Source organism: Candidatus Poribacteria bacterium (assembly GCA_026702755.1).
Lineage (GTDB): Bacteria > Poribacteria > WGA-4E > WGA-4E > WGA-3G > WGA-3G.
Genome location: JAPPBX010000090.1, coordinates 1 through 57,671, shown reverse-complemented (window position 1 = coordinate 57,671; position 57,671 = coordinate 1). Strand labels below are relative to the sequence as shown.

The following is a 57,671-nucleotide window of genomic DNA, read 5'->3' as shown; positions in this document are numbered from 1 at the left end:
GGTGATGCGGCGAGCGTTTCAATTTCACTTCACCTAACTCCAACCGAGAGAGTTCCAACAGGTCCGAAACCAACCTTGAAAGTCGCGTTGAATGATTGAGGATTTTCACAATAAATTGTTCACCCGTCTTCGTCCGAACGGAATCCTCACCGAGTAGCGTTTCGGCGTACCCTCGAATTGTTGTGAGTGGTGTCCGGAGTTCATGTGAGACATTCGCCACAAAATCGGCGCGAATTCGCTCTAATTGCCGTTCCCTGGTGACATCATGGATAACGATAATGTACTCTTGACCGGCAGAGACAGGCACGACCGTGACCTCTACCTCCGGTTCCGTTAGGTTGCCGAGACGGATTTCTGCGAACGCGACGGTTTCTGCCTGTTCTGCCTTCTGCAGCAGTGCTTGGAGTTCAGGAATTCGGTTGATTTCGATCAATGCTTTACCCACATAATCATCCGGCAGCTCCAACATGGAGATAGCCGTCGGGTTGGCATAGGTAATCTCAGATGCCCCGTTCACGAGTAGTACACCTTCGCCCATGTTCGTTAAGATGGTTTCCGAGCGTCGGTGTTCTTCTGAAATTTTGTCGATCTGTTCCTGTAACCTGTCAGCCATTAGGTTGAAATTCTGGGAGAGTTGTCCCAATTCATTCCTTGAATCGACAGGGACGCGTGAGTTTATGTTGCCAGCGGCAAACGATTGGGTCATCTGTGTTAATTTCTCAATCGGTTTTATGATGGCACCGGTGCTAAGAACACTAAACACGATTGCCAGGATAAGTCCTACCACACTCGCAATTAGAACCATCTGTCGGAGATTACCGATGGCTGTATTGACGGCTTCCATCGGGAGCGCGACACGGCAGATGCCAATCAAGGTTCCTTTTTCATTTGACGAATCTTCTGTGTCAGCGTTGCGATATATGGGCATCGCGAAGTAACGAAATTCCGTCTGCGTCGTATCGCTGTACCGATCCCGAATCCCAACCTCGTTTTTAAGAGCCGCTTGGACCTCTGGACGTGCAAGGTGGTTGTCCATCGCTCGTAATGCTTGTCCATCCCGTTCTGTATCACCCCAGACAGTTCCATCCGTCCCGATGAAGGTCACCCGAACTTTTTCGGTCTTTCCGAGTCTATCAACGAGAGGATCTATTGCATCGTAACTAAAGTTAGCCTCGGCGGGGAGTTTGTCGATGAAGAATTCTGTGGTCAGTGCTGCCTGAATTTCCAATTCACTGGTGATTCGCTTGCTCATGGAGTCTTTGAGCATTGTGCCGAGATAGAAATACATGGCGAGCATCACCAAAAGCACAATGCCTATGTACCTGAGGGTCTGTTGTGTACGAATGTTCATTTGTGATACGTCCTTCAGTGCTCGATGCTATTCCCTCGCAACCTAAATACATAGCCGACAATCTATATATAATGGAAGTCAAATTCTGATATAATGATAGCATGTTTTGGCGTAACTGACAAGTGAGGATTTGTAATATTCTGTGAACCTGAAAATCCTTGAATCTTGTAAATCCTGGTTCAGACAATTACGATTTCCGCTTTATGAACCTGCAACTACTAACAACTGAAAACCAAAGACTGAATACCTGTTTAATTACGTATATTTCTTTGACATCTAAATCAAATTCTGCTAAACTGAAATCTTAAGACTGACAGATGTGTAAGGCGTTCCTTACAGGTCCCATAGTAGCGAGAAAGATTACAATTGCTCCTCACAGGAGGTATTCATGAGTATTCAATTCAAAGGCATTTTTACACCGACAGTAACACCGCTTGACGAAAAAGAGCGCGTCAATGAACGCGGGTTCGTCAATCAACTTAACCGACTAATTAACAGCGGTGTTCACGGTATCTATCTACTCGGGAGTTCAGGTGAATTTACGACGTTAACAAACACAGAACGCGAACGTGCAATGGACATCGCTCTCAAAGCAATTGGCGGTCGTGTCCCGGTTATCTGTTGTGTAATGGATACAAGCACCCAACGCGTTATCCAAAACATTGAAATCGCCGAACAGTTTGGTGTTGATGCAGTCGCTGCGACACCGGGCTACTACTATCCCTCCACCGATGATGCGGATCTGATCGAATTTTATCAGACAGTCGCCGCGAGTACGAGACTCCCGGTTTTCATCTATAATATTCCCTCCACCGTTAAAACCTTTATTAAGCCGCAGATCGTCGTCGAACTCGCGGAAACCTGTGAGAATATCGTCGGGGTTAAGGACAGTACCGGTGATTGGACGAACTCCCTCAATCTCATAGCATTGCTGGGTGATAGAACAGATTTCTCTATCTTCCTCGGTTCGCATGTTGCGCTCGGCGCAGCTGTCCTGTTTGGTGCGGACGGTGGTGTTGTCTCAATCGCAAACGTCGCGCCGAAAGAATCGGTCGCGCTCTACAATGCTGCGAAGGCACGTGATATTGATGAAGTCGATCGGTTGCAGAAGTTGTTACTCCGACTCAGCAAAATGTATACGTATGGACAGGGTGTCAGCGGAATGAAGGCGTGTCTCGAAATTTTAGGAGTCTGTAGCGCACAGACGACAAGTCCGTTGCTCCCTGTGAGTGAATCTGCGAAAGCCGAACTTCGACAATTGCTGGCGGACGAGGGTATTACTGAATGATTGAAATACAACCGCTTCTGAAACCGCTCGATGCTACTATAGAGGTACCCGGTTCCAAAAGTTATACGAATCGGGCGTTGTTGGTAGCTGCGATGGCACGCGGTGCTTCAACAGTGACCGGTGCCCTCTTCAGCGATGATACGCGTTATATGTCTGCATCACTACGAAAGCTCGGTGTTGGGATTGAGGCTGATGGGAAGCGGGCAACGTTCAATGTCCACGGAAATGGTGGCAGTATTCCGGTTTCGGGTGCTGAACTCTATATCGGGAACTCAGGCACGACATCACGTTCTCTTACCGCTTATGTTTCACTCGGACATGGAAAATTTGTCATTGATGGCGATGAACCGATGCGACGCGGTCGTCCTATCTCTGATTTACTGGATGCCCTGAGACAAATTGGGATTTCAGCGCGCTCGCAATTTGAGAACGGACATCTCCCTGTCATCGTTGAAGCGAATGGGTTTAAGGGTGGAAAAACTCGACTTGATGTCAGTAAGAGCAGTCAATTCTTAACTGCGTTGCTGCTCATCGCGCCGTGTGCCAGAAACGGTATGGAGATTGAGGTCGTGGGTGCTCGCGAAATGCCCTATATTGACATTACGCTGGCGGTCATGGAGGCGTTTGGTGTTCAGGTTATCAACGAAGACTATAAGTATTTTCGGATTGAAGGCGGACAACAATACCAACCGCGCGTCTATAACATTGAACCCGATGCGTCTAACGCCTCATACTTTTTCGCCGCTGCTGCACTTACCGGTGGACGTGTTACTGTCCAACACCTACACTTGGATTCTGCACAAGGTGACCTTGGATTTGTACATCTCTTAGAACAGATGGGATGTCAGGTCACTACTTCTGATATAGGTATTACTGTTACCGGACCGCGCCAATTGAAAGGGATTAATGTAGATATGAGGACGATTTCAGACACTTCCCTGACCCTCGCAGCGATCGCGCCGTTCGCTGATAGCAAAGTAACCATCCGAAACATTGAACACACACGCTGGCAAGAGACCGATCGGATTCATGCGATGGTGACGGAACTGCGGAAGTTAGGCGTGCCTGTCGTTGAACACCAAGACGGACTCGAAATTTCACCCGCCTCTATTACCCCCGCTGCGATTGATACCTACGAAGACCATCGGATGGCGATGGCGTTCTCGCTTGTCGGCTTAAAAACACCCGGGATTCAGATTAATGATCCTGAGTGCGTCAGCAAGACGTTTCCGAATTATTTTGAAGTGCTTGAAGAGTTGTACGTCTGAGTTTTTTACCGGGGTTGTTTAGAGTAGGATTTTCTGTTTATTTTTTTACAGTTCAGGGTGGGAGATTTTGATGCAACACGGCAAGTCGTGATGGTGAAATGCGGTCCCGTGCCAAGGACTAATCAAACCGAAGTCTCTCTCGGAATTCCCCTAAAATAGTGATTCCTCCGCCGTAGAACAGCACCGCCAACGGAATCAACACCCAAATAGAAAGAAATCCTTTCAATAGTGTCAAACCAATGCCCATTACACCGGAGAGGATTCCTGCTTTCAAAAGAGTGCGGAATATAAGAGGCGTTTCTCGGAACTTGACAATGTTTCTTGAGATGTAGCCGATCCCAAAGATGAGTAGAAATGCCTCACTTATAACCATTGCTATTGCTGCCCCGACGTGGCTGGAACGCGGAATCAGATATAGGTTCAGACAGATGTTCAGGAGTGCGGTTGCACCCATGAGAACCGAGAAAGCACGGCGTTTGTCTGTTGCCCGAAGCACCGACAACACTGCTGTCGTTAGGAAGATGAGTCCTCCTGCCCAACTGAGCCATTGAAGGGCTTTCGCCACTTTATTGAGTTCGTCCAGTGTATAGGTCCGCGGAAGTAACACTGTCGTGATTTCGGGAGACAGTATTGAAAGTCCAACCGCGAGCGGAAGTCCACTCAGTACCATCCATCGCATGCCGAACGTATATGCTCCCGGAAATCTCCCTTTTTCCCTTTCCCACGCACGGGACAGCACGGGGAACATCGCACCCATCATGAACGCTCCTGGCAGAATTGTGAAGGCGGTGGCAATCGTATACGCTAAGCCGTACCACGCATTGGCATCTACCCCGTCTGGACTCAGTTTTGACAGCAGAATCGCATCAACGCGAAAATAGAGCAGATGAAAGAGGTTGCCAATCGCAAACGGCAATGCCTGCTGCATCAGCACCTTTACTGTCTCTTGACTCAGTTTGAACCGGAGTGGTGTAAATCGAAAGCGGGTGAACCCAACGCTCAAGATGAGGTTAATGCAACTCGCTATCAACGTTGCTTGACAGACAGCCACCAGTCCATAGTCAAACAGAATCGCGCCGCCACCGATTAAGAGAAATCCGGCGCGCTCGGCTATTACGGTCAAAGCTTCATATTTCATCTCCTCGTGTGCGCGAAAGACGCATCTGTATAATTGCGCTAAGGAATTCGCAATCTCTGCGAGACCTAAGAAAACTATCATCTCTACGATGATCGGGGTGTAGAGGGATATACCGCTGACAATCATGATGCCATAAGCGATAATAGAAAGGATACAACGCACGATAAGCGCGTTGCCGAGGTAATGTCGAGTCTGTTGTAGATGCAACGTCATCTCTCGGATGAGCGGATTTTGTATGCCGAGTTCTGTCAGGCTTGCCACCAGATTAGTGAGCGCGATTGCAACAAAATAACCGCCGAACTCACTTTCTGAGAAATAACGCGGCATGAGCCAGACTGTTATCACGAGTGAGCCGAGGCGGCCGATAAGGTGCGCACTAAAAAGAGAGGTCGTATTCTTAAAGATACGGTTCATCTAATTGCTATACTTTACCACTCCAATTGTAGAGAAAATCCTTATATGTAGGGTTGTTTCAGTTTACTTTCTTTGTTGATTAATGGATTTTCCGAAACGTTTCAGGTTAGTATAATCCCACTCTAACGTAGTTCGGGACCAAGGTCCAATAGTCATCAATATCGCCATTCTTCAGGTGTTGTGCCCCAAGGTGGGCAATAGTCGCGCCGCGCGGGACGTTGAAAATAGCGTCTACAAAGTGGACTCTCTCGCCAAGCCTTTCTCGGACTGCATCCCCGTAAGTTGCAAGTCCATCGCCAACGAAATTAATAGGACAATTTGAGGGTGCGTATGTATCGAGTTGATCCAGGAAGGCATCAATCGATAAGCAGAGGTCTTCGCTGAGACGTTGCCATTTTGTGTTCGCTTCAAAAATTGCACCATAGATTTCACTCCGTCGTGCATCCAAAAGTGGACAGATAACAGCGTTTGTCCATCGGAGATTATAGGCGATTGCTTCCAGAGTTGATATCCCGACAATCGGTTTATCGAGAGCGTAGCAGAGGGATTTGATCGTCGCCACACCGATACGGATACCGGTGAACGACCCGGGACCAATACCGACAGCACATCCGTCTAAAGCATCTGCAGTGATGTTCCCCCACTTCAAGACACTATCAATAGCGGGCATGAGTCTGGAGGAGTGTGCTTGGACAATATTGAGCGTATGCTCAGCAACTAAGTTTTCACCATCTATTAAGGCGACACTCCCTATGGGAGTTGAGGTGTCAATACCTAAAATTTTCATTAGAATTCAACTAACAATTCCGAGCCAGAGTCATTACTCTGCTCACTTTCAATTAAGACGACCTCTGGAGTTACGGAATCTTGGACATCATCAGATAGGATAACGGGCAAAATTTTATCTAATGTGCTTTGTAAATCTCCTGTAAAAGGTTGGTAAGGAATAGACAAGGTCTTTAAGACCTCTTCAAATCGTTTATATCCATTTTCGGTTTGGAGTTCAACCCAGAGAATACCTTCTGAATCCATTTGTTGTTTATTGGTGTCAGAAAGTTTATTAGCAACGAGAAAACGACTATCTCGCGCATAAACCGCGTCGGCACTTTCAGGATTGCCTTTTCCCATCAACTTCACTTCACCAGGATAATCCTTTCCAGTGTCATCAAACAGGTAAAAATCGGATTCACGTTGTGATTCTGGAAGATTTCTCTGGTCAAAGTATTTTTTCGGTACTTGGAAAAGGGCACAAAGGGCGATCATTAAAGGTTTTTCAACCTGTTTTCCAGTTGTGCTCCACAATCCGCCCCGAAGTGCTGAACGTTTCACCGCGAGTGTATTGATTACGATCAAACTTTCGTTGATGTTCAAGTCAACACTTACATCCCGAAATTTTATTGTGAGTGCTACATCAATACCGCCTTGTTCAGTCAAACTGTTAATGGCATCGTAAAGTGTATCGTAATGTTCTAAGGATGCTTCCAACACAATTTGTTTGCGGGTTGAATTATAGGTATTTGAGATTGTTTTCATGTTCAACCCTGAATGAACAGCAACTTCCTCTTTAGTAAGCGAATCTGAACAAAGTAGTTCCTTTTTGTACCAGTCGGCTGTCACGTTCTGGTTATCCAACTTCGCCCAAGCTATCCGCTTGAAAAAGTCAACAACATATTGCAAAAACTCAGCATCGATCAGAGTCAGAACTTCGGATCGGTAGTCCTGTCCTGCGAGAAGTTTGCGAATGATATTCTTGATGACAATACCGGTAACAGTCATAGATTTTGGTTCCTTTCGGGAAGTCCAGATTTTAATTCGTAGAGCGATAGAGACCGGGGCTTTACATCGGTGAACAAGTTGACATCAAGCAGCTGTTTTGCGCGTTCAACATACTCTACTTCCTTTTCACAAAGAAGAAAATACCTGTCATGCGTCAAGGCAACGTATCCAACAGTCCCACTGCCCCCAAACGGATCAAAGACAAGATCGCCTTTAAACGAATAAAACTGAACGACACGTGTTGCTAATTCAGGAGGAAAGACTGCGGGGTGAACTTTGTCTGTTGCGGGATTAATATGCCATAGGTTCGTTTTTTCATACTCTCCCATAACCTTACTTGCCTCAACCGTTTCATCGTCATATTGCCGAATATTCCAGTCAATCAACTTATCTGTTTTCTTTCGGTATACCATAACGCTTTCGGTGACAGAATTCGCTTTGTAACCGAGGGGCTTACGATGTTGAAAAAAGCCTCCGTTTCTGTTCTTTGCCGCATAGTCCGGTTTCGTCCAAACGATGTCATCAATAAACTCCCACCCTATATCAGTGAGACGCGGGTGCATGTCATAAGGAATGGCGTACCGCTTGCTCGAATGCGCCCGACTAATACGCGGCACAATAACAGGGGACGTGTTAAGCACAAAGAACCGTCCTTCTTTAGTAATGCGGTGCGTCTCTTTGAAAATAGCAGTTAGGAAATCAAGGTATGCTTCATAACTCTGGTAGATCGTGTAATCACGTGCATTGTAATAGGGCGGAGACGTAAAAGTGAGGTGGATTGACTCATCTGGAATTACCTTTAGTGCTTCTTTCACGTCGGCATGGGCGATCACATTCTTGAGAGCATCTGGGCTAGTCGGATGATGAGGATCTTTTCTTGTGTTTTGCTGTCGCGATTTTTTGTCCTCTATCTCATTAACAAGATGTTCTCGGATAAGTTCATTTGGGTGTTCACGTAGCGAATCTAACGCAGTTTGAATTTCAGATTTCTCCTTAAAGTATAGTAGGGCGCGCACAGATTGTAGAATAACTTTCGGATCCTTATCGGTAAGGTAGCGCATCAAAATAGGTATTGCCTTTTCACTTCTCATGCGCCCGATAGCGGAAATCGCCTCGCGGCGGGCAAACGTATTATTTTCATTAGCTGCGAATTGTGAAAGTTCTGTTAAGAATTTTTCATCTTTGAGTTTGCCTACATTTTTTGCTGCGAGCATACGGATTTTTGGGTTTGTATGCGTGAACAAGGGGATGAATAGTTCACCATTAAATCCTGATGGTAACTTACCGAGATTATCAAGTAAAGACAGAAGGGTCGCTTCATCGCGAGTCGGTGCAAGGGCATCCTTAAAAAATGGAGAGTCTATTTTTAATTTTTCATGTTCAATACTGGCTTTGGTTAACATATTTTTGGTAATCACTCCTTAACCACTGTAATAGGTGTTTAATCTTCGTTATGGAAGTCCCGAAGGGTTTTCAAGCCCTTCGGGAAATTTAACACGAAAACGTGCTTTCCAAATATCTACTCCATTTTTACCCTTGCCCAAGTCGTGGCAAGTTTACCAGATGCCTCCACATCAAGCGTGTCTGGCAGCAACTTTTTAATCTCTGCCTGACTGAGAACGGAGGCGTAGATTCGTGAATCTTCGATGTGAGCGTCAAGATCACCGGGACCGCCGCCCAAACCGCCGTGACGCTTGCCCCAAATTGCTTCAGCATCATTATTATCAAAAGTGACAAATTGACCGAATGTGTAATCGCCAATTTCGTCCCCGTTACGATATATTCTCACGCGTGCCGTTCCACCATCATCTTCATACGAGATAGCCATCATAATCAACTCACCCGCCTTCTTTTCCTCAAACCCGGGTTCCGGGTCCTTGGTGCGGTGAAACCATCCGCTACCTGCCATCCAACGATGATGCTGGCGTTCTCCAAAGACAATTGCATCAAATGTGGGATCGGAGAGGCGGTCGATCGTCAATATCGAGCCTTTCTGAACGTCAAGGTCATCCATAATAGCCCACGACACCAACGTCTTTTCTCCGATATCGGGACCGTCATACCCACTGGCGATTGCCCACTTACCGAGATCGACATTCAATTGCCCATCCTTGATCTCAGCACCCATGAGTGTGATGTCGGCAAAGTTACCCGTAAGATCTTCCAGTTCAACGCCTTTCTCAAATGTCCAGTGTCCAACAAGTGTGTCTGCCTTTTCCGCCTGTCCGAACACCGGTATTGATACGTTGAGCAGGAGCAGCACCGAGCACATCCAGGTGCAATAGTGTTTCAGGTCCTTCATGATTATCTCCTCCATTGTTAATTTGGGTTGAGATTTTTCCAAAGACCGCTGAAATTCAAATACAGTGTTTGCCTCTATCGATCTTGCGGACTGCCACGGATTTGGAAACAGTAATTTGCCTCACAGCGTGCATCCGCTAACAATTATAATATCCGGACTCAGTGCATAACGTCCGGGAAAAAGCGTCGTATTTTTGGGAATATCTATTTTTCTATGGGCGGTAATGCGTGTGTCGTCCCAATCTTAATTCAAACACGACAGCAATTTTTCGAGATGTTGTATGTTTCGTTCCACTGCTGTGGCATCCGGTGGTGTTTCTGCAAGTTGAAGGTACTTCTCAAAGGCAGTGATACCCTCACTATATGCGTGATTTTTGTAGTATAGATAACCGAGCAGGCGGTAATCGGCTGCGACGTTCGGCAGCAACCAAGTGATGCGTTCAGTCGCGGTAAGTGCTTTGTCATAGTTCTCAAGGAGTGTATAGGCACGCGTTAGGTTCCGCAGAATGCGTGCTAAAATTTCCTTGTCCGTTGCTTCGGCTAACATATTCGGTGCTAATACCACCACTTCGTCGAAATTTGATTGGAGTTTTGCCCGAAGCGTATCCTCAGTCATGAATGCCCCATTTTCAAACACGTCAAGCAGAATATCCAAATGTTCAGACTGGTATTTCACAAGGAAATGCCCTGGGAAATTGACACCGACGAGAGGCAAACCCGCGCGCCTACCCACTTCGATATAGACAACGCCCAGCGTAATCGGAATACCCATCTTTTTGTCGATGACAAAGTTCAGAAAATTGTTACCTAAGGCGTAATAGTTATCGGTATTTCCTGTGAACCCTTTCTCTTCAAAGAGGTAACGGTTCAGTTCGGCGATGTGTTGCTCGGGCAGCGTTACCCCTTGAATCCGTTCTCGGACGACCTCTGCCATCTCATCCAGTTGGTCGAGGTAGCTGCCAATATTAAGTTCACAATACTCGCTTTGCGCAATAAGCAAGGCACCTGTTGCGAGTTGTGTTTCGCCGGTATCAAGGTTCGCGAAGGAGAAAAATAGGTCTGTTTGCGATTTTTTTGTCATTTTTCCAAAAAAAATATATTTTTCTTGCATTCCCGAAAAATATATTGTATAATTAAGACAATCTTTATGTGGGGGATTAGCTCAGCTGGGAGAGCGCTTGCATGGCATGCAAGAGGTCACCAGTTCAAGTCTGGTATCCTCCACTTTTTTATTTTGTCCGCTGCTCCGAAGACGGCGTAGGTGTTTCGTCTTTCTTCTTTCCAGTTTGCGCCTTCATTGTTCTGCGAGGGACGCCGTTATCCAGCACACCTAAAAGTGTTAGATGGAGTTGTGCCTGTGTCGGCAAAGTCTGAATTAACCCTTCCTCAATCCCATCAATTTGTTCCTGTATTTCCTTCCGTTTCGCTCGAAATTTGTCCAAAGTTTCTTGGATCTCCGCGTCTTCAGCAAGTGAATCCTTTGCAAATCGATTTAGGGTTTTCAAGTCGTCAACCGCTTGAATATACTTTTGTCGTTTCAGGTCCCACAGTGCTTTCAGTTGTGTTTGCTGTGCTTCTGTTACGCCGAGGTCTTCAAGGGTTTGCTCCTGTTTGTTTTCACTGCCATTCTTTTGTGCCCATGCGATGATGCCACAAAGCAAAACGCATATCAGGATACCTACGATGTATTTTATCCGGATATGTCGGTACTGGTTTTGTGTCCCTTTAACTGCTTGCATAAGTACTCACCCCTAACTTTGGTATGGAACGTGGTTGGATACTCTTATATCATGGTAACATGTAAATCGGACAGATGTCAAGTTTAAACGGCGCGCAGAGGTCATAATAAACATTGAGTACGAGGGTGCCTTGAAAAAATCACTTGACAAAAAATAACGCGTCTATTACAATTATCTCTAACAGTACGCCTCAAGTGACGACACGTTACGCGAAGGAGGTTGGAGTGCAAGGGAGGGTTGAATGCTTTACAAGGGCTTAAAATTGGATCCGTTTCAGGAGGAAGCGATAGACGCGATTAACCGGGATACCTCGGTGATCGTCACCGCGCCGACAGGGGCAGGTAAAACTGTCATTGCTGAGTACGCTGTCGAAAAGTGTATTCGGGAGGACCACCGCGTTATCTATACCGCCCCGATCAAAGCCTTGAGTAACCAAAAGTATAGGGACTTTTACGCCGAATACGGCGAGAAGATTGGTATTGTCACAGGTGATGTTGTACTCAATCCGTATGCCCAAGTCCTGTTGATGACGACGGAGATTTTTAGGAATACCATCTTTGACAACATTGAAAAACTACAAGATGTCTCTTACGTTATCTTTGACGAAATCCATTATATTAATGATATTGAGCGCGGCACTGTTTGGGAAGAGAGTCTCATCTTCGCACCTCAGCACATCAAATTTGTTTGTCTGAGTGCCACGATTCCCAACATTAATCCATTCGCAGAGTGGATGCAGAGCGTGCGAGATATTGACATTGAGGTCGTTGAGGAATTGAAACGTCCGGTCCCGTTGGAGCATCATCTCTATTTTAAAGATTACGGTGTCGGTAGTGTGGCGCATATCGCTGCGCTTCGCAATATATCGAAACGCGATGCGCGTAAACGGAAACCCAAATCGCCTGATGATAACACAAATAAGGCACTCCCCGCTGACTTTACAGAAACAAGGCTTATTCCGCATCTGCGCCGAAAAAAGCAGCTCCCCTGCCTCTATTTCTGCTTTAGCCGCAAAGGTTGTGAAGAGAACGCTACGTCATTAGTATACGGAACGCAGCTACAGCTGCTTGATGAAAAACAAAAAACACAAATTTTGAGGCAGTTTGATGAACTGTGTCACCAATTTGATATTGTTGAAGAAAAGAAGATTACCGAATTTCGTAGGTTAGTTAGCTGCGGGATTGCTTATCACCACGCTGGCATGCTACCGACGCTTAAAGAGGTTGTTGAAAGGTTGTTTACTTCTGGATTGATTCAGCTCCTCTTTACCACGGAAACTTTCGCTGTCGGTATTAATATGCCAGCCTGCTCAGTGGTTTTTGACAGCCTCGAAAAATTTGATGGCATCGGATTTCGATACCTCAAGACCCGCGAATATCACCAGATGGCAGGACGTGCTGGCAGGCGTGGTATTGACACCATCGGCTATGTCTATGCCCAAATTGAACCCGCGTATGTCGATTCAAGCGAGGTTCGAGATGTTGTTTCTGAGAAGATAGAACCTATAGAGAGTCAGTTTAATCTTTCCTATTCGAGTATTCTCAATCTTTATGAAAAATATGGTGATGACATTTACGATGTCTATACGATGAGTTTGAATAATCATCAAAACCGGACGCGCGTCACTAACCTCAATAATCAAATTGAGGCGAAAGCGGAGAAACTTGAGACACTACCTAAACCTGAATGTATTCACGAAGGTATTGATGGAACCGAACAAATCCAAAAGCATTATCGTGATAAGCGGAATCGTGAAAAAAGTATTCAGCGTTTCCATGTAGAGAAAGAACAGGTCAAATCAGAAACGCGGAAGAAAAAGAAGCAAAAAGAACGCGTTAAAAGATTGAATGCTATTCACAAAAAGATTATACTTCTTCAAAGGGAGGCCGAGCAGAGTCTTTGTCACGGATGTGAACACTTACACACATGCACTGGAAGATACCAAACCATTCGCAACACGGAAGAGCAAATTCAGAAACTCAAAAAAAGGACGACACGAATTGAGAATGTCCCAAGGCGGCAGATAGCAGCACGTCTTAAGGTGCTTGAAGAGCTCGGCTACATTGAAGCACAAACGCTTCTACCACGCGGGAGTACTGCAGCTCATATCTACGGGTATGAGATCCCGTTGACCCAACTCCTATTCAGCGGTTTTTTTGAACGGCTCACGGAGGACGAAATTAACTGTCTCATGGTGGCGATTGTCTCCGAACCGCGTAAAGATGGATATTTTAAACCTCTTAAGGGTGATCGCTTCTTGGATATCCTCTCTGAGGTGAGTTCCGAAATTTCAGTAATCCAGTATTTAGAGGGTCAGCACAATGTAACGGAAGGCACGCCTATGTTAGAACTTCGACTTTGTACGGCGATGCTCGCCTGGAGTCGTGGTTGTGACTTTGATACGCTCGAAAACTATGCCCGTTTAGATGCCGGTGATTTCGTCCGCACCTTTCGACTCGTCATTGATCAACTCCGTCAGATTCGCCGTGCTATGGCTGGCCACGCGACTCTTGTTGATAAACTTAACCGATGTATTGCCAAGATTAACAGGGACGTTGTGGATGCGGAACGGCAATTGCGTATTGCGCAAGAGGAACTTGATGGAACGACAGAAGAAGATGTTGTCAATATTGAACACCCCCCGCTTGTTGCGCTTGAGAATTCCGATGATGTTGAAGCGGAGGATCGAACTTCACTTTCTTAGGAAGTTACTTTTAGATCGTAACGCTCTGAAAATTGCTTGTAATGTGGAATAAATTATATTACAATCGTGTAATAAATGGGTGTAAATACTGGCTATCCAGACGCAGTACTATTCAGTGTGCGAAGATACCAACACCCCTCGGTAAGTTAAAAAAATAAAGGAGAACCATATATGGCAAATCAAGACTTTGACTTAGCCGGTGCCCTCAAGGTACGTCCGGCTGAAGAAGATGATGCGGCACATTTACACGCGTATTGTTTCCCTGAAAAAACCAAAGCGGAAGTTACAGAAGAACTGCAAGCCGACTTGGAAGCGGATAGTGGAACACATCGACTCGTTGCGGAAGCCAGTGGATACCCGATTGGACAGATTACCGTGAAGCGGAATGCAGCCGATCCCGACAGCGCAGAAGTCGGAAACCTCGCAGTGTCCGGTCCCTTCCGACAGTTAGGGGTAGCAGATCATCTTATGAAAGCCGCTGAAGATACCGCTGCTGGAGATGGCGCGAAAACCCTTGAAATTGAACTTCCGTCCTCAGAAACAAATGTCATCCAGCGATATAAAGACTGGGGATTTTCTGAAAAACCGCTTGTTATCCTTCAGAAAGCACTTGGTGATTCTGAAGAAGAAGAGGAAGAGGAAGAAGTAGAAGTAGAAGAGGCAAGCGCAGAGGAGAATGAAGCTGCTGAGACGGGCGCAGAACAGCAGGAACTCCTTGGCACCTAACGGCACGTAGGTCCTGTTCAATCTAATTTGGTATCGGAGTGAACCGTCCCAACAATGCTTCTGTGGAGCGGTTCGTTCCTACCATGCATGACCGCGTAGGAGAATGAACTATGAAAAAAATCTGGCTTGCTCTCACACTTGTCCTCTTTGTTGTGGGGTGCGGCACCCAGAACGAGAACCTCGCGAAGGGAAAAGAATTAATTAAATCGGATAAGCGCCGCAAAGAGGAACGCGCTGTCCGAGAATTTAAACTCGCACTCCAGCAACCGACTGACAATGCCGAGGCACACTATCTGCTCGGGTTTTACAACTCTCAGGAATTCTACGAACCTGACACCACGGATTGGCAGGAAGCATCAATTGCTGCGCGCGGCGAGCAAATGTTCCTCGCGTATCAAGCGGAACAGGGTAAATATCTTGAAAGACTCGTTTTTGAGACACTCCGCGATGACGATCTTGATGTCCAAAATGCGGCACTTGACGCGCTAAAACAGATCTATAAGAAAGGCGACCGGAAACGGCTCCTCAACCAGCTCCAAAAGGCACTTAAGTCCAAAGACAATCGCGATAGGCATAATGCGCATTGGGTTTTGGGGCACCTCGGTAAGGATGACCCGGGAACAGTTGTTCCTATTTTGGTAAAACTTTTGGATCATGGGAGAATGGAAACTCGTTTGAATGTTGTCAAAGCACTCGGAGAAGCCGGAAGCGAAGAGGCTATTCCAGCACTCGCTGCACTGATTGAGTCCGGTTCTGCGAAATGGGAACGTGACCGGGAAGAACCTGAGGTTCGGCAACTCGCTGTGGAAGCACTCGGAAAAATTGGAGGTGCTGCTGTTCCTGAGTTAGTCAAGATTGTACAGAACAAGGGTTCATCGCTGCGTGTTGATGCCATCCGCGCTTTGGCTATACTCGGTGACGAAAAAGTTGTGGAACCCCTCTTAGATGCTTTGAAGGAACAGAGCAGTCGAGAGGTCGTCATTCCTCTTAATTGAACTGCGATCCGTTCGCGCTGCTTACAAGCCGAAAACTTATTCAGGATTTACGCACACTCCTTTGCTGGCGAGGTTTGTAACCTCGCCAACGGCGCATAATGTGTAGGTCTCATGAGAAAATTGCGTAAGTCCTATGATTAAATGAAAAGGATTCTGTATGCTAAAAAAAATAACGCGGTTTAGCAGACCCCACTGTTACGTGTCTATTGTGTTGCTTTTCGTACTGATACTCGGACTCGGATGTGACAATCAGTATCACGATGACCGCCTGAAGATGCAGGTGCAGCAATTGGACAGCGACCTCAAAAACCGCTGGTCGACAAGCGGTGTCGTTGTTTTAAATACCACACCCAATGGACCGGCACATAAAGCGCAACTTGGGACAGGCGAACTTATCTCTTATGTCATTGCTGAGTATCCAGTCCGAAGTGCCGGGGACTTTAAAAGTGCCATGAAGAAGGCACTTGATGAGGATAATAACCTTATTCTCTATTTGAAAGACAAGCCGCCGCTCCGTATCGCTCTCCGAAGACAGGGAGATAAGGTCGGACTGAATGTTGAAGGAAACGGCACCGTGCGCGTCAAAGAGATTCAGCACGGCACCCCCGCAGCAAATACTGATATTCAGGTAGGAGACATTGTTGAGAAGATTGTTGATGAGCGCAAAATTTACAGCATTGATGACTACAAGAAGGTACTCGGAAAACTCTCTGAAAAGCAGGTTACCTTCCGAACCTCTGAATTGATAGGTGTGAAGATTGCCGCTGTGACCGCACTTGGCGATTTAGGCGATATCCGGGCAATTGAGCCTCTCGTGGACCTCTTCAAGAGTAGCCCGGAATTCTCACTCCGAAAGGCGTCAATTAGTAGTCTTCAGCGTCTTGTGGAATTGAGCGTTCTAAACGAGCTTTTCCAGCAGTTCCAGAGTGCCAATGTGGATCAGCTCCCAACCGATGGTCTTCAACCGCAGCAGTTGGAATCCGCTGCGATTCTCGGTTTGCTTACTGTAGACAGAATCGAGAATACTGCTACCCTCAAAGCCCCCTTCGGGACGCAATTCAGACACAGATCCGAAAGGCTCTATGAGAAGATTAACGAGGGGCAACTCGCTGAACTTGCTCAGGAATATATCCAGATTTCGGTGGAACCGGAACAGGAAATTCGACGTGCCTGCCTTTCAATACTCGGAATTCTTAAACCTGTTTCTGCTATTGATGCCCTTATCGCTGTTCTTGAAAACCCAGCAGAAATACCCGGTATTCGCTTCCAAGCAGGGTTGGCACTCAGCCAGATCGGTCAGCCCGCTGTTGACGCGCTCATCGCCGCATTTGAAAAAGGGAATGCAAGCACGAAGGATATCGCTGCTTCAGCACTTGGCGGCATCGGTGGAGCGAAGGCGCGAGATCGGTTGATTAATGCACTGGAACATAACAGTGAACCCGCTATTCAACTCACGCTTGTTGATGCTATTGCCAAAATTGGCGATGTGCCTTCAATCCAAGCATTGGAGCGTCAACGCCAACAGTATCAGCAAGATGATGACAGTGGGATACGCATCTTTTTAGACGAGGTTTTCAAAAGCTTGGACAACGGATCGATGTAAGTGGTTGAATGAAAGTTGGACTCGTTTCAGACCTGCACACAGATGTTACGTCCTTGAACAAGCAGCTCGTGCCACATCTCATTGATGCTGTGAGGGCAGCAGAACTTGACGTTTTCGTACTGGCAGGCGATCTCGCACGGCACTTAGTCCAACTTTCTGAAACGCTCAATGCCTTTCAACTCGCAGATCTGGCGTGTGAGAAATTGTTCGTTCCGGGTAACCACGACATCTGGGCAATTGAGACACCTAATGTCACAAGCGAACAGAAATGCAGTATCATTTCAGAACTCTGCCGTGAGTGCGGTTTTCATCCACTCATGGATGTACCCTTCATCAAGGAGAGGGTAGGTTTCTGTGGGACTATCGGTTGGTACGATTATAGTTTCGCACCAGAAGATTATGACTTTTCCGATGCACAGTATGCGGAAAAAGAGTTGATGGGCGCAGTTTGGAACGATAAGCGATACGCCAAGTGGGCAGACACCGACCTTGCTATTGCTCGGCGTTTTGAAGCGGAGCTTGAGACGCAAATCGCTGCTATTCGGGACGATGTATCACGTATAATTGTGGTCACACATCACGTCCCGTTTCGAGAGTGTATCCGATACCGCGGCGAATTACCGTGGGATTTCTTTCGTGCGTTTATGGGTAGCAAACATCTCGGTACACAGTGCTTGCAGGAGCCGCTTGTCACACATGCTCTCTTCGGACATACGCATCGGGCACTGGATATACAAGTTCGCAGTGTCCGGGCTATTTCCGCTCCTATCGGTTATCTACACGAAGAACCTACCATGGGATTGCAGGCGTATGCAGCACAATGTTTGACTTGTTTTCAAGTATAATTGAATTCGGAAAATAGAAAGGAAACAACTATGGAAGTAACCTTAACCAATAGTAACGATGCCGGTGCTCTTGAATTTCCGTGGGGCGCGATTAAATGGCTCTGTAACGATCAGATTGACCCAGAGGCTGAAATGACATTCGGAGTCGTCTACATTAACGCCGGTGAAGGCAATCCTACCCACTACCACCCTAACTGTGAAGAGCTTATCTATGTCCTCTCTGGTGAATGCGACCACAAATTAGGAGATGAGGTTATCCCGCTCAGACCAGGAATGATGTTGCGTATTCCGCGTAATGTCAAACATAACGCCGTCAACACCGGCTGGCAACCTGTAACCATGATTATCTGTTATTCGGATGCCGACCGACAAACTGTCTTTGAAGAGTAAAATGATGATGGAAGACTAAACCTCCGTACCTCGGACTGCTAATAGGATTATTGCACAGATGGCCAAAAAATCACAATATAGTGTAAAAATCTGTGGTATTACAACATTACCATACTTTCTTTTTAACACTGATGTGTCGAAATAGATACGATTTCGACACATAATTGCAAAATTCAGTTGATACTGGTTTTTTTATATCTAAACGGAGGAATTCTATGCGAGACTGGCCTGAACCAGATCAGGATGCTTGGCTTGCTTATCTTGACCATTTTGGTGAACCTGATGATAATTACTATCAACGGCTTGAAGAAGCTTTCTATGAAGAAGAAGCCAAAATTAGTGCAAACCCTGATGTTAGAGTTGATGAAGTTGATGAAGATGAAGCTTATTATGCTCCGTGCGCTGATGAACCTTATTGCCCGAGTTGTGGGGTTAATAATTGTTCTTGCCATTATGAGTTAACCGAGGCGCAGGAAGCTGCAGCCCAAGCCGATTACGAAAACGAATTAGCCATGGGAGCAGCTTTAGCCGCAGCCGAAGAATTCCACAAAGAAGCCCAAACCAGCGCAAATGCTGCAACCGCTATAGCATCAAGCAAAGCTATCTTGGCAGCAGCTAAAGCCAAGGCTGCTTTAAGTGAAGTACGAGCTGCCTTAGTCTTGGACAAATCTACAGTTGATGCGCCGGCTAAAGTCAAAGTCAAAGAAGAAACTAAATCCTCCTTAGCCGATGTAGAAGAAGCTATATCTAAAGCCCATGCTACCTTGGTAGCAGCTGAAGAAGCCAAATCCACTTTAGTTGATGCTGTAGATGCTTTGGTCCAATTTCACCTCCTGCGCTATGACGAAGAGGATCATGACCTAATTGAAGTAAAAACCGCGTTAATCCAAGTTAAAGTTGTCTTAGCAGATGCGAAAATTGACTTAACCAAAGCCAAAGCCACCTTAGCTGATGTGGAGGCGAAAGACGCCATAGTCAATGCAGAAGTAAAAACCGAAATCAAGAATGCCTTAACCTTAACAGAAGCCGATGTGACGAAAGCTAGAATTGATATAGGAGCTAGAACCAAAACAGAAACCAAAGTTGAAGTTTCGGCAGAACAGATGAAAAATCAAGGGATTGAGGCACACGACATCTCAAACGAAATAGGAGCAATAGCGGCTATGTACGAAGCTATCATGAATATTGAAGGACGCGCACCTGAAATTGTGGAGGAAAGGGACCATATTATGAATACTGAAGTATCTACATTAGCCAATACCAAATTAGAACAAGACTCAATTTTGGGGATATTCGAGAAATTCCAATTCCGATCTGAATCGGAAACCAAAACTTATAAAACCTTAGCTGAAGCTAAAACAGTCTTAGCCGAAGTTGGAGACAAGGACAATGCCTCAAGCGTAGGTTTAACTTTTGCAGTCTTAACCGAAACTGAGGCAGAAACATTAGCCAAGGTTTCTTTAACCAAAGCTAATGCCGAAACTATGGTTTTAGCGGAAGCTCTAGCGTTAATCTTAGCCGAAGTTACCTCAACCAAAGCCGAGAAGCACTTAGCCAAACTCACCAATGAATTAAGTTGCCCTATATCAGTCCTTAAGGAATGCCGCGAAAAATCATTCCGAATTTTTGCTAAAGAAGCCAGAGCATTGTCAGCAGCCGAAGAGGCTGAATCTGCCTTAGCTGCAGCCGAAGAAGCTAGAGATGCTTTAACGGCAGCTATAAATGCCTTAGACGATGCCAAAATCAAAGTTAGCACCTTAACTGTAGATTTAACGTTCACAGTCTTAACTGAAACTGAAGCACTGATAGCAGCCGAAGCAGCTAAAGTTAAGGCATTAACCGAGGCTGAGACTGCTTTAGTTGAAGCTGCCCAAGCGAAAGCAAAAATGGACTTAACTGAAGCCATTGAAACGGAAACTAATGCCAAAACTGTTGCCGTCAAAGCCTTAGTTGAAGCTGCCGAAACTCAGACCAAAGCGGACTTAGCCGAAGTCCAAGCTTACTTAGTTAAGGCATTAGCCTCGGCTAGTAAAATTGAACCCAAAATTGGTGAGCACTTCACAAATGCTTGCTGCGATCAAATCGCTGAAGTGAAATCTTTATCTAACGTCCTAACTGAGGTGTTGGCGAAAGCATATACTACGGAATCTATCTTAGACGGTGCAAGTCTAGCCAATGCGATCTTGACTGGATCCAAGGTTAAAATTGATGAAGTTCTGGCCAATGCCAAAGATGCCTATGCAGAATCTTAGTTTAACTTTTCGAGATTTTCTAGTAAAAAAGACAACGGCCAACATCTTAATTAAAGTAAATTAACTGGGATTTTTCATAATTGTTCCGAACCTAATAATCATCAACGCAAACCACCTATACTTACATGAAAATGCGGAGGCCCTCTGAAGATTTTCGACGTAGTTTCAGTAGGAATTTCTCTCCTCATTGGCAGTCTAATACCGTTTTGAGGCGAAAATCAGGAGTATCTCTGAAATAAAAGAGACTTTTCAATTCGCATTTTCATAAGGATATATTCAGAGTTCGTTGATGGATACTGACTTCTCAGACGTTTTGAGAAATGTCAGATTAACTAAAACCTAAAATAAAGTCTGCTCTCAAAAAGGAATTCCAAAATGAATAAACAAAAGAAAGCACAATCTTTACCTAAAACTCTGCGTAAGCAAATCATTAAATCTAATACTCAAGAATCCCCCTGCAGTGTTAAAATCTGTGGCATTACCTCTATCCATGATGCTCAACTTGCTGCTAATGCAGGTGCGGACTACATTGGTGTGTTAGTTGATGTTGCCGTATCTGAACGGACACGTTCTACCGCCGAAGCGTCCGAAATTGCGAGTGCAAGCCCCATTCCAGCCGTACTTCTGCTATACAATCGCTCGACATCTGACATCCAAGAAGTGGTGTCGCAAACGCACCCGTTTGCTGTTCAACTCCTTGGACAGGAATCACCACAACAGGTTGAAGCACTGAAGCGCACCGTAGCGTGTCAGCTCTGGAAATCGGTCTACCTACCTGCCGGAAGCCCTGAAAATGTGGATGTGCCTGCAGTCCAGGACGAGATGAAGGCGTATCGTGATGCCGGTGCGGATTTTCTCTTGTTTGATAGTGTGGATATGAGTCTTGAGAAACCGAGATACGGTGGCACAGGAAAAACCTGCGATTGGAATGTTGCCGCCGAGCTTATCACAGACAGTCCGCTGCCTGTATTCTTTGCAGGCGGAATCCGTCCGGAAAATGTCAGGGCTGCTATTGAAACAATCCGTCCGCAAGGTATCGATCTCTGTTCCGGTGTTGAGGCATCGAAAGGTATCAAAGATCCGAGTAAACTGAAACGCCTTATGGAACAAATTGAGCAAGCTGGTTGAAAAATAGCTGTCAGTAATCAGGCTTCGGTTAAGAGGTTTTTCGGTAACACGCCACAGCACTTTGGAATATTCCACACTGGCTGGGATTGATTGTTACAAACTCGCCTCTTAACTCTCACTGTGAGGCAAACCGATAACCAACAACCATTAACAAGGAGATTAGCGTCAATAACCCCAAGCTAAAGCATGGGGGAACCTGTGAATATCCGTAGCCACACGGGGACCCACAGGTTAAACGATTGACTACAGTAAAATATCGCGGTATCTTGGTGTGGCAGCCAGCACGACGTTTCGGATGCTCCCCAAGTCTGATTCCTCTCGGATACTGTGATCTGGATGGGGAAATACATATCCGCAAGGAAGTTACAAACTATGTTTGTCCCAGTTGTCGATAAGAATCAAAAGCCATTGATGCCTACACGTCCTTCCAGGGCAGCGAAGTGGATAAAATCAGGGAAGGCAACTCCGTTTTGGAGCAACGGTGTATTCTGTGTCCGACTCAACAGAGAGCCTTCAAAACGATATAATCAAGAGATTGCTGTCGGAGTAGACCCCGGCAGCCAAAAAGAGGGCTTTACCGTCAAATCGGAATCACATACGTATTTCAATGTGCAGGCAGATGCCCATAACAAGGTATGCCAGAAAGTTGAAAAGCGTCGCGAACTTCGTAGAGGCAGGCGTTCTCGGAAGTGTCCAAACCGAAAAAACAGAGCGAATCGTCTTGCTAACAAGGAACGTATTCCTGCTGGCACACGTGCGAGATGGGATTGGAAACTACGAATACTTGATTGGTTTTCAAAGTTATATCCTATTACACATATATGTGTTGAGGATATTAAGGCACGAACAGTAGAGCATGCCAAGAAGTGGAACACTTCTTTTTCCCCACTTGAAGTTGGCAAACAATGGTTCTATGCTGAAATAGAGAAACGTTGGGAGTTGCGAACTTTACAAGGTTGGCAAATAAAAGAGATTCGGGATAGACTTGGACTGAAGAAATCCTCCAAGAAACTTTCAGAAACGTTTGACGCGCATTGTGTAGATAGTTGGTGTCTGGCACATTACACTATCGGTGGCACTGCTAAAGTGGATAACACGGATATATTCTGTCTATCGCCTATACCTATCCAGCGAAGAACTCTCCACAGAGAACAACCGAAAAAGGGCGGTATTCGGTCAAGGTATGGTGGAACAGTATTAGCAAATGGGCTCATAAAGCATACACTGGTCAAGCATGCGAAACATGGATTAACACGTTTGGCAGGCATAAACGCAAAAAGGTTGTTTTCTCTCTATAACCTTGACGGAAAACGATTAACAACAAATGCGAAGGAAAACAGTTTCAAAGTTTTAACACGGCTTAACTTTAACTATAGGAGCGGGCATTCCACCCCAACCTAAAGGATGGGGTCTCCTGCCCGAAGATTAGCATGAATAACCTTCTCGTATGTCCTCTACAGATTTTCAACAACCTCTTTAAATTAGTTGTTATCTTAATGATTTGTATGATGTCTTTTGTTAGTTTTTCTACTGCCTTCGCCGATGCTCATGAAATGGAAGGTGAAGAGGCAGAAGAGAAACCGATGGAAGAAAAACCAAAGATTACCGGATGGTTTCAGATTGATGTCGATAGTTTAGGCACCTATTTTTTGGTTGGTGCAAGTCATCCACTCAGCGGTGGCATTTCATTTGATTCTAATATCTATGTGAACGATCATTTGGGCGAGTTTGATATGGGTATTTCATTCCCTGTTATCGCGAATGACAGCATGGCACTGCTACTAACCCCGATGCTCGGCGTTGGGTTCGAGTATACCACTCCAGACGGTCCCTATGCCTTATACCCCCAAATCTTTGCTATCCTCCCCGCCGGTAAAATCTTCGGTTTCCACTGGACAATCAGCACAATCAAAACCATATTTGATAGCGAAAGTCTGAATGAAGTCTACAACCGAACTTACCTTACGTATGCCTTAAACGAAACTGTCGCGGTGGGTCCACAGTTTGAAACAGTCCTGGGTCTTGGCGATGGCGGTGGACTGTGGGCAATGAATTTCGGTGGACGTTTGAACCTCGGTTATGGCGAGAATAACACACTCGGCATATATGTCGGGTATGAAACCAAAAAAGATGAAGGTGAAACCGGACTTACGGGTAGAATGAATTTTACGCGTAGATGGTAACATATTATTATTTTCCCATCCTCAAGATTCACGATCAAAGAATTATTTCTGAGAACGTGAATTCAGTGTGGAAAGAGTGGATTTGATGTAAAAAAGAGAACTCCTTGTGGCAAAGGTTCGCTTGCCTTATTATGCTACAAGGAGTTTTTTGCTGCTGTAAAATCCGTATTGGAGACCCTTCTACAGTCGTAAATCATTGCCTAACAAAATATTTTTTTCACGTGATGTAAGGTTTTGGGAAAAAAATGTGTCTTTAAATATTAATATTGTCATGATATAATTGTTCGGTCGAACATGAAGGCTTTGACGCTTTCTTTATTGCAGGAGACCATGAACAGAAAGAAATTAACCTCTCAAAAGCAAAACGACTGCTCGGTTGGGAACCGTTGACGCATACTTTGGTGTTGTAAAAGGTTACTATTACAAATACGATTTATAAAACCCCTCCAGGAGATAATTTATGAAGAAAGTGTTTAAGAAAAACCTCCTTTTCAGTAGTTTCGTTGTTCTTATAGGATTAGGATTCACAGCAATGAGTTACGGCGCAGCGGTCGTCTCTGTAACGCCCGATCAAATTTCATCGCCAGCAGTCGGTGAACAGTTGGAGTTCAGCATTGAAATAACAGGGGCAAAAGGTGTTGCCGGTTATAAACTAACCATTGGTTTTGATCCGACTGCACTCCGCTACATTGATAGTACAAATGGGGACTACCTCCCCACGGGGACGTTTGTCTCCTCAATAGTTCCCTCTGCGAACGGGGTCTCCGTCGCAGCGACTGCCCCGACAGGTGTTGCCTCATTGGAAAACGGCACGCTTACGACTGTAAAATTTGAGGTTGTGGCAGTAAAGTCTTCTACCATTCAGTTAGTGGATGTGACGCTCTTTGATAGTGCAGCGATGCCACTGCCAGTCATGACTGTAGATGGAACGGTCGTGGCAACGCTTTTACTTGCAGTGGATGTCAATCAAGATGGAACGGTAAATATCGTTGATTTGACGCTGGTGGCTCAGAATTTAGGGACACCCGCGACAGCTAACCCGCGCGTTGATGTCAATGGAGACGGAAACGTTAATATTTTAGACATGGTGCTTGTTTCACAAAACTTTGGTGAGGTAATACCACCTACTGAACCTGTTGTTCCTACACCTATTGTGCCACCAAATATTGCGTTAGATGCTGTTGCTACAGCTGAGGCAGCAAGCCCTGCTGTCCCTCAAGCCGGCATAGTGCCGCCTGTCCCCAGTCCAGTTGTAGTCAATCCATGGGACGTTGAATTTAATCCTCCCAACAGTGCTGCGTTTGACGATGTTTTCTTTCAGGCACATGGGACGAACCCATTTATTGATACGGAGGATGACGCTTTTTCGACGTTTGGCATGGATGTAGATACCGCGTCCTATGCCATCACGCGCCGTTATCTCCGAGACGGGTATCTGCCGCCTCCAGAGGCAGTACGCGTTGAGGAATTTGTCAACGCGTTTGATTACAATTATACACCCCCGTCTGATGAAACATTTGCTATCCATCTTGAAGGCGCACCTTCCAAATTTGGCGAGGGCAAACGGCTGCAATTGTTGCGAATCGGCATTCAAGGGTACATTGTACCGGACAGAGACCGGAAAGACGCGAAGCTGACGTTTGTAATCGATGTCTCTGGTTCAATGAATAGAGAAAACCGATTAGAGTTGGTGAAACGTGCCTTGACCCTCCTTGTTGACCAACTTCGACCTACAGACGAGATCGGCATCGTCATTTACGGTTCTACTGCCCAAGTCGTGCTGCCACATACGCGAAATGTTAACCGCGAGCACATCTTAGCGGCAATCCATTCGCTTTCGCCCGGTGGCGCAACGAATGCAGAGCATGGGCTACGACTCGGATATGAACTCGCTCTCCAGAATTTTGGACCCGATTATATCAACCGCGTGATTCTCTGTTCGGATGGTGTCGCGAATGTTGGACAGACGGGACCAGACGCGATTCTTACAGAAATTGGGAACTATGTCAAGGATGGCATTCTGCTAACGACAGTCGGGTTTGGGATGGGCAATTACAACGACATTCTCATGGAGCAGCTCGCAAACAAGGGCAACGGAAGTTACGCCTATGTGGATACCGTCAAAGAGGCAGAGCGTATCTTTGTGGAGAATTTGACCGGCACGTTGCAAGTCATCGCAAAAGATTCCAAGGTCCAGGTTGAATTCAATCCGCAGACAGTCAGTCGATTTCGTCTTCTCGGCTATGAGAACCGCCGCCTTGCACAAGAGGACTTCCGCGATGACGATGTTGATGCAGGCGAAATTGGTTCAGGACACAGTGTCACCGCGCTCTATGAGATTAAACTCCATGAAGAAGAAGTTGTCGGCAAACTCGCGACCGTTTTCATCCGTCACGAAGACCCGGACACTGGTAATGTTACGGAAGTCAGTCAGGATATCTTTGCTGACGAACTTAAAGGGACATTTGAAGAAGCCTCCACTTCATTTCAACTTGCTGCCACTGTCGCGGAATTCGCAGAAATCCTTCGCGGCAGCTACTGGGCACTACAAGGCAGCTTGAACGCTGTAGAGCAGACGCTTGAAGGTATTTTTCCTTTCACACATCAACGGACAGAACAGCAAGATGAGCTCATAACGCTCGTGCGTCAGTCAATCCGCTTTCAATAGATCGAACTCACGTTAAACAATAACTAAACTTTGGACAATTTTTAAGAATTCTCATGCTTAGGTCGAGACGGATAGAAATACCTGAGTCCTCAAACTTCAAAAAGAGGAAAACCATTTATGAAAACAAAGTTATATGCCGTAATAACACTACTCGCGTTTGTTACACTCTTCGCTCTACCGAATAGTTTTGCTCAAGAGGTATCACCTGAGTACGTGGTGCGAGTGATTTATTTTCTTCCGAATGACCGTCAGGCACAGTCCGACATAGATGCGAAGTTAGATACACTAATGAAAGACTCGCAGCAATTTTACGCCGATCAGATGGAAAGTCATGGATTTAACAGAAAAACTTTCAGACTGGAAACCGATGCAAGCGGTGAGGTTGTAATACATCATGTCAAAGGAAAATTTAACAATATGTATTATAATCAATCCCCGGGGAGTGCCTGGGAGGAAATTGGTAACGGGTTTGATAGATCAAAGAATATCTATATCATGTTCCTGGATACGAGCATTGCCGGTCATAAAAATTGGAATCCGCACGGCGGAAGAATAGATTCCAGGGGTGGATTTGCAGTCGTCCCAGCGTCTGGTCTTTTTTCAATGTTGGCGTTGCTATTCATGAACTGGGACACGCCTTTGGATTGAGTCATGATTATAACGAAGATGCAAAAATAACCTTGTCTGTGTACACCGAAGATCCAATAGCCAGGTCTTTCTGTGCAGCCGAATGGTTGGATGTCCATCCGTACTTCAACGATAACCAAGCCCCTTTCAACCAAAATACAACAGTTCAAATGCTTCCACCTCTTGCCTCTCCACCTAATGCCATTCGCCTTCGCTTTGAGGTAACCGACCCTGATGGACTCCATCAAGCACAGTTGCATGATGATTTTGGCGTGATTGCTTGTCAGTCCATAAACGGTCAAAGCAATACTGTTGAATTTGTTACGACTAAACTAATTGCAGGTTCTGTAACTGACACATCGCTTCGGATTGTTGATAAGTCTGGTAACTACATACAGCGTAGCTTCCCGATTGATGTCACCTCTGCCCTGCCGCCTCCGGAATTCGTAGATACAAAAATGGCGTTCCTTTAGATGGCACCAAATCAACAAGTTGGATCCTTGCCGATACTAAATTACTCAGCACCAGTACTTACTACGGACATCCGACCGACCTTAGCAACCCCGGGCAGCGTGTTGGAGGTCCACTGCCTGTTACTTTATCCCATTTTCGGTCTGAGCGTGTTGAGGCAGGTGTTGTGCTTAAATGGACTACCGAATCAGAATTGGACAATGCGGGGTTCAATATCCTTCGCAGTGAAACAAAGGATGGTGAGTTCAAGGTCGTCAATCCGCAACTCATTCAAGGCGCAGGTACTACAAGTGAACAGCATGACTACACGTGGAAAGATACTACTGCTAAACCCAATGTCGCTTATTATTATCAGATAGAGGACATCTCTCATGTTGGGGTTCGCAAAAAGTTAGCCACCGTCCGTATGAGAGGGCTTGTGTCGGCGAGCGGCAAACTTACCACAAGGTGGGGCACTTTGAAACTGCAAGAGTAATTATACCGATAAGAGTTAGGTAAAAGTAATAGACCCCGTCGTTTGTCCGCGCGGAACAATACACGCCGTGTGTCTACTATTTTGATGACCAATTATGTAAGTCCTAACCTCTCTTCAGATCAGTTTCACCCCTTTGGAATGCCAAACGAGCATTCGGCGTTGATTCCCAACAAGTTATATTGCTGTCAGTTCTGGGACGTGTTCGTCTTCATATTTTTCTATCAACACACCGATGACTTCCATCAGGGAAGCTAACGGATGATCTTCATCTTCACCTACGACATCGATTAAATTGTCTAATACCTCCGTAAGTCGTTGGTATTCACTTTGTGCATGCGGAACAAATACAACCTTTGTTAGTAGGGGCCATACATTTTGCGCAGTTTGTACTTCCGTTACCATGGTTCATTCTCTCCATTTGCTTTTGTTATATTCGTCGTGTGTTAGCACTACGCGAATATAGACTTTTTAGCGATTGTAGTGTATTGCAGCAATAAGCCGTGCTTTGTTGCCACCAATGTTGAAAACCGTTAGTTTTCCAACTTGATCGGCATGAGGAAACGCCGTACGTAGCTCAGCAAACGATAGGAAGTGGCCTCGTTTCATTAAGCGATACCAATGTTCAAGTGATACTCGGGAATTCGGATGTCTCTCGACAAACTTGTTTAGGCGTTTTCGTGTAATAACATGCATGAGGTACAACAGGTAACATTTAAGCCGCGGTAGATTGTCCTTTTTTATTATACACTTCGATATTGAGAGTAGTCTACCACAATTTGCCCCAGATAGCAAGCTTAATAATTTTCAGTTATCAGTTACAAACGGACTCTAATCCTGAAAAATTCTTGAATCCTGTAAATCCTGCTTCAGACAATGGACGCTAGGCATTACGGAATCAAATTCTTAATTCATTAAACCACGCCTGCAAAGCCAATTCCGTTCTATTCTAACAGATAAACATGAATCGTTCTGTCTTTTGCCCGCGAGAAGGCAGGGAACGTTTTTATGAGATGTCCGCGTTGGCGAATCCAATTGCGGACATTTTCATTTGCATCAAAAACATTAAAACTCGCCACATCGACCAGAAACCATAACCGTTTTCTGCCCGAAGTTTCCCATTCTTTTTCAAACGCTTCCGAGTTGTCTAACAGTCCGCCGATATAAATAGGTGTCAATTCAGGAAGATAATACCTACCCATCTCAGGTTCTGAAAGCACCACTTTATCGGTAGGTTGCGTCTCTGTTCGGATGGCTTCAAACGCCTCCCGCCATTTCGGTCTCCCGCCATTTTCAATTCTAAAATAGAGATAGTTTTGTGATAGAAGTGTCACCAGAAGCACACACGGCACGAGTACACCAAGCGTGCTTCCTGATTTCATCTCTATTGCTTTCCAGACCCGTTCACATGCAACACCAGCAAGAATAAAATAGGCGGGCGTTGTCCAGAATAGATAATAGCCAGCGACATTTTGAAGCTGCGAGGCGATCAGGAAGAGTACCAACGGGACACCGGCATAACAGAGCAAAAAGCGTGTGGATTTGTTGATAGGTGTCGCAACGAACCCGAAAAAGGCGGCGACGGCAACTGGGATGCTCACACCTTGGACAAGCGTTAGCACAATGTAGAGCGGACTCCGCTGCCATACGTTGCGTCCCCATCCGGAGAAGAGATAACCCCGAACATCTGGGAGCGCGAGAGCCAGCACTGGAATCGCAAACGGGATAAAAAAGATAAGCAAATTCAGCCACCGCTTCCTGTTAGATTTTTCTAACAAGCAGATCATAGCATAAGCCGATAAAGCCGGAACAATCACTACAGAGAGGGTATGCGAGAGAATTAAACAGAGGCAAGAAACAAGCGCGCCTATTGTCAAAAGCGTTGAATCTCGTTCAAGAGACAAATAGAAAAACCATGCTGTCAATATCGCAAACAGAAAGGTGAAAACAGGATAACGAGCGTTCTGTGCCCAAAACAGGTGCCAACTGGAGCATGCCACAAATGCTCCACTCAGAAGTCCGACCTGCCAGTTGAAGAGTGTCCTACCTAACCCGAAGACTACTGGGATAGAAATGATACCGATGAGACAGGGGATCAAACGACTTCCCCATTCGTCACTGCCAGCAAGCGAGATTGACAACTTCACTGCAAGATACGGGATCGGATTCGGAATGTTCCGCCAACTCTCAAATGAGAGGCTTTGCGCGTCCCGAACCGTGAAGACCTCATCAATCCAAAAACTCCACTGCCCTAAGTTCCAAAATCGGAGTGCTACCCCGAACAGCACAATGACACTCAGAAGCGCGATTTGCATCTTTTTTGGGCAATGTTTTGTCGAAAATTTCAGCATTTTTTGTTAGGGATCTGTTTCCTCACTTAATGGTTAACGCTCAACGGTTGCCCGTAAAGGGTTTCCGTTTGGAGCGGTCATAAACTTGGAAACCGCCACTGGTGCCCTGCTGACAGTTGATAATCTATAGCAAATAAGCCGACAGCCGAAAGTGAGCGTAGCGAACGCCCTGACTGCCGATAGCCAATTGGCACGCGTTTTGCTTTAAATGAAAATAGGTGCGCAGACGAAAGTCACTATATCACAGGTTTGTGCCAAAGTCAAGTGCTCTCTTTCTCCGTAAAAGTCGCAGACAGGCATGATTGCACCATAATTGTACGTTGCTTAAATTTGTTATAACCATGTAGGCGCGTTTTGGACGCGCATATTAGCAGGGGAATGATCCCACATCTGATTTTGAAACAGAAAAATTGGAGTAAAACTCCAAGAGGTAAAATAATGAAAACGCATAAATTTTGGTTGGTTCGATTGTTAATGTTGGTTTGTATTTTTGCAGTTGGTAGTGTCCCCATGGTCTACGCGGACGCTCATGAAGCAGGTGAAGAGATGGCAGAGGAAGAGTCATCAGGTGCTTCCGGTTGGTTCCGTACCGATACGGATAGTTTAGGAACGCAGATCTGGGTCGGTGCCAGCCATTCCCCAAGTTTCCTCGGAGGTCTCTCATTGGATACCGACATTTACGTTGTTGGGACGTTCGGTGAGTTAGATATCGGACTCGGCATTCCGGTCGTTGATAGCGATTCGCTGTCCCTCAGTTTCCTCCCTATGGTAGGTATTGGATTTGACTATGAATCGGCGAATGGACCTTCTTCTCTTATTGCCCCACAATTATTTACTTATCTCACGGCAGGTTCCATCTATTTTGAGTCATGGATACAAGGGTTCTTTAACACACCCTTTGATTACGATGATGATTCAATTTACACTCGTAACTTTATCCTCTATTCACTCAACGACACTGTTGCTATTGGTCCGCAAGTAGAAGTAGGACTAACCCTCGCAACGCTCGACCCAGAAGACGAGACGGGGCTTAGCAGTCTGGCACCTGGTCTCCGTGCCAATGTCGGCTATGGCGAAAATAACACACTGGGTGTTTTTGTCGGTTTTGAGACCCAAAAAGGGGACGATGAAACAGGACTTACTGGCAGAATGACTTTCGTCCGCACTTGGTAAAGATGAGAACTATCAGTTGTTAGTTACAAGTTATTGGTAACAAGAGATGTTTGATGTATCAATCTCTCTTCACTGACGACTCTCACTGCGAGGCAAACTGATAACTGACTGCTGTTCTACAAGGAGATATCCCAAATGAAAAGAAAGGTTATCATAACAGTTTTTGTGCTCACCTGCTTGCTGAGTTTGAATGCTTTCGCGCTAAATGGATTGGTAGATACCGATGGCAAGCTCGAAAAGGTTGAAACTTCCAAGTATATGGGAGACACATTGTGGGTGCTTGTCGCTGCATTTCTTGTTTTCTTTATGCAGGCAGGATTCGCTATGGTGGAGTCTGGGTTCACGCGTGCTAAGAACGCCGTCAACATTCTCATGAAGAACCTTATGGACTTCTCAATGGGTTCAGTCGCTTACTGGGCAATTGGTTTTGCTATTATGTTTGGTGCCGGTAATGCATTCATGGGAACAAGTGGTTGGTTCGTTCCTTCTGAATCCCTCGCAGAAGGCGCAGCGACTGATGCGAGTGTGTTTAGCGCATTGGAGTGGAGTTCTGTCCCGACTTATGCAGCATGGCTCTTCCAACTTGTGTTTGCTGCGACTGCCGCGACGATTGTTTCCGGTGCAATGGCGGAGCGTACACAGTTCAAAAGTTATCTGATTTACAGTGTCTTCATTACAGGTATTATCTATCCGGTTGTTGGACACTGGGTTTGGGGCGGTGGTTGGTTGGCAGATGTAGGTATGTCGGATTTTGCCGGTTCAACAGTCGTCCATTCCACAGGCGGTTGGCTCGCATTAACAGGTGCTATTGTTTTAGGACCTCGTATTGGTAAATACGATGGAGATGGAAACCCCAGACCGATTGCGGGACACAATCTTCCGCTTGCTGCACTTGGGGTCTTTATTTTGTGGCTCGGTTGGTTCGGATTTAACCCCGGTAGCCAAATGGGCGCGGATGCAGCAGCGATTTCCAGTATCGCTATAACGACCAACCTCGCAGCCGCCACTGGTGCGATTCTCGCAATGATTACCGCATGGCTTATCCTCGGCAAACCCGATGCAGGCATGGCACTCAACGGCGCACTCGGCGGATTAGTCGCCATCACTGCAGGTTGTGCGTCTGTCACGCCAGAATCCGCTGCGATTATTGGTGCACTCGGTGGTATTGTTGTTGTTCTGAGTGTTCTGTTGTTTGAGAAACTCCGCATTGATGACCCAGTTGGTGCTATTTCCGTACATGGTACCTGTGGTGCCTTAGGCACAATCCTCGTCGGATTTTTCGACAGCTCAAGTGGCGTTTTCGCCGGTGGTGGATTCGCACTTCTCGGGGCACAGGTCATCGGTGTTCTTGCTGTTTTCGCATGGTGCCTCGTTACTGGCTTTATTCTCTTCTACGGAATCAAAGCCGCTACAGGTTTGCGGGTTACGGAAGAGGAAGAACAGGCAGGACTTGATTACGAAGAACACGGTGCAAATGCCTATCCTGACTTTAATGTCTCCGCAATACGTTAAAGTTGTTCCATGTAGTCTTTGATTCAAACTGAATCGAGACTAAAAACCGAATAGGGACCGCCCGCACGAAGTTTCACTTATATCCCTGAGTTTACTTCACGGCTGTGGGCGTTCCCTTTTTTCGCTATCTGTATCTTACTATCGTTTTAAACTTGATACTGTTATAGTATTCTGCTAAAATTCTGAATCAATGCTTCTCAGAATTAGGCTCTCTTTTCAGGAAATAATCGGTAGGACGAAAGTAGTTTGTCCCTACAAAATTGGAATTGGAGAGGTGGACGAAGTTGTCTGCCTTCACGGAAACAACAGAACAAGCAGTATTTGCTTGTAAATATTATGGAGGATTCCGATGCAACAACGATGTGCATCACAGTCTACAAAAAAGCGATCTGGTTATACACGAATTGGAACGCTAATTGTTATTTTATTAATGTGTGGTGTGCCGGGTTTGGCGATTGCACAAGAGACCGCAACGGCTGATTCCGGCGATACCGCTTGGATGCTTACCGCAACCGCCCTCGTGCTGTTTATGACGATTCCTGGGCTTGCCCTCTTCTATGGCGGACTCGTGCGCGTCCAAAATGTTCTCTCTGTGCTTATGCAATGTTTTGCATTGACAGGGTTGATTACTATTGTATGGGTTGTCTGTGGCTACAGCCTCGCCTTTAACACCGCTGGCATGGAGGCAGGGAAAATCACCGTCACGTCTTTTGTCGGTGGTCTTGGCACAATGTTCCTACGCGGTATTGGTGTAGATACTGTCTCGGGGACTATTCCCGAAACAGTTTTTCTTACCTTCCAGTTGACATTTGCGATTATTACACCCGCGCTGATCGCTGGGGCATTCGCTGAACGGATGAAATTCTCGGCGATGTTAGTTTTCTCTGTCCTGTGGTCGATAATCGTGTACGCACCTCTCTGCCACATGGCGTGGTCTGGCGACGGTTCACTGTTTGGTGATATTATCGGTGCTCTCGATTTTGCGGGCGGAACCGTTGTACATATTAACGCAGGGGTCGCTGCCTTAGTTGCTGCCATCTTGGTCGGTAAACGGCTTGGCTACCAGACAACGGCAATGCCACCGCACAGTTTGACAATAACTGTCATTGGTGCGTCAATGCTTTGGGTCGGCTGGTTCGGTTTCAATGCCGGTAGTGAACTTGCTGCTGATGGCACTGCGGGCATGGCGATGCTTGTCACTCAGATTTCAACGGCTACTGCTGCTATTGCGTGGATGTTTGTTGAGTGGGCGAAACATGGCAAACCGAGTGTCTTAGGCATTGTAACAGGTGCTGTTGCTGGTTTGGTTGCTATTACACCTGCTTCTGGCACAGCTGGTCCAATCGGTGCCCTCGTCATCGGGCTTGTCTCTGGTGTTGTCTGTTTCTGGGGTGCTACCAGTCTGAAATCTCAGCTCGGTTATGACGATTCTCTTGATGCGTTCGGTGTTCACGGCATCGGTGGAATTGTCGGTGCTTTGTTGACTGGCATCTTTGCTGCAGAGAGTTTAGGTGGTGCTGGATTGGCGAAGGCTAACATTGGAATGCAGGTCTGGGCGCAGTTCCTTAGTATCGCTGTTACGATTGTTTGGAGTGGTGTGCTTTCGTTTATTATCCTCAAAATTGTGGATGCCACAATCGGCTTACGCGTTGAAGAGGATGACGAACGCCAAGGTCTCGACCTATCACAGCACAACGAACGTGGATACAACCTCTCATAGAGGGTTTTGTAATCTTCCGCGATTGTAATCGCGTCTATAAATGAAAAAAGGGCGGACCTTAGTGTCCGCCCAATTTTTTTCACCGCTGTAGATGCGGTTTGAAATCCCACCTACCAGAGGAATTCATATATTTTTCGGTTTTACCTTATTATGCTGTCGTTACCTGTGCCGCTATCTCTTCATCAGACAACCCTTCTTTTTCGACAAGTAGGTGCTGACTTGCCCCGATATTTCCATAAACCTCAGCAATCCATTCCGTATCAAACGTATCACCGGTGTTATGGATAATCAATCGACGAGGTGCGACGAGTGTTCCAGCTGTCCGAAAATCTCCTGTGCGGCGGATACTCGGTATCGGTAAGGTCTCTAAAAACGCATCGTCGCTGCTGTTACCAAATTCTGCGGCATCCACAACAACATTTTTGACTTCTGTAAATCCCGCCGCCAGTAGGCTCCATAAACCCGCTTCACCGATCCCAATCAAGTTCACCTCTGACACATCGCCTCTACCTGTAAAACCGCGCAGCGTCGTTACGATGTCTTGCACGCGTAAGGCTGCGGTTGTGCGGTTGTAAGTGGTGAAGTAGTTGGTATCTTCTGATCTCTCGTAGTTACCGTGTTCACCTGTGCCAAACACATCAATGATGAGAACCTTCTGATCAGCACCAAGTAAGGCGGTGATGAGTGAGGAGGGTTCGCCTGTCTCCGAGTTGATTAAATTTTCCTTACCTCCCGGATGAACGATGAGTGTTACCGGGTCGTGCCCTACCTGCGGTTCCGGACTAAATAGAACAGCAGGAATAGCGTCCCCAACATCCCTTCTACTGATGACAAGATGTTTCGCAGACAAATTCGTATGGTAGGTCGTCGGAAATGCGCCTTCCGGTTCGACAAGCGTTACGTCTGTCCTTTTGGGAATGTGTAACCCGAGGGCATATTGCAACCCACTGCCCATCTCTTGGTTGAATGTCTGGAGTTCCGCTTCGTTCGTCGGTTTCCGTTTTTCGATCTCTTGTTGAGAACGGTTGACCCAAGCGGGTAGAAACTCTTCCTGTTTCATCGCATGCCCTGGCACCTCGCGTTCCGAGAAGACTAACAGATCCTCGTCTGGCTCAACCTGAAATTCAACCTCTTTAAACGCCGAAGTGTCCTCTGCTCCCAAAAACCATTTTGCAAACCAAGCATAGACCGCCTCGCGGCTCTCTTTGTTGTAGTTATGCTCTGCGTCCACCTGCACCTGATGCACCCTGTCTTCTGCATCGAAGTGGGCGTAGATGCTTCGGATAGCAGGGTATTCAACTGTTGGTGTCTTCACTGTCCAATCGCCTGTCGCAGAAACGAGTAAGAGCGGGCGTGGTGCCATCAACGCGCCAATTTCGATATTGCTTACGTCTAAACGGAGGTTTGGGGCGTTCTCACAGATACAGCCGCCTTGCATCGTCGCTGAAATCATGTTGACAGGTGCTGAGACCTTAATGCGTTCATCAACAGCAGTCAATATAAATGTTTGTGTTCCGCCGCCCGACGCTCCGGTACATCCGATGCGTTCATTGTCCACATCCGGTAGGCTCTCTAAAAAGTCGATGGAACTGATACTGTTCTGGAGTTGAAGCCCCATCGCACTAAGTCCCCACAGTCCTTCGTGTGCACCACCATAGCCGTGTTCTATCTGTTTACCGCTGTCGTTGTAACCGAGCATATCATAGGCAAAGATGACGTAACCTTGCTTGGCGAAGTTGATGCAGCGACCGGGGATTGAACCGCGTTCAATATTTTCAAGTCTCCCGCGCCCCCAATGTCCATGCGGACTCACGATCCCGGGGAACGGACCTTGTTTCCCTAACGGACGATATAAGTTTCCAGTTGTAAAGAATCCGGGCAGAGGCTCAAAATAGACCTTTTCAACGCTGTAATCTTCTCGCTCAATTCTTCCGAAGATCTCGGCATTCAGTGGTGTTGATTCGTGTGTTGGCACTAAACCGTTGGCAACACGAATCTGTTGACGTAAGGCTGCAGCTTTTTCTGTCCATTCCGTTTTGGTATAACCCGGAAAGGTGTAGGCGGTGTTAAGGTCGCGTGGCGTGCCACCGCGTGCGTCGCTAACGCCTTGTGAAGCATCAGTAAAGACGTGGGCGAGTTCGTGATGTTGTTCTGCCATTATTTATTCCTCCATTATCAATTTACTGTCGGAATCCCACGCCTTAGCGAGGGGAGTATGTCAACTATCTGAAGCGGGTTCCTCATCCACTAACTTCGTCTCTATATTGTTGAGACTCTCCGCTATATTTGCCAATACATTGATCTCTTCTGCTATGAAGTAAGCAACAACCAATAACACTGCCCCAGAGAGAACAGAGATCACAAATGCAATCACACCGAATATAAGGTCCGGGGTTTCTCCAAGGTTGGGCGGTAAAGTACCGATTAACTGACGGTCGTGCAGTAAAAAAGTTAATAATTGCGGAAGCTCGGATCCGAAACTTGAAGCCACCAAATTGAGTGTTCTGATTTTACTCGCTGTCATCTTTTAGGGATTCAATTGTGAGTTTGCATCCAAGCGCATTGAGAATAGTTGTAAAGGTGTCAAGATAAGGGCCCTCGTTGCTTGAAAGGATTTTCAACAGTGTTTCTGGTGCTATGGCAGTTCGTTTGGCTACTTCCTCAATTCCACCTTGCGATGCTATAAACGTTTCGAGTGATAACAGAAGTACAGCGGTATCACCATCAACTTGGTATTCTTCAATTGCGAATTGGATATAGTCAAGTGCTTCATCCCAATTGGCAGCAAGTTGCTCTACTACAATATCTCTCCATTTTCGATACTTTCTCATCCTCGTTCCTCCTTATGTTCCAACCAATAGGTCTTTGCACGTTGGATGTCCCGTGTTTGCGTTGACTTATCTCCACCACAGAGCAAAAGGACGATTGTTCTATCCATTTCACCAAAGTAGATACGGTAGCCTGCTCCAAAGTGGAGACGTAACTCAAACACACCACCACCAACAGATTCGCAATCACCAAAATTCCCTTTTTCAAGCCGGTCAAGTCGTCCTCTAATTCTGGTTTGTGTTCTTGTATCTTGAATTGCGTTAAACCATTCCGTGAAAGGTTCACGCCCGTTTTGCATTCGGTAAGTTTCTATTTCTCGTGCCCGTGTGTTGCGCATTGCTGATTTCTTGTTTCTCCATAACCAACAGTTTAAAATGGATGCATCAAGTATAACACATCTGTAGTTATTTTTCCACCTAACTTAAAACCTTTGATTTTCCGAACATTTTATGATACAATACAATCAAAAAGGATATGCGAATGAAAATTCTGGTTATCGGGCAGGGTGGGCGTGAACACGCCCTCGTCTGGAAACTTGCCCAAAGCCCACTCGTTGAAAAAATCTATTGCGCGCCCGGTAATCCCGGCATCGCTCAAATCGCGGAATCTATCCCAATGCCGGATCGGTTCACCGAATTGGCAGAATGGGCAGGATCCGAAAATATCGCGCTGACTGTTGTTGGACCCGAGGCTCCATTGGCTGAAGGGATCGTTGATACGTTCCGCGAACGTGGACTTAAAGCGTTTGGACCGGATAAGCGTGCAGCACGCCTTGAAGCAAGCAAGGATTTCGCCAAACAGCTGATGGTGAAAAATGACATACCGACAGCTGCACACCGTACGTTTACAGATACCGAAGAAGCGATGGCCTATATTGAGGATTACAATGCACCTGTTTTCGTCAAGGCAAATGGACTCGCTGCAGGAAAGGGCGTTATCCCCGGACGTACCTTCAAAGAGGCGTTGCAAGCTGTCACAACTATTTTGGTGGACAAAGCATTTGGTGACGCAGGGGATAGTGTCGTGATTGAGGAAGAACTCATCGGCGAGGAAGCCTCCTTCACAGTGCTTACCGATGGGACCTACTGTCTCCCGCTTGTCAGTTCGCAGGACCACAAGATGTCCCACGATGGTGATACTGGTAAGAACACCGGGGGCATGGGAGCATACTCACCAGCACCTGTTATCACGCCGGAACTGCACGACGATGTGATGCAGCGCATTGTTTATCCGACTGTCAACGGCATGGCGGATATCGGAAGACCCTTCAAAGGGGTGTTGTATGTCGGATTGATGATTACCGATGCCGGTCCGAAAGTGGTGGAATTCAACTGTCGCTTTGGAGACCCAGAGGCACAAGTTCTCTTTCCTCGCCTCAAGAGTGACTTAGCCCCTTTGCTAATCGCATGTATTGATGAAACACTTGAACAGCACGCCGCTGACGTGCAATGGCATGACGAAGCTGCAGCGTGTGTCGTTATGGCTTCCGGTGGGTATCCTGATCCGTACCAAACAGGAGTGGTTATTAAAGGGCTTGAAAATGCCGATGCGATTGAGGGTGTGAACGTCTTTCATGCTGGGACCGGACGGGATGGTGAAAACATCGTAACAGATGGTGGTAGAGTATTAGGTGTGACTGCCGTCGCAGGCGGATTGCACGATGCTATTCAACGGGCGTATCAAGGTGTTTCTGCCATTCAATTTGCCGATGCACATTTTCGGAACGACATCGGATACCGCGCATTGGAACGGGATTGAGACGTTGATATAACTCTCGTTGTACTGCATAGTGGTGCTATGTAAATAAAAAAATGCAACTTAGGTTCATATATGGTGTTGTAATGGGGCAAAGAGATGGTAGATGCATTAACGTACAAAATTGCGAAGTGTTGCGCACCACAAGAGGACGATGCAATTACCGGTTATTTCAAAGAGGACGGCACCATTACTGTCCATGATGCTACGTGTAACGCAGTACAAGGTTTCCGAACAGAACGATTACTGAATGTAACGTGGGATGAGATTCAAAAAACCGAGATGTCAGCGGATTCAGACGCACTCCCACCCGAATTTGCTGAGCTTGATGAAACCGATTACTTTATACTGAAACACCATCAAGAATTGGGAATGGACTACTCTATTGTTGTGGCTGAAACTTTAAGGATTCCGTTGGAGGAGATGCACCAGCGACATCGCAAATTACGGGACCTCGGTGGTTTGAAGCGCGTTGAAGGACGGATTATCCACTATCGCAAGAATATCGTCAAGGGCAAATGGATCAAACATCGCAACCATACCTATTATGAACTGACACCTGAAGGCAAAACGTGGATTCAGGCTTTTGAAAATCAACAAGCTGCGTCAGAAGCGTAGGCATTCAAAATTACAAAACTTATTACTTGTAAATAAATCTATAATTTCAAAACGGACGGCTAAAAAGAGAAACGAAACTCGGAGGGCTTTATCATGTTAAATCATCTGCTGAATTGGGGTGTTGATGCAAAACGACGTAGAAACCGCACGCGCTCAGTTATCCTGTTATCCCTTATCTTACACATGATTTTTGCTATTACTTACCTTTTTCTCCCGATAAATCAGCTCAATCAAGAACAGGCAGACGCACTTGCTGTTGACTTGATTAACGACGCAGAGGCTCCCAGAAAGCGGAAACCGAAGCCGAAACCACCCCTCACGAAAAAAATGTATGATCCCAATCAGCAGCTCGCCAGAGATGCGATGGATAAGAAGATTGAAACCGCTCGGAACAAAGTAGATGAAGTTGTTAAATTCAGTCCACGTGTTGTGATTGAAGATGTGGAAGTTAACAAAGCACCCTTGAGTGAGTTCGTTCCCGATGTTATGACGGATGCAAAATTGCGCGAAGCCGAAGCCTCGAACCTCAGTAGATTAATCGCACAACCCGGACGCACCGATGGACGCGGCCTCGTTACCGGCAGAGTCCGGGCACGCGGAGATGGAATGGGCAGATTCCGTGGTGATGGACAGGGTGGTGGCGATGGACTCCTCGGCGGTGGTGGAAGTAGCGGTATCGCAGATCGACTCGGCATCATTGATTTCCTTGATGAATTTGGAGGCCCCAAAGATGTCGTTTACTGTCTTGATATTTCCGCAAGTATGCAGGCTGCAGGACTTAACAAACTCGAATTGGCTGTTAACTCTATTAAGGACTCCGTGCTAATGCTTGGCAGCCACGATACGTTAAACGTAGTAGCCTTTTCTACACAGGCGCAAGCTATGCACAAAGAGATGCTACCGGCGAACGCCGAGAATATGAAACGCACCTTGAAATACCTTGATAAATTTAGGCCTGAGCGCATTCACGGAAATGTTGGAACAAATATTCTTGCGGCACTTCAAGCGGCACTCGCGCTTGATTCTTCTGTGATTGTTTTAGTGACGGATGGGCTTCCCACCACAGTCAAGGGATCTTCAATTGAAACAAACACGGAGAAGATTCTTGATGCTATGCGCGAGCATAACCGGAATAATGCCGCTATTTATGTCGTCGCACTTGAGATTGACTTGAAACGTTCCCCGGGTGCGCAGCTGCTTGTTTCTCTCATTGAAGAGCACAACGGAAAAATAAAGGTGGTTAATACAGACCTATTGCGTCAATATGCGGAGTCCGAAGGTTTACCGGAGTAGATTAGCCGAAGTACAACGAGGCACACACGTGAGAAAACTAAGAAAATGGCGCGATGTTCTCATTGAAGACCTTACCGCCGACCACGAGGCTGCAATTGGATTTCTTCAAGCAGTATTAGCGGATTATCAAATATACGGGGACTCTGCCGCGTTGATGAGCGCGCTCCAGGCAGTTATAGACGCACAAGGAGGAATCCCGGAACTTACCAAGCAAACCGGAATGGATCCACAAACGCTCTTGGACGCACTTTCGGGTGAGGCGGCACCGCGCGTTGATATGTTCCTAACTATTCTTGCCGCGCTTGGATATCGGCTTTCAATTGAACCCATAGAGAACACAGATTTTCATTCAGCGCGTGTCGGTGTGGATACCCGGATTGCACCACCAAAGGGTATCAAACCCGATATGGCACGCGCCACAGACAACAAATAAGATTGGGCGGAATAAACCTGATTAATCGGAGTGAAATATGAATCAAAAATCCGCTATAGCCACTGTCCAACAATTTCAGTTGGAAGGCAAGGTGAGCCTCGTCACCGGGGCAAGTCGTGGCATTGGGCTTGCGATGGCGGAAGGGCTTGCAGGTGCAGGTTCTGAACTCGTCATCGTGGGTAGGAAAATAGAGACACTAACCCCCATCGCTGAACAGATTGCTGGTGAGACTGGCAGAAACGTCCTCCCAATTCAGGCAGATGTCAGCAACCTTAACGAAATTGATGCCCTCGTTGCCCAGACAGTGGAAACTTTCGGTAGACTTGATGTGCTCGTCAACAACGCCGGTGTCAATATACGTAACCCTGCGCTCGAATTCACTGAGGCGGATTGGGATTTCGTTACAGATGTTAATCTGAAAGGTGCGTTCTTTCTCGCGAAAGCCTGCGGGAATGTAATGCAGCGGCAAAAATCGGGGAAGGTCATCAACACGTTATCGCTTACCTCAGCGATTGGGCTGCCGACGAGTGTCGCCTATACAGCAGCGAAGGGCGGACTCCTCCAATTGACAAAACTGCTTGCGGTAGAGTGGGCGGAACACAACATTCAGGTCAACGGTATCGCACCCGGTTTCATCCGAACCGAGATGACTGCCCCCGCACGCGAGGACAATCGAAACCGGTGGATTCTCAATCGCACTCCGGCAGATCGATGGGGTGAGCCTGAAGACTTGGCTGGCTTGACAATCTTTTTTGCGTCTAATGCCTCCGACTTTGTTACTGGACAAATGGTCTTCGTTGATGGCGGGTTCATGGCAGGTAGTGACTGGAGGCGACAGTCCTAAGATGGAAAAAGATGCCGACATGGCGCAAGCCGAAAGTTCCGCAGCATTGGTGGAAGTTGAGCAGATCCTACACGAATTCAAACTGGAAGACGTTTCACTCTTTGACCATGCGCCTGTTCTACGTATACAGGTCTCGGATGCCCAATTTGAACGTGCCCTTCAATTGCGGGAAACCTTAGTGGAGCGGATAAAACCATTTGGGTTCCGTTTCGTCGCACTCGATTTGGATGAATTGTAAAGTATGAGCAGTCGGTAATCTCTACTGTGGTTTTCAATTGTTTACTTCTTGCGAGGCGTAATGGGATCGAATCCTATTCAACAAAAATTTGATTTTCACCCCATTATATGGTATAATTTTAAAGCAAAATTTGGAAGTCAACGCTTGATGAAGCCTGATGTCCGTGCTTAGGAATCCGATGAAACTATGACAGGGCTGAGTGAAGCAAAAAACGGCGCAAAACGTAAGGAAAGCGATGCAGAAGACTGAACAAGAACCCTCACCCACGAAGCACCTTGTTACAGAATACCTCAGCGATGTTAAAAATAAAGTTGATGCCTGTATTTTCGAGTTCTTACCGACCGACCACGAGCACCCGGATGTACATCAGTTGTACCAGATGATGTTAGATTACCCACGCCGCGCCGCAAAAGGGTTGCGTCCTGCTCTCTGCATGCTCATGTGTGAGGCGTTCGGTGGGGATACCCAGCGCGCCGTTAACACCGCCGCTTCACTTGAACTCCTCCAGAATTGGCTCCTGATCCACGATGATATTGAAGATGGTTCCGAACTCCGCAGGGGTGAACCGTGTCTCCATCAAAAGCACGGTATCCCGATGGCGATCAACGTCGGCGATGCCCTTCATTGTAAGATGTGGGAGATGCTCCATCGGAACACTGACATTCTCGGACATCAACTCGCCTTTCGCATTTTATCTGAATTCATACAACTCAGTAACCAGGTCGTTGAGGGACAACATATTGAGTTAAGTTGGGTGAACGATAACCGCTGGAATCTTGATGAGGATGACTACCTGACGATGTGTGTCCAGAAAACTGCGTGGTATACCTGTATCACGCCGTGCAGGGTTGGGGCAATCATCGGTGGCGCAAATGAGACGGAAATAGATGGACTCGTAGAACTCGGCAAAGAGATCGGAGTCGCTTTTCAAATTCAGGACGATGTCCTTAACCTCATCGGCGATGTTGGCAGATACGGAAAAGAGATTGCTGGGGACATTAGTGAAGGCAAACGGACCCTTGTTCTCATTCATCTTATCAATGCCTGTAGTGCTGCTGAGGCTCAGCATATAATTGACATCATGGCGCGTCCGCGTGATGAGAAAACCGAGGCAGAAGTCGAAAGTGTCCTCCACCTCATGCAGAAATATAAATCAATTACCTACGCACAACAGCGGTCTCAAGCACTCTTACAGGAAGCCGCTGGACGTTTTAAAAACAATTTTGCCCATCTCCCTGATGGACGGGCGAAGCAGCTATTTTTCTCTTTAATTCGTTTTTTCGTTGAACGTGAATACTAAATGGTCATCGGTTTTCGGTTGTCAGTTTTCAGTCACGTTCTTGTGGCGGGCAGATACGTTGTCACTACTACACATTATCTCTTAACTGAAAACTGAAAGGTTTTTCGCAGAAAAACCGAATTCTCACTGCGAAGCAAACTGATGACTATTGAAAAAGGAGAAGTTAATTAATGAACGATATTTCCTCTGGAAAATTGCGGGGTATCATGAAACTCGCCGATGCGAATGGTCGGTTTAAAATGATGGCGATTGACCAGCGCGGTTCTATGGTACAAGCCCTTGCAGATGCACTGGATAAGGACAAAGGTGATGTTCACTACGACGATGTCGCAGCACTCAAAACTTTGATAACCCGCGTCCTTTCCCCGAACGCCACCGCGGTTCTTACCGATCCTATCTACGGACACCCCTACTCTATCACCGAGATACCGCGGGATGTCGCATTGCTGCTGGCTTATGAAGAATCGGGTTATGTCAGTGAAGGCGTTGGCGAAAACGAACGCCTCTCTAATCCGATCGCAAACTGGAGCATTGCTAAAGCACAGCGCGCCGGAGCAGATGCGATTAAACTCCTTGCTTATTACCATCCTGATGCCTCTTCGGAAACCCTCAAGCACCAACAAGCCTTTGTGCGCCACGTCGGAGATGAGTGTGAAAAACAGGATTTGCCCTTTTTGTTAGAATTAGTCAGTTACGCCCTTGAAGGCACTACGAAAAGCGTCGCCTTCGCAAAACAGAAACCCGATCTTGTGATTAGGAGCGTCGCTGAATTCACAGATCCGAGTTACAAGGTTGACATCCTGAAATTAGAATTTCCTGCCGATCTGAAATACACAGCAGATTATCAGGATGCTAATTTTTATGCGGGAGATTCGGCGTACGAACTCGCTGAAGTGAAGGAAGTCTGCCAGAAATTGGATGAAACCTCAACACTACCCTGGGTCATTTTGAGTGCTGGCGTGGATATTGAAGAGTTTATCGAAAACGTCAACCTCGCAGCTGGGGCTGGGGCAAGCGGTTTCCTCTGCGGAAGGGCAATCTGGAAAGATGCTGTTCAATACTATCCTGATACCGGTGCGGTCACACAGTTCCTTGAAAATGAGGCGACGACAAATTTCGAGAACGCAAACGCCGCAGCGGAGAATGCGTTGCCGTGGTTTAAACATCGCCAGTTCGGTGGTGTCCAAAACGTTCAGGTTGCCAAGCAGTCCGCAACGTGGTACCAAGATTATTAGGCAGTATTAACACTCGTTGGGTTAACGTCGTTTTCATGGCGCGGCATTTTCAATCTTCTTAAAGATTTTTTTCGCAATACGGAGGGTTGTTTCCTCGGGAACCCGCCCTCCGACTTCCGCGACCAGCACAACGACAGTCTGGTGGACGAACAGGAAATTCGCTCCAGCCTGCCACACAACGTTACCCAGTCCGTGTTTGTTGTTCGGCGGAGGTTGATAGATAGAATCGCGTCCACCCAATTTCATCACAGTCTGTGCTGAAAGCCGAAATCTGCCTTCATCAGCCGCCGTGCATGCCTCATCGTGTGACTCGAAGAACCAGTAGTTAATGGCAACCTGCTGCGCTGCTGTGTTATTCAACCACCATCTGTCGCGCCAACCCAAGTGCGCTGTAGGCGGCTTCGGGGCTGTTGGAGAATAAAGTTCTTGGGCAGAAGCATGGCGTGCTGCTACATCAGTCAGATCGTCGGTTGTGAGTTGAATGGATTCCAACGTAAGTTCCATATAGATATAATAACATCTCTGTAACGAAATTTCAAATTAAATGAAGATTTTTCCGATAAAAGTCAACTCATAGAATAAGAGAGCAATATCGGCTTATAGTAAATCAATAATTTTTTGAAACCTATTGACTGGCATACCTGCCACGGAATGTTGACAGCTGCACCAAGGCCATGAGAATATTAGCACGGTATATACTTAAAGAATTTTTTCCACCTTTCATAATAGCACTTATCTGTTTTACCTTTATCCTCATCTTTGATGATCTTTTCCGATTGACGAATCTTTTTGTCAAGAAGGGGATAAGTCCGCTTTACCTCGTTGAATTGCTCATCTATGTGATGCCAGCGACGATTGTACTCTCTCTTCCGATGGCGGCTTTGGTCGCGATTTTGCTCGCACTTGGAAGATTGTCTACCAATAATGAAATCATCGCCATGAAAGCGCACGGTGTCGCTTTCCATCATCTCATGCTACCCTTTTTAGTCGTTGTTGGGCTATTGAGCATCGTTGATCTTGTATTGATGGACTATGCCCTACCACAGGCAAACCTTGCTTACGCTGCGCTCAAACGCGATATCCAAAGGCACAATCCAGCCTTCGTTTTAGAAGAAGCCACTGTCATGAAAGAGTTGGAAACAGAAGGCAAGCTGTGGATGTACGAATCCACAGATCGAAAGAGTGGACGCATGCAGAACGTCAAAATATGGGATGGTATTTGGGGCGGGCGCCCTCGGTTCAGCCATGCACAAGAAGCCACCCTCGGTTTTGAAAATGGTAGGGCAATGCTTACGCTTTATGATGGACGCACTTACGAACCCACAACCGATAATTCAGACGGATATCGCGTAACAAAATTCCAGCAGCAGAACCTCGCTCTTCAGTTGACTGAAGATCTCGAACGCGGCACATTTCAGAACCAAACACCACGATCAATGCGTATCGCTCAACTTGGGGCATTCGTCGATACGTTAGAAGGTGCGCTACAAACGAGCAAAAATCCCGAATTTACCCTTAAGAAACTCCGTTTTGCACAGGTTGAGTATCATAAAAAATTCTCTATTCCCTTCGCATGTCTGGCATTTGGATTAATGGGGATACCTCTCGGATTGATGGTGAAACAGAGTGGAAAAATGATTGGATTTGGCATCGGTTTAGTTGTGATTTTGGTTTATTATTTGTTGCTTCAGGTCGGTCAAAGCACAGGTTTGAATGGTATACTGTCTCCTGTCCTTGCTATGTGGCTTCCAAATATCGTTATCGGTGTGTTCGGTATTGCGCTAAGCATCCGTGTGATGGGCGAAGGGAAACTGCGCACTTGGCGCGATCGCGATAGAAAGTTACCCATTGTTGTTAATAGGAAAGCCGAATCGTAAACGAGACCTCCCGTCGTGTACAAACGCAATTTTCAACCCTGTAAAATCGAAGATATTTTATTTTAGGACACACCTTGAATATTTTAGATCGGTATCTGCTTCGTGAATACCTCAAAGCTTTTCTTGTTGGACTTCTGTTCTTTATAGCCTTACTGATTGTCGTGCGTTTATTGGATAAGGACATCAAGAAGTTTGATGATGATGTCGCTTACATGACCGCTGTTAAAATTGTTCTTTTTCAAGCACCGCGCCGGATTATGGAAGTCGTGCCTGTTGCAGCGTTTGTGGCTGTTTTTTTTGTGCTCGGTAGGATGATCCAAAGCAACGAATTCGATGCGATGAAGGCGGGCGGTATGAGCGTTTACCGGCTCCTCGCACCCGTCTTAATTGTGACACTTCTTATCTGTGGACTCTTTGCTGTCTTTTACAATCGCGTTGCAGCACCCGCTTTTCATGAAGCGCAGCTCTTGCAAAATAAAGTAAGACCGCGTTACGGTAGGAACATTGTTTTCAAAGGTAAAAACAACCGCCTCTTTTATTCGCAGCGGATTAACTTAGATGATCGTGAAATCCAGCAGCTCACTATCTATGAGTATAACGCAGAAGAGGAACTCGCTCGCATAACATTCGCAAAATCGGCAACATGGACACCTACACAATGGAAACTCGCCAATGGCTACATCCGGCATTTTGAGAAAGGCATTGAGGTCGGTTATGAGGATTTTGAAACGCATGCTATTGAACGCTACGAGGATCCTGCCCGTTTTGTCGGAAGTGAAAAGGATCCCAGGGCGATGACTATCAAGGAACTTCGTGAGCAGATCTCCTACAAACAAGAAGCCGGTCAGATTTCACGCAAGGAACAGGTTAAGTTGTATCACAACACAGCATATCCGTTCGCCGCTGTTGTCGTTGTTATGCTTGGCGCGCCCATTGCCATTCGCCTTGGTAGATCGGGTTTTTTTGCAGGCTTAGTGATTGCTTTTTTCCTCTCTTTTATCTATTGGGCACTTTCCTTCGCAACGCTCCAAGGATTAAGTGAGGGGGGCAAACTCCACCCCTTTCTTGCCAGTTGGGGACCAAACATCCTATATGCTGTCGTCGGCGGTATCATGATCTGGCGCACACCGAAATAAGATGTGGGAACAAGGAAAATTAGAAAAATCGGCAACTTTTTCTTCAAAATCCGCAGTTTTACGCCTATTCCCTTTATTTTTGCCCTGCTCTATTTCGCAGCTCCGGTGTGGTACACGGTCGCAACTGGCTTGCTTTTTATTGCTGCAGGTGAATTTCTTCGGATATGGGCAGTCGGATATGCGGGTGCATCCACCCGTGCCAGAACCCTCGGTGCTGCCCGCGACCTCGTCACAACGGGTCCATATTCATACGTCCGTAACCCCCTTTATCTCGGTAACTTCCTGCTCAGCCTCGGTGTCTGTCTCGTCGCGAATGTCTATTGGCTTGTTGCCGTGCTGATTGTTGGTTATTTCTTCCAATATCTCCCGATTATTGCTGTCGAAGAGGCATATTTGCTGGAGTCTTGTGGACCCATCTATCAAACATATCAGGAACGTGTGCCTCGCTTGATCCCTCAGTTTCATTCCTATCCAGATGCGTCTCCACACGATTTTTGTTTCGCACGCGCTATAAAAAGTGAAAAGCGGACCTTAACGGCGATCGTCTGCGTTGTCGGGTTAATTTTCGCGAGACAAAGTACTAATCTGTTTTAGATATTCAGGTGTGTTTTCCGCATAAGACTTGAAACACTGTACGCTGCAGATTTAAAAAAGATGTCAATAACCATGACTAATTGATGCAGTAACTTTTCGGTAAAAGAAACGCAATGTTTGATAAGATAGAAAAAGTATCGAAAATAACATGGAAAACAATAGTCCTGAATCCATTGATTTTCGGGACTATGGCAATTCCATCGGATAGCGACAGTGCTTTCTTATTGATTTGCACTGGTGTTGCCGTGGCTTTTTCAGGTTTAATGGTGCTCGGTATTCCGCGTGTGCCTCGTTCTGTATTTTTTGGTTGCTATGTTATGTTTGTTTTAGGGTGTGGTATTGGAGGGGTGGGGCTGGCTAACCTATTAGAACGTCAGTTCCCCAATTTTCCAGATGTGAGTCAATGGGAGTGGGTCCAGTGGTTACCTTCGGCTTTCGAGAATCTGGCAATTTTAATATGGGTTTACATTGTCCTGAACATATCTCCTGTAACCCGTTCTTTGTCTATTAGCGCAATTCTCGTCGCTGCTGCGGCTGGGTATTCGCTCACTTCTGATGCCCTTGCAATAAGGGATGCCCTCGTTTTCGGTGTAACTCGCGAAATCGCAGACTGGGAACAGGCAATGGAATTTCTTTTGAACGGTTGTGCATTAACAACTTGGGCACGTCTCGTCATTAGGAAATTGGCTGCTACTTCAATGGAAGAGTTCGTTGGAAAGTGTACCCTGATTGTTGGGGTTGTTTCGATTTTAGGAGGAATTTTTGGGATTCTGTGGGACATCTTTTCGTGATGCCTAAACTCGCAATCTTCTTGACCTTGTTTGCATAATAGTGTATCATGAAAAACGATGATGTTGTTCGACTTTCAAACGTATGTTCACAGGTGAGCGCGAATAGCCTGAAGCATACAATTTTTCAGAAACAGAAGGAGACACATCTTATGAAAAAAATATGTTTCTTATTCATGGTTCCGTCCATCTTCCTGATACTGTTCGCTCTGCCTATTGACATCGCCTCGGCACGAGCGTTTAACAACGATTTTGAGACAGGAGACCTCACCGATTGGGAGAAAGAAGGAGAGGCATTCGATTTCCAACCCACTTGGGGAGATAATCCAACGGCACGAAACCGTGGGCAACCCTCTCAACATCAGGGAGATTGGTGGTTAGGTTTGTATGAAAAGTTCCAGGGACCGGATAAAGGGAAGAAACTCGGACAGAATCCAGGTCAAACGCAAGGCGATGGACCTCAGGGCACCCTGACCTCAATTGAGTTCACCATTATAGGCGAAACGATGAATTTCCTTATTGGTGGTGGAAACCATCCTTGGGATAAAGCCCCTGCTCCATGTTGTGTTAATCTTGAAATTAAAGGCAAGGTTGTACTGACCGCAACTGGGAATGCTACCGAAACAATGACTCGGAAAGAATGGGATGTCTCTGAATTTAAAGGTAAGACGGCTCAAATCGTTGTTATTGATAACAACAGCGGCGGATGGGGACATCCGAACTTTGATGATATACACCAAGCGGATTCCAAGGGGAATAATATTCCTTGGGAACGGGTTCTATCTGTTGATGCTCGAGGAAAATTGGCTGTCACTTGGGCACAGATGAAAAAGTATTATTAGTTTGAGAATCAGACAGCACAAGCATTTTTCATTGCTTAATGGGCGGACATGTTCCGCCCTACAATCATATCTGTGCTAATCCTGCCCGCTCTCTAAAACGGTTCAACGTTTTCAGAATCCCCTGTTCCATAGTGTAAGCCGGAACAAATCCCACTTCTTCAGCAATAGGTGTTGCGTCATAATCCCATGAGATGCCGAACACACCGGGTTCTAACGTAATTTCAGCATCTGGGACCAGCGTTTTGAGATATGCCACCCCTTCTTTGACCGGTCGGATGCCACCCTTTACGTTGAAAACGCGTGTCTGTGTTGTCGGGCAGGTGCATGCCATGACGATTGAACGGGAGACATCCTCCACATACTGCCAATCCACTGCATCATCACCAAATGGACACGTATGTGGTTCACCCATTGCCACCGCCTCGATCATCTGTGTCGTGAACGAACTCATTCCGCGCGTTCTACCGACACCATAGACAGCAGTAAACCGAAGTCCGATTGAATCAACGCCATAAGCATCGAAATAGTGCGTCGCGTATTTTTCATTGAGGGATTTACACGCACCGTAGATGAACTTAGGATAGTGTGGGGCATCGTTGAGGATTTGTTCGTGATTGTAATCCTCTGGTGCGCCGAAGACAGCGACGCTACTTGCCCAAACAACACGTTTGAGTTTGAAAATACGCGCCGCTTCCAATATATTGATCGTGCCTTCACAGACTACCTTTAACGCTTCCGGTGGATTTGCATTGCACGCCGGTACCTGCCATGAGGCGAGATGAATAACTTGATCAATTTCGTGTTCTTGGATAGTCCGTAAGATGTGCGGTAGGTCCGTAATGTCACCCTGCACAAAGGTGAACCCTTCAATCTGTTCGTCCGTGAGGACCATCTTTGGAATGGTTAGGTCGTAAGCAAAATCGTAAACAACTACCTTTTCACCGGCTGCCAACAGGTCGCGGATGACATAAGTACCGATGCATCCCATGCCACCGGTGAGCAGATACGCCATAATTTTTCTCCTTTTCTTCAATGGGCGCGATCGCACGACCGCGCCCCTTATCCAAATAGTGCTAACTCGCTTGGAGAGGTGTTTCGACATCTACGAGAATATCTTCACCCTCTACCTTAACAGCATAGGTGGGTAATTTTTCTTCACCTGGCCACACGCATTCACCTGTTGTCACGTCGAATTCCCACATGTGAAGTGGACAGGTAACACAGTTATTGTCTAAAAAGCCGTAACTCAAAACACCACCGAGGTGAGGGCAGATATTGTTCATGGCGTAGTATTCACCCTTTACATTGTAGATGCCGATGAAAACGCCTTCAACTTTCACACCGAGACATTTACCGGGCTGAATCTGGTCGGTTGTCGCGGCTTTTACAAATTGTGACATAATGTCTCCATTTTTTCGTGTCTCTTACAAAACACAAAATTGAAATCGTATCAGAAAACGCTCCTGAAATTTTCCGATTGGTGCCATCACTTCTGAAGGAGTTCGGCCCCAGGCTTTGGTTTCGGAATAAACCAGAACCATCTGGCACCGAAGCCCACTTGCTAAATCACACGAAAAATTTGTTTTACTTATCCTGTATGATACCTATGCGTCATCCATTGGGTACAGGCTACAGCCGCCATCTACGAGCAGCGTTGTCCCAGTCATATAATCTGCAGCAGGACTACACAAAAATAGAAAGGCGTTTGCCACCGAATCAAGCGGTTGCATAACGCCGAGTGGAATCGCTTTCTGTGCCCGGGCGCGGTAGATTGGATCCGTATCCCACTGTTGTTTTGCAAGTCCAACGCTGACGATTCCCGGCGCGACCGCATTTGCGCGAATGCCTTTGTCTGCTAATTCACGCGCAAAGGAGCGCATTAACTGTTTCATCGCAGCCTTGCTTGCGTTATAGGGGCCAATCTCTGGCCACGGCACATCAGCAACCCAAGATGTCGTAAAAATGAGTTGTCCTTTAACACCATCTTCAAGCATTGAACGGGATGCAGCACTGCCGAATAAAAACGCCGTTCGGGCATTGACCGCCATTGTCTCATCCCACTCTTCTGCTCTGTATTCCAACAAGGGTTTCGGAATTACCATACCGATATGACACAACGCGACATGGATAGGTCCGAACCTTTCGCGTGCGCCATTTACCAACATGTCGGTTTCATCGGTGTCCGTTAGATCTGCCTTAACGTAGTTTATTTTCTCTATGTCAAGGCCGTTTTGACCGAGCCGGTCTGTTGCCTGTTGATTTGACAGAATGTCGTTTACCGTTACGTCCGCCCCGTGTGCCATCAATTTTTTGACGATTCCAAGCCCAATCGCACCACACCCACCCGAAATTACGATATGCACTCCTGCGAGGGCATCCTCGCGAAAAACCATTGTTAGATCTCCTATTATTTCGCCATCACTTTTCCTTCGCCTCGTGGATCCGTGCCGCCATCTTGGTAAGTCCCATTTTCCCAGAGACGAATACCGTGTCCCGGTCCACCGATCCCCGCACTTGCTGTGATTTCGTGCCCCAAGTCCCGCAATGCTTTCAGCGTTTCTTCACCCGCACGTGGTTCGACCTGGATCGGTTCAGCACCATCGGTATGAAGTCTCGGTGCGTCTAATGCCTTTTGGATTGGCACTTGTAGGTCAAAAAGACTGACGCTGATGTTAAGCTGGTTATTTGGAATGGTCCTGCCACCCGGTATACCGTAGGTAGCAAAAGGCATACCCTCTCGCGTGGCGAGAAACGGAGCCATATTATGGAGCGGGCGTTTTCCAGGTCCGACAGAGTTCGCAAGTCCAGGTCTTGGGTCAAAGCGTCCAACACCGTGTCCGAAGAGCAAACCTGTTCCTGGTACCGTCACCATTGAACCGAATCCGCCACCGTGCGTTTGCGTTAGCGATACCATATTCCCTTGTGCATCCGCCGTGGAGATATGACTTGTGCAATTCATCGGTTCATGATAGACGACTTCTCCGGGTTGCGGGGATTCAAGTCCCGCCTTCAGTTTTGCGCTGAGTGTAGCCGTGAGACTATCCGAGAGTTCTGTTTCAATGTCTATGTCAACGACGCGCGGGTCACCGAATCGACGGAGCCTTTCGGGCCAGCAAACTTTCATCGCTTCAGCAAAGAGGTGAAACCTTTCAGGAAGGGACATCGCCGTCAGATCAAATTCCTCTATTAATCGGAGCATCTGTAGGGTCGTCAGTCCACCGGCACCGAGCGGTGCTGTATAGACCGAGTAGCCGCGATACTCGATTTTGTAAGGTTGTGTGGTAAAAGGACGGTAATTCTGCAGATCATCCGAGGTTAAACATCCGCCGAGTTCCTGAATGTGATTTGCGATTGTTTCGGCAATTGCGCCTTCATAGAACGCAGCAGATCCACCTTCAGCGACCGCCTCCAAAGTTCGAGCAAGTTCAGGATTGGTGAGTCTTTCCCCTTTCTGCGGTGGTTTCCCATTTTTGAGAAAAACCCGTGCCGTTTCTGGGAAGTCCTGTTTCCATCGTTCCGCATTCCCTGCTATCCCACCGCGGTTCGCACTGTTCGGTGCATAGCCGTGGCGTGCAGAGTTGATAGCAGGGCGGAGTACATCCGCGAGAGGCAGACTCCCAAACTCCTCTAATGCCAAACACAAGCCAGCAACAACGCCCGGCACCCCGATAGATAATGGACCGTGAACGTTTACGCGGCCCGGCACTCGGTAACCTGCGGGTACATCGGGAGCATTTTCGATCGTAAACATATCTTCGGAGGCAGCAGCAGGTGCTGCTGTGTTGTAATCTATAGCGATGACATCTTCCGTTTTCCTGCGATAGATAAGCGCGCAACCACCGTATCCCGCTATACCGTTATGCGAAGGTTCCACGACACCCTCCGTAAAGGCAGCAGCCACAGCGGCATCAACGGCGTTCCCACCGGCAAGCAGCATTTCAAACCCTGCCTGTGCGGTGCGAGGGTGTGGTCCAGCAACAGTACCATAGTCTTTTTTGTATGAATTCACAAGTCCTTTCCTTTCGTTGAAGGCTAATACGTGGCATTTTAAAAGTTTTTGACAGAATTGTCAAGTATTTCAGACATTGCATCTGCTTTTTTTTTACTTACCAGTAAAATCTGCAATTAAAACGTCTTTTTTCTTGTGGATTTTCAAATCTCACCAGCGATTATACTTGAAGTTTTGTCCACTTCGACATTTTTCAAGAACTATTCGGTTTTCCTTGGCTCCGATTTACCATTGATAGACGCTTTCCTTTAGGGGGTTACTCACGGATGGCTGACTGTCTCTTCCATTATTTTTGTTTGACATCCGCTCTAAAATCTTGTATAATACAGGGAGCGTCTATAGTGGAAATCCTTCACACGTTAACAATTTAGATTTGAAAAGTCAGGACTCGTAATGTCTTCTCGTAGACAATCTCGCATCGTTGCGATGCAAATGCTGTATCAAATTCAACTCACCGACGCACCGGTGTCAATTGTCATTGAGCGGTTTTGGCAGAGCCAGGACACGTCAGTAGACCTCCGTCCATTTGTAGCGCAACTCGTTGAGGGCACCACCGCCCATCTGGAAACAATTGATACAGTACTTCAAAACACATCCAAAAATTGGAAGCTCCACCGAATGCCTGTCGTAGATCTTTCTATCCTACGATGTGCAACCTATGAAATCCTCTATGTCAGTGACATTGATGCGGCGACCTCAATTAACGAGGCTATTGAAATTGCCAAATCCTACAGCACCCCGGATTCGCCAAAATTCATCAACGGTGTCTTGGACGGTATACGGAAAAAACAACCGGATGTTCCTGAGGACTAAAATATCTGATTACAGAACAGACCGCATGTCGAAAAAAAATAAGAAAGGCCAAAGGCGCGTAGAAACCAGCAAATGTTTAACCTAAAAAACCTAACGTTTTGTCTGCTGTTCCTTGTTCCAGTGTACGTACCTGCTGCACAAGAATACAAATTTGTTGGCGAGTTCGGTGAAAAAGGGGAAAGCAAAGCACAGTTCGCGAAAACCTTGTTCATGGCATTTGGACCTGACGGTGCCGTCTACGTGACGGATACGGATAACTTCCGAATTCAGAAGTTCAATGAAATTGGGAGATTTGTATTTGACATCCAGATGGAGAAGGGAAGTGAGTTTCGGTTCATTAATCCTACCGCTATTGCTGTCGGCATGGATAGCAGTATCTATGTAATGGATTGGATGTTCGTGCAGATTTCGGACCCTAACCTCCAAACAACATCGGGGCCCAAAATCTTTAACTACGGTCCGTGTATCCATAAATTTGACGCACACGGCGTATTTGTCGCAAGTTACCCGATTCAAGATTTGAGCCAGCGAATAAAAACACTTGAAACCGCTGCACCCGGCTTGGATGCCGATGGCAATTATGCGCTCATTATTCCACAAGGCGACACGAAACGGACATTTTTGTTAGCAATAGATGCTCACGACAATCTCTATGTTTGCGACAGCGATGTCCCGAATAAAACCGTTGTCAAACTGGATGCGAACGGCAAACGGATTGCCCAATACCCTCTCGCCCAACCCGGGGTGGGACACCTCATGCATCCGGCGGATATGACGGTGGATAAAGTCGGAAATCTGTATATTGTTGATGAGAAGGGGCATCGGGTGTTGAAATATAGTTCCGATGGAAAGTTCTTAAACGCTTTCGGTGAATACGGAGATGCATCTGGAAAATTTATAGCACCTTTCCGAATAACAGCATTGACAGATGGAACACTCCTTGTCGCTGACACGGCGAAGTACCTGAAGGATTTCGTTTCTACGCTTCCGAGGCGACTTGACGATCCGATACGATACTATGGTAATGATGCAAAGTTGTTTCGCTACCGGTTACGACGTATCCAACGATTTACGACAGAGGGTGTGTATACACAAAAATTGCTTATCCCGTTTCGGCGAGAAGTTGAAACCGATGTTGCTCTCCAACTCAAAGGGATTGACGGAAGTGGAAACCTTTATTATCTGAACCCAGCAAAATTGCGGTTTAGGAAGTACGCACCGACGACATCCTTGATATCTTCGATGTTCCAGACGGAGCTTAAACTTCGCTACACACGCGATCTGCACGACGTTGAAATTGACAATCAGGATGATTTAGACGCGGATCTCTATACCAAATCCGATTTTGATGAACAGATTATTCGAGATGCTGCATACGCAAATTTAATCTTCTCTTACGATTTCAATGAGGCGTATCGCATCGCATTATCCAATCGACTCACTTACGTTCGGATGACCGATACGAGTTATTATCGCGCCCGAGATTTTGAAGACTTTCGCGGACGATTCAATCAAGATGACAGGGCAACTGAAAACTCTTGGGATGACCGGATCCAGATTGACTTTACATGGATACGCGATCACCGCCTTTATAATTATCGCGAGGCGCGGGCATTTGCATACTTCAGCCTCATCCGCCTCGATTTCATAAACGATGCCCTCGACCCTTTCAATCTCCGATTCTTTGACTTCAACGCGAATCTCTCCGATTGGGGCGCGGGTTTACATTATGACTTAAGCCGGACGTTCCGCTTGAATTTTGAAATCACACATTTCTTCGGCAAGAATCGGTACACCTATATTGACGAAACGAATGTCCTCTACGCCACCGGTTTTCAGGAAGGAGACCTGACGCGCGCTGTTTTGTTTATAAATGGGATCTTTTAAAACGGTTGCAATATATTTCAAAATTAGATATTATCAATCTACCCGTCAAAACCCCATGCTTTAGCTTGGGGATGTAGACGGGCGT

The 57,671-nt window shown here is 46.5% G+C and carries 53 protein-coding genes, 1 tRNA gene and 1 pseudogene (1 of these 55 running past the window's edge); 35 read left to right on the top strand and 20 right to left on the bottom strand.

Annotation, left to right across the window (positions count from 1 at the left end; all coding sequences use genetic code 11):
• A protein-coding gene (locus OXH39_17305) for an ATP-binding protein (GenBank protein MCY3552222.1) crosses the window boundary here: on the bottom strand, positions 1 to 1,351 show its 5' portion. Its footprint begins 479 nt before the window's first position; 1,351 of the gene's 1,830 nt are visible here — the first part of the coding sequence; it begins with the start codon at positions 1,349 to 1,351; the stop codon falls past the left edge of the window.
• A gap of 388 nt (positions 1,352 to 1,739) precedes the next feature.
• Between OXH39_17305 and OXH39_17300 the strand changes: the two genes are divergently transcribed.
• Both OXH39_17300 and aroA read left to right on the top strand, forming a co-directional pair.
• Complete coding sequence (locus tag OXH39_17300; GenBank protein ID MCY3552221.1) at positions 1,740 to 2,639, top strand: dihydrodipicolinate synthase family protein; 900 nt, start codon at positions 1,740 to 1,742, stop codon at positions 2,637 to 2,639.
• The gene (gene aroA, locus OXH39_17295) at positions 2,636 to 3,907 is read left to right on the top strand and encodes a 3-phosphoshikimate 1-carboxyvinyltransferase (GenBank protein ID MCY3552220.1); all 1,272 of its coding nucleotides are present in this window, start codon (positions 2,636 to 2,638) and stop codon (positions 3,905 to 3,907) included. Before OXH39_17300 ends, aroA begins: the two co-directional genes overlap by 4 nt.
• Before the next feature lie 118 nt (positions 3,908 to 4,025).
• Here aroA and OXH39_17290 read toward each other — a convergent pair whose 3' ends face one another.
• The 6 genes from OXH39_17290 to OXH39_17265 all read right to left on the bottom strand — a co-directional run bounded on the left by OXH39_17290 (position 4,026) and on the right by OXH39_17265 (position 10,617).
• A complete protein-coding gene (locus OXH39_17290; protein ID MCY3552219.1) occupies positions 4,026 to 5,459 on the bottom strand; it encodes a flippase in 1,434 nt (477 codons plus the stop codon).
• Between the two features lie 106 nt (positions 5,460 to 5,565).
• A complete protein-coding gene (gene tsaB, locus OXH39_17285) occupies positions 5,566 to 6,246 on the bottom strand; it encodes a tRNA (adenosine(37)-N6)-threonylcarbamoyltransferase complex dimerization subunit type 1 TsaB (GenBank protein ID MCY3552218.1) in 681 nt (226 codons plus the stop codon).
• A complete protein-coding gene (locus OXH39_17280) occupies positions 6,246 to 7,235 on the bottom strand; it encodes a CfrBI family restriction endonuclease (GenBank protein ID MCY3552217.1) in 990 nt (329 codons plus the stop codon). Before OXH39_17280 ends, tsaB begins: the two co-directional genes overlap by 1 nt.
• On the bottom strand, positions 7,232 to 8,638 hold the full coding sequence (locus tag OXH39_17275; GenBank protein ID MCY3552216.1) for a DNA methyltransferase: 1,407 nt from the start codon (positions 8,636 to 8,638) through the stop codon (positions 7,232 to 7,234). Before OXH39_17275 ends, OXH39_17280 begins: the two co-directional genes overlap by 4 nt.
• 116 nt (positions 8,639 to 8,754) lie before the next feature.
• The gene (locus tag OXH39_17270) at positions 8,755 to 9,537 is read right to left on the bottom strand and encodes a hypothetical protein (protein ID MCY3552215.1); all 783 of its coding nucleotides are present in this window, start codon (positions 9,535 to 9,537) and stop codon (positions 8,755 to 8,757) included.
• 243 nt (positions 9,538 to 9,780) lie between these two features.
• Positions 9,781 to 10,617, bottom strand: coding sequence for a transglutaminase-like domain-containing protein (locus OXH39_17265; GenBank protein ID MCY3552214.1), 837 nt, complete (start codon positions 10,615 to 10,617; stop codon positions 9,781 to 9,783).
• Positions 10,618 to 10,687: 70 nt separating this feature from the next.
• Between OXH39_17265 and OXH39_17260 the strand changes: the two genes are divergently transcribed.
• Positions 10,688 to 10,760, top strand: a tRNA-Ala gene (locus OXH39_17260).
• Positions 10,761 to 10,765: 5 nt separating this feature from the next.
• Here the strand turns inward: OXH39_17260 and OXH39_17255 are convergent.
• Positions 10,766 to 11,275, bottom strand: coding sequence for a hypothetical protein (locus OXH39_17255; protein MCY3552213.1), 510 nt, complete (start codon positions 11,273 to 11,275; stop codon positions 10,766 to 10,768).
• 241 nt (positions 11,276 to 11,516) lie between these two features.
• Here OXH39_17255 and OXH39_17250 point away from each other — a divergent pair, with 241 nt between their 5' ends.
• The 14 genes from OXH39_17250 (at position 11,517) to OXH39_17185 (ending at position 28,342) form a co-directional block, all read left to right on the top strand.
• A complete protein-coding gene (locus OXH39_17250) occupies positions 11,517 to 13,979 on the top strand; it encodes a DEAD/DEAH box helicase (GenBank protein MCY3552212.1) in 2,463 nt (820 codons plus the stop codon).
• A gap of 171 nt (positions 13,980 to 14,150) precedes the next feature.
• Positions 14,151 to 14,705, top strand: coding sequence for a GNAT family N-acetyltransferase (locus OXH39_17245; GenBank protein ID MCY3552211.1), 555 nt, complete (start codon positions 14,151 to 14,153; stop codon positions 14,703 to 14,705).
• Positions 14,706 to 14,815: 110 nt separating this feature from the next.
• Positions 14,816 to 15,700 (top strand): HEAT repeat domain-containing protein, encoded by an 885-nt coding sequence (locus OXH39_17240; protein ID MCY3552210.1) that lies wholly within the window; start codon positions 14,816 to 14,818, stop codon positions 15,698 to 15,700.
• A 157-nt stretch (positions 15,701 to 15,857) separates the two neighbouring features.
• Positions 15,858 to 17,303, top strand: coding sequence for a HEAT repeat domain-containing protein (locus OXH39_17235; protein MCY3552209.1), 1,446 nt, complete (start codon positions 15,858 to 15,860; stop codon positions 17,301 to 17,303).
• Between the two features lie 8 nt (positions 17,304 to 17,311).
• Positions 17,312 to 18,148 carry a metallophosphoesterase gene (locus tag OXH39_17230; GenBank protein MCY3552208.1) on the top strand — a complete coding sequence of 279 codons (837 nt, stop codon included), beginning with the start codon at positions 17,312 to 17,314 and terminating at the stop codon, positions 18,146 to 18,148.
• Between the two features lie 30 nt (positions 18,149 to 18,178).
• Positions 18,179 to 18,538 (top strand): cupin domain-containing protein, encoded by a 360-nt coding sequence (locus OXH39_17225; protein MCY3552207.1) that lies wholly within the window; start codon positions 18,179 to 18,181, stop codon positions 18,536 to 18,538.
• A gap of 215 nt (positions 18,539 to 18,753) precedes the next feature.
• Positions 18,754 to 20,790 carry a hypothetical protein gene (locus OXH39_17220; GenBank protein ID MCY3552206.1) on the top strand — a complete coding sequence of 679 codons (2,037 nt, stop codon included), beginning with the start codon at positions 18,754 to 18,756 and terminating at the stop codon, positions 20,788 to 20,790.
• Between the two features lie 375 nt (positions 20,791 to 21,165).
• Positions 21,166 to 21,918, top strand: coding sequence for a phosphoribosylanthranilate isomerase (locus OXH39_17215; GenBank protein ID MCY3552205.1), 753 nt, complete (start codon positions 21,166 to 21,168; stop codon positions 21,916 to 21,918).
• 372 nt (positions 21,919 to 22,290) lie between these two features.
• Positions 22,291 to 23,319: an RRXRR domain-containing protein gene (locus OXH39_17210; GenBank protein ID MCY3552204.1), complete on the top strand. Its 1,029-nt coding sequence runs from the start codon at positions 22,291 to 22,293 to the stop codon at positions 23,317 to 23,319.
• 29 nt (positions 23,320 to 23,348) lie between these two features.
• A complete protein-coding gene (locus tag OXH39_17205) occupies positions 23,349 to 24,101 on the top strand; it encodes a hypothetical protein (protein ID MCY3552203.1) in 753 nt (250 codons plus the stop codon).
• A gap of 460 nt (positions 24,102 to 24,561) precedes the next feature.
• Positions 24,562 to 26,769, top strand: a complete 2,208-nt coding sequence (locus tag OXH39_17200; protein ID MCY3552202.1) for a von Willebrand factor type A domain-containing protein — start codon at positions 24,562 to 24,564, stop codon at positions 26,767 to 26,769.
• A gap of 117 nt (positions 26,770 to 26,886) precedes the next feature.
• Positions 26,887 to 27,417 carry a hypothetical protein gene (locus OXH39_17195; protein MCY3552201.1) on the top strand — a complete coding sequence of 177 codons (531 nt, stop codon included), beginning with the start codon at positions 26,887 to 26,889 and terminating at the stop codon, positions 27,415 to 27,417.
• The gene (locus OXH39_17190; protein ID MCY3552200.1) at positions 27,414 to 27,869 is read left to right on the top strand and encodes a hypothetical protein; all 456 of its coding nucleotides are present in this window, start codon (positions 27,414 to 27,416) and stop codon (positions 27,867 to 27,869) included. Before OXH39_17195 ends, OXH39_17190 begins: the two co-directional genes overlap by 4 nt.
• A gap of 164 nt (positions 27,870 to 28,033) precedes the next feature.
• On the top strand, positions 28,034 to 28,342 hold the full coding sequence (locus OXH39_17185) for a hypothetical protein (GenBank protein ID MCY3552199.1): 309 nt from the start codon (positions 28,034 to 28,036) through the stop codon (positions 28,340 to 28,342).
• Between the two features lie 174 nt (positions 28,343 to 28,516).
• Here the strand turns inward: OXH39_17185 and OXH39_17180 are convergent, their stop codons facing one another.
• From OXH39_17180 to OXH39_17170, 3 genes and pseudogenes are all read right to left on the bottom strand, one after another.
• The gene (locus OXH39_17180) at positions 28,517 to 28,744 is read right to left on the bottom strand and encodes a hypothetical protein (GenBank protein ID MCY3552198.1); all 228 of its coding nucleotides are present in this window, start codon (positions 28,742 to 28,744) and stop codon (positions 28,517 to 28,519) included.
• A 3-nt stretch (positions 28,745 to 28,747) separates the two neighbouring features.
• Positions 28,748 to 29,035, bottom strand: a pseudogene (locus OXH39_17175) (type II toxin-antitoxin system HigB family toxin).
• Positions 29,036 to 29,283: 248 nt separating this feature from the next.
• Positions 29,284 to 30,690: a glycosyltransferase family 39 protein gene (locus OXH39_17170; GenBank protein ID MCY3552197.1), complete on the bottom strand. Its 1,407-nt coding sequence runs from the start codon at positions 30,688 to 30,690 to the stop codon at positions 29,284 to 29,286.
• Between the two features lie 438 nt (positions 30,691 to 31,128).
• Here OXH39_17170 and OXH39_17165 point away from each other — a divergent pair, with 438 nt between their 5' ends.
• From OXH39_17165 to OXH39_17155, 3 genes are all read left to right on the top strand, one after another.
• The gene (locus OXH39_17165; protein ID MCY3552196.1) at positions 31,129 to 31,863 is read left to right on the top strand and encodes a hypothetical protein; all 735 of its coding nucleotides are present in this window, start codon (positions 31,129 to 31,131) and stop codon (positions 31,861 to 31,863) included.
• 135 nt (positions 31,864 to 31,998) lie between these two features.
• Entirely contained in the window at positions 31,999 to 33,375 is a 1,377-nt protein-coding gene (locus OXH39_17160) for an ammonium transporter (GenBank protein ID MCY3552195.1), read from the top strand.
• A 430-nt stretch (positions 33,376 to 33,805) separates the two neighbouring features.
• On the top strand, positions 33,806 to 35,095 hold the full coding sequence (locus tag OXH39_17155) for an ammonium transporter (GenBank protein ID MCY3552194.1): 1,290 nt from the start codon (positions 33,806 to 33,808) through the stop codon (positions 35,093 to 35,095).
• Positions 35,096 to 35,243: 148 nt separating this feature from the next.
• On the opposite strand, the gene OXH39_17150 is transcribed toward OXH39_17155, so the two are convergent.
• From OXH39_17150 to OXH39_17135, 4 genes are read right to left on the bottom strand one after another with little or no spacing between them, the layout of a single operon-like run.
• Positions 35,244 to 37,253, bottom strand: coding sequence for an acetylxylan esterase (locus OXH39_17150; GenBank protein ID MCY3552193.1), 2,010 nt, complete (start codon positions 37,251 to 37,253; stop codon positions 35,244 to 35,246).
• A gap of 60 nt (positions 37,254 to 37,313) precedes the next feature.
• On the bottom strand, positions 37,314 to 37,619 hold the full coding sequence (locus tag OXH39_17145; protein ID MCY3552192.1) for a hypothetical protein: 306 nt from the start codon (positions 37,617 to 37,619) through the stop codon (positions 37,314 to 37,316).
• A complete protein-coding gene (locus OXH39_17140; protein ID MCY3552191.1) occupies positions 37,606 to 37,926 on the bottom strand; it encodes a hypothetical protein in 321 nt (106 codons plus the stop codon). Before OXH39_17140 ends, OXH39_17145 begins: the two co-directional genes overlap by 14 nt.
• Complete coding sequence (locus OXH39_17135; GenBank protein ID MCY3552190.1) at positions 37,923 to 38,222, bottom strand: type II toxin-antitoxin system RelE/ParE family toxin; 300 nt, start codon at positions 38,220 to 38,222, stop codon at positions 37,923 to 37,925. Before OXH39_17135 ends, OXH39_17140 begins: the two co-directional genes overlap by 4 nt.
• A gap of 182 nt (positions 38,223 to 38,404) precedes the next feature.
• On the opposite strand from OXH39_17135, the gene purD reads away from it, so the two are divergent.
• From purD to OXH39_17095, 8 genes are all read left to right on the top strand, one after another.
• On the top strand, positions 38,405 to 39,682 hold the full coding sequence (gene purD / locus OXH39_17130) for a phosphoribosylamine--glycine ligase (GenBank protein MCY3552189.1): 1,278 nt from the start codon (positions 38,405 to 38,407) through the stop codon (positions 39,680 to 39,682).
• Between the two features lie 96 nt (positions 39,683 to 39,778).
• A complete protein-coding gene (locus OXH39_17125; protein MCY3552188.1) occupies positions 39,779 to 40,297 on the top strand; it encodes a DUF2250 domain-containing protein in 519 nt (172 codons plus the stop codon).
• A gap of 93 nt (positions 40,298 to 40,390) precedes the next feature.
• Positions 40,391 to 41,590, top strand: a complete 1,200-nt coding sequence (locus tag OXH39_17120) for a VWA domain-containing protein (protein MCY3552187.1) — start codon at positions 40,391 to 40,393, stop codon at positions 41,588 to 41,590.
• A 28-nt stretch (positions 41,591 to 41,618) separates the two neighbouring features.
• Positions 41,619 to 42,023, top strand: a complete 405-nt coding sequence (locus OXH39_17115; protein MCY3552186.1) for a hypothetical protein — start codon at positions 41,619 to 41,621, stop codon at positions 42,021 to 42,023.
• Between the two features lie 37 nt (positions 42,024 to 42,060).
• The gene (locus OXH39_17110; GenBank protein MCY3552185.1) at positions 42,061 to 42,867 is read left to right on the top strand and encodes a glucose 1-dehydrogenase; all 807 of its coding nucleotides are present in this window, start codon (positions 42,061 to 42,063) and stop codon (positions 42,865 to 42,867) included.
• 1 nt (position 42,868) lies between these two features.
• Positions 42,869 to 43,105, top strand: a complete 237-nt coding sequence (locus OXH39_17105; protein ID MCY3552184.1) for a hypothetical protein — start codon at positions 42,869 to 42,871, stop codon at positions 43,103 to 43,105.
• 235 nt (positions 43,106 to 43,340) lie between these two features.
• Positions 43,341 to 44,405, top strand: a complete 1,065-nt coding sequence (locus tag OXH39_17100; GenBank protein ID MCY3552183.1) for a polyprenyl synthetase family protein — start codon at positions 43,341 to 43,343, stop codon at positions 44,403 to 44,405.
• Between the two features lie 170 nt (positions 44,406 to 44,575).
• Positions 44,576 to 45,640, top strand: a complete 1,065-nt coding sequence (locus OXH39_17095; GenBank protein ID MCY3552182.1) for a tagatose 1,6-diphosphate aldolase — start codon at positions 44,576 to 44,578, stop codon at positions 45,638 to 45,640.
• A gap of 33 nt (positions 45,641 to 45,673) precedes the next feature.
• Here OXH39_17095 and OXH39_17090 read toward each other — a convergent pair whose 3' ends face one another.
• Positions 45,674 to 46,144, bottom strand: a complete 471-nt coding sequence (locus tag OXH39_17090; GenBank protein MCY3552181.1) for a hypothetical protein — start codon at positions 46,142 to 46,144, stop codon at positions 45,674 to 45,676.
• 170 nt (positions 46,145 to 46,314) lie between these two features.
• Between OXH39_17090 and OXH39_17085 the strand changes: the two genes are divergently transcribed.
• From OXH39_17085 to OXH39_17065, 5 genes are all read left to right on the top strand, one after another.
• A complete protein-coding gene (locus OXH39_17085; protein MCY3552180.1) occupies positions 46,315 to 47,517 on the top strand; it encodes an LptF/LptG family permease in 1,203 nt (400 codons plus the stop codon).
• A gap of 74 nt (positions 47,518 to 47,591) precedes the next feature.
• A complete protein-coding gene (locus OXH39_17080; GenBank protein ID MCY3552179.1) occupies positions 47,592 to 48,653 on the top strand; it encodes an LptF/LptG family permease in 1,062 nt (353 codons plus the stop codon).
• Between the two features lie 3 nt (positions 48,654 to 48,656).
• Positions 48,657 to 49,247, top strand: a complete 591-nt coding sequence (locus OXH39_17075; protein ID MCY3552178.1) for an isoprenylcysteine carboxylmethyltransferase family protein — start codon at positions 48,657 to 48,659, stop codon at positions 49,245 to 49,247.
• A 113-nt stretch (positions 49,248 to 49,360) separates the two neighbouring features.
• The gene (locus OXH39_17070) at positions 49,361 to 50,038 is read left to right on the top strand and encodes a hypothetical protein (protein MCY3552177.1); all 678 of its coding nucleotides are present in this window, start codon (positions 49,361 to 49,363) and stop codon (positions 50,036 to 50,038) included.
• A gap of 149 nt (positions 50,039 to 50,187) precedes the next feature.
• A complete protein-coding gene (locus OXH39_17065; GenBank protein MCY3552176.1) occupies positions 50,188 to 50,877 on the top strand; it encodes a hypothetical protein in 690 nt (229 codons plus the stop codon).
• A gap of 64 nt (positions 50,878 to 50,941) precedes the next feature.
• Here OXH39_17065 and OXH39_17060 read toward each other — a convergent pair whose 3' ends face one another.
• The 4 genes from OXH39_17060 to ggt all read right to left on the bottom strand — a co-directional run bounded on the left by OXH39_17060 (position 50,942) and on the right by ggt (position 54,886).
• A complete protein-coding gene (locus tag OXH39_17060) occupies positions 50,942 to 51,889 on the bottom strand; it encodes an NAD(P)-dependent oxidoreductase (protein MCY3552175.1) in 948 nt (315 codons plus the stop codon).
• A 61-nt stretch (positions 51,890 to 51,950) separates the two neighbouring features.
• A complete protein-coding gene (locus tag OXH39_17055) occupies positions 51,951 to 52,277 on the bottom strand; it encodes a Rieske (2Fe-2S) protein (protein ID MCY3552174.1) in 327 nt (108 codons plus the stop codon).
• A 204-nt stretch (positions 52,278 to 52,481) separates the two neighbouring features.
• A complete protein-coding gene (locus OXH39_17050; protein ID MCY3552173.1) occupies positions 52,482 to 53,270 on the bottom strand; it encodes an SDR family NAD(P)-dependent oxidoreductase in 789 nt (262 codons plus the stop codon).
• Between the two features lie 14 nt (positions 53,271 to 53,284).
• Complete coding sequence (gene ggt / locus OXH39_17045; GenBank protein MCY3552172.1) at positions 53,285 to 54,886, bottom strand: gamma-glutamyltransferase; 1,602 nt, start codon at positions 54,884 to 54,886, stop codon at positions 53,285 to 53,287.
• 393 nt (positions 54,887 to 55,279) lie between these two features.
• On the opposite strand from ggt, the gene nusB reads away from it, so the two are divergent.
• Entirely contained in the window at positions 55,280 to 55,699 is a 420-nt protein-coding gene (gene nusB, locus OXH39_17040) for a transcription antitermination factor NusB (GenBank protein MCY3552171.1), read from the top strand.
• Positions 55,700 to 55,771: 72 nt separating this feature from the next.
• Positions 55,772 to 57,586: an NHL repeat-containing protein gene (locus tag OXH39_17035; GenBank protein MCY3552170.1), complete on the top strand. Its 1,815-nt coding sequence runs from the start codon at positions 55,772 to 55,774 to the stop codon at positions 57,584 to 57,586.
• The last annotated feature ends 85 nt before the right edge of the window (positions 57,587 to 57,671 follow it).

What these genes read in the sequence shown, in the direction of transcription:
- OXH39_17300 (MCY3552221.1), top strand. Translation starts at nt 1,740, where the DNA reads ATGAGTATTCAATTCAAAGGCATTTTTACACCGACAGTAACACCGCTT.
- aroA (MCY3552220.1), top strand. Translation starts at nt 2,636, where the DNA reads ATGATTGAAATACAACCGCTTCTGAAACCGCTCGATGCTACTATAGAG.
- OXH39_17290 (MCY3552219.1), bottom strand. Translation starts at nt 5,459, where the DNA reads ATGAACCGTATCTTTAAGAATACGACCTCTCTTTTTAGTGCGCACCTT.
- tsaB (MCY3552218.1), bottom strand. Translation starts at nt 6,246, where the DNA reads ATGAAAATTTTAGGTATTGACACCTCAACTCCCATAGGGAGTGTCGCC.
- OXH39_17280 (MCY3552217.1), bottom strand. Translation starts at nt 7,235, where the DNA reads ATGACTGTTACCGGTATTGTCATCAAGAATATCATTCGCAAACTTCTC.
- OXH39_17275 (MCY3552216.1), bottom strand. Translation starts at nt 8,638, where the DNA reads ATGTTAACCAAAGCCAGTATTGAACATGAAAAATTAAAAATAGACTCT.
- OXH39_17270 (MCY3552215.1), bottom strand. Translation starts at nt 9,537, where the DNA reads ATGAAGGACCTGAAACACTATTGCACCTGGATGTGCTCGGTGCTGCTC.
- OXH39_17265 (MCY3552214.1), bottom strand. Translation starts at nt 10,617, where the DNA reads ATGACAAAAAAATCGCAAACAGACCTATTTTTCTCCTTCGCGAACCTT.
- OXH39_17255 (MCY3552213.1), bottom strand. Translation starts at nt 11,275, where the DNA reads ATGCAAGCAGTTAAAGGGACACAAAACCAGTACCGACATATCCGGATA.
- OXH39_17250 (MCY3552212.1), top strand. Translation starts at nt 11,517, where the DNA reads ATGCTTTACAAGGGCTTAAAATTGGATCCGTTTCAGGAGGAAGCGATA.
- OXH39_17245 (MCY3552211.1), top strand. Translation starts at nt 14,151, where the DNA reads ATGGCAAATCAAGACTTTGACTTAGCCGGTGCCCTCAAGGTACGTCCG.
- OXH39_17240 (MCY3552210.1), top strand. Translation starts at nt 14,816, where the DNA reads ATGAAAAAAATCTGGCTTGCTCTCACACTTGTCCTCTTTGTTGTGGGG.
- OXH39_17235 (MCY3552209.1), top strand. Translation starts at nt 15,858, where the DNA reads ATGCTAAAAAAAATAACGCGGTTTAGCAGACCCCACTGTTACGTGTCT.
- OXH39_17230 (MCY3552208.1), top strand. Translation starts at nt 17,312, where the DNA reads ATGAAAGTTGGACTCGTTTCAGACCTGCACACAGATGTTACGTCCTTG.
- OXH39_17225 (MCY3552207.1), top strand. Translation starts at nt 18,179, where the DNA reads ATGGAAGTAACCTTAACCAATAGTAACGATGCCGGTGCTCTTGAATTT.
- OXH39_17220 (MCY3552206.1), top strand. Translation starts at nt 18,754, where the DNA reads ATGCGAGACTGGCCTGAACCAGATCAGGATGCTTGGCTTGCTTATCTT.
- OXH39_17215 (MCY3552205.1), top strand. Translation starts at nt 21,166, where the DNA reads ATGAATAAACAAAAGAAAGCACAATCTTTACCTAAAACTCTGCGTAAG.
- OXH39_17210 (MCY3552204.1), top strand. Translation starts at nt 22,291, where the DNA reads ATGTTTGTCCCAGTTGTCGATAAGAATCAAAAGCCATTGATGCCTACA.
- OXH39_17205 (MCY3552203.1), top strand. Translation starts at nt 23,349, where the DNA reads ATGAATAACCTTCTCGTATGTCCTCTACAGATTTTCAACAACCTCTTT.
- OXH39_17200 (MCY3552202.1), top strand. Translation starts at nt 24,562, where the DNA reads ATGAAGAAAGTGTTTAAGAAAAACCTCCTTTTCAGTAGTTTCGTTGTT.
- OXH39_17195 (MCY3552201.1), top strand. Translation starts at nt 26,887, where the DNA reads ATGAAAACAAAGTTATATGCCGTAATAACACTACTCGCGTTTGTTACA.
- OXH39_17180 (MCY3552198.1), bottom strand. Translation starts at nt 28,744, where the DNA reads ATGGTAACGGAAGTACAAACTGCGCAAAATGTATGGCCCCTACTAACA.
- OXH39_17170 (MCY3552197.1), bottom strand. Translation starts at nt 30,690, where the DNA reads ATGCTGAAATTTTCGACAAAACATTGCCCAAAAAAGATGCAAATCGCG.
- OXH39_17165 (MCY3552196.1), top strand. Translation starts at nt 31,129, where the DNA reads ATGAAAACGCATAAATTTTGGTTGGTTCGATTGTTAATGTTGGTTTGT.
- OXH39_17160 (MCY3552195.1), top strand. Translation starts at nt 31,999, where the DNA reads ATGAAAAGAAAGGTTATCATAACAGTTTTTGTGCTCACCTGCTTGCTG.
- OXH39_17155 (MCY3552194.1), top strand. Translation starts at nt 33,806, where the DNA reads ATGTGTGGTGTGCCGGGTTTGGCGATTGCACAAGAGACCGCAACGGCT.
- OXH39_17150 (MCY3552193.1), bottom strand. Translation starts at nt 37,253, where the DNA reads ATGGCAGAACAACATCACGAACTCGCCCACGTCTTTACTGATGCTTCA.
- OXH39_17145 (MCY3552192.1), bottom strand. Translation starts at nt 37,619, where the DNA reads ATGACAGCGAGTAAAATCAGAACACTCAATTTGGTGGCTTCAAGTTTC.
- OXH39_17140 (MCY3552191.1), bottom strand. Translation starts at nt 37,926, where the DNA reads ATGAGAAAGTATCGAAAATGGAGAGATATTGTAGTAGAGCAACTTGCT.
- OXH39_17135 (MCY3552190.1), bottom strand. Translation starts at nt 38,222, where the DNA reads ATGCAAAACGGGCGTGAACCTTTCACGGAATGGTTTAACGCAATTCAA.
- purD (MCY3552189.1), top strand. Translation starts at nt 38,405, where the DNA reads ATGAAAATTCTGGTTATCGGGCAGGGTGGGCGTGAACACGCCCTCGTC.
- OXH39_17125 (MCY3552188.1), top strand. Translation starts at nt 39,779, where the DNA reads ATGGTAGATGCATTAACGTACAAAATTGCGAAGTGTTGCGCACCACAA.
- OXH39_17120 (MCY3552187.1), top strand. Translation starts at nt 40,391, where the DNA reads ATGTTAAATCATCTGCTGAATTGGGGTGTTGATGCAAAACGACGTAGA.
- OXH39_17110 (MCY3552185.1), top strand. Translation starts at nt 42,061, where the DNA reads ATGAATCAAAAATCCGCTATAGCCACTGTCCAACAATTTCAGTTGGAA.
- OXH39_17105 (MCY3552184.1), top strand. Translation starts at nt 42,869, where the DNA reads ATGGAAAAAGATGCCGACATGGCGCAAGCCGAAAGTTCCGCAGCATTG.
- OXH39_17100 (MCY3552183.1), top strand. Translation starts at nt 43,341, where the DNA reads ATGCAGAAGACTGAACAAGAACCCTCACCCACGAAGCACCTTGTTACA.
- OXH39_17095 (MCY3552182.1), top strand. Translation starts at nt 44,576, where the DNA reads ATGAACGATATTTCCTCTGGAAAATTGCGGGGTATCATGAAACTCGCC.
- OXH39_17090 (MCY3552181.1), bottom strand. Translation starts at nt 46,144, where the DNA reads ATGGAACTTACGTTGGAATCCATTCAACTCACAACCGACGATCTGACT.
- OXH39_17085 (MCY3552180.1), top strand. Translation starts at nt 46,315, where the DNA reads ATGAGAATATTAGCACGGTATATACTTAAAGAATTTTTTCCACCTTTC.
- OXH39_17070 (MCY3552177.1), top strand. Translation starts at nt 49,361, where the DNA reads ATGTTTGATAAGATAGAAAAAGTATCGAAAATAACATGGAAAACAATA.
- OXH39_17065 (MCY3552176.1), top strand. Translation starts at nt 50,188, where the DNA reads ATGAAAAAAATATGTTTCTTATTCATGGTTCCGTCCATCTTCCTGATA.
- OXH39_17060 (MCY3552175.1), bottom strand. Translation starts at nt 51,889, where the DNA reads ATGGCGTATCTGCTCACCGGTGGCATGGGATGCATCGGTACTTATGTC.
- OXH39_17055 (MCY3552174.1), bottom strand. Translation starts at nt 52,277, where the DNA reads ATGTCACAATTTGTAAAAGCCGCGACAACCGACCAGATTCAGCCCGGT.
- OXH39_17050 (MCY3552173.1), bottom strand. Translation starts at nt 53,270, where the DNA reads ATGGTTTTTCGCGAGGATGCCCTCGCAGGAGTGCATATCGTAATTTCG.
- nusB (MCY3552171.1), top strand. Translation starts at nt 55,280, where the DNA reads ATGTCTTCTCGTAGACAATCTCGCATCGTTGCGATGCAAATGCTGTAT.
- OXH39_17035 (MCY3552170.1), top strand. Translation starts at nt 55,772, where the DNA reads ATGTTTAACCTAAAAAACCTAACGTTTTGTCTGCTGTTCCTTGTTCCA.